Source organism: Agromyces agglutinans (assembly GCF_009647605.1).
GTDB classification, from domain to species: domain Bacteria; phylum Actinomycetota; class Actinomycetes; order Actinomycetales; family Microbacteriaceae; genus Agromyces; species Agromyces agglutinans.
The window spans coordinates 1-55,555 of record NZ_WJIF01000010.1 but is presented as its reverse complement, the minus strand read 5'-3'; the positions used below and the strand labels follow the sequence as shown (position 1 = coordinate 55,555).

General features: G+C 72.5%; 51 protein-coding genes, 1 tRNA gene and 1 other RNA gene (1 of these 53 cut by a window edge). 32 read left to right on the top strand and 21 right to left on the bottom strand.

Translation table 11 applies throughout. From position 1 onward, the window contains the following. From GE115_RS15010 to GE115_RS14980, 7 genes are all read left to right on the top strand, one after another. On the top strand, positions 1–1,094 hold the 3' portion of the coding sequence (locus GE115_RS15010) for an ABC transporter substrate-binding protein (protein ID WP_153685592.1). 247 nt of this gene lie to the left of the window's left edge; only the last 1,094 of its 1,341 coding nucleotides appear in the window; its start codon lies beyond the left edge, outside the window; its stop codon occupies positions 1,092–1,094. 78 nt (positions 1,095–1,172) lie between these two features. Further along, positions 1,173–2,138, top strand: coding sequence for a carbohydrate ABC transporter permease (locus tag GE115_RS15005; protein WP_153685591.1), 966 nt, complete (start codon positions 1,173–1,175; stop codon positions 2,136–2,138). Beyond that, positions 2,138–3,073, top strand: coding sequence for a carbohydrate ABC transporter permease (locus GE115_RS15000; RefSeq protein WP_153685590.1), 936 nt, complete (start codon positions 2,138–2,140; stop codon positions 3,071–3,073). Before GE115_RS15005 ends, GE115_RS15000 begins: the two co-directional genes overlap by 1 nt. 84 nt (positions 3,074–3,157) lie before the next feature. Next, a complete protein-coding gene (gene arfA, locus GE115_RS14995) occupies positions 3,158–4,654 on the top strand; it encodes an arabinosylfuranosidase ArfA (RefSeq protein ID WP_312855224.1) in 1,497 nt (498 codons plus the stop codon). Further along, a complete protein-coding gene (locus GE115_RS14990) occupies positions 4,654–5,649 on the top strand; it encodes an arabinan endo-1,5-alpha-L-arabinosidase (RefSeq protein ID WP_153685588.1) in 996 nt (331 codons plus the stop codon). The genes arfA and GE115_RS14990 overlap by 1 nt, the downstream gene beginning before the upstream one ends. Positions 5,650–5,695: 46 nt before the next feature. Then, complete coding sequence (locus GE115_RS14985) at positions 5,696–7,039, top strand: D-arabinono-1,4-lactone oxidase (RefSeq protein ID WP_312855223.1); 1,344 nt, start codon at positions 5,696–5,698, stop codon at positions 7,037–7,039. Between the two features lie 338 nt (positions 7,040–7,377). After that, positions 7,378–8,340, top strand: a complete 963-nt coding sequence (locus tag GE115_RS14980) for a hypothetical protein (RefSeq protein ID WP_153685586.1) — start codon at positions 7,378–7,380, stop codon at positions 8,338–8,340. Positions 8,341–8,467: 127 nt separating this feature from the next. Here GE115_RS14980 and GE115_RS14975 read toward each other — a convergent pair whose 3' ends face one another. Together GE115_RS14975 and GE115_RS14970 are read right to left on the bottom strand one after the other, a co-directional pair. After that, entirely contained in the window at positions 8,468–9,316 is an 849-nt protein-coding gene (locus GE115_RS14975) for an aminoglycoside phosphotransferase family protein (protein WP_153685585.1), read from the bottom strand. Next, on the bottom strand, positions 9,313–10,188 hold the full coding sequence (locus tag GE115_RS14970; RefSeq protein WP_172979951.1) for a helix-turn-helix domain-containing protein: 876 nt from the start codon (positions 10,186–10,188) through the stop codon (positions 9,313–9,315). The genes GE115_RS14975 and GE115_RS14970 overlap by 4 nt, the downstream gene beginning before the upstream one ends. 100 nt (positions 10,189–10,288) lie before the next feature. Here GE115_RS14970 and GE115_RS14965 point away from each other — a divergent pair, with 100 nt between their 5' ends. The 4 genes from GE115_RS14965 to moaA all read left to right on the top strand — a co-directional run bounded on the left by GE115_RS14965 (position 10,289) and on the right by moaA (position 12,785). Beyond that, positions 10,289–10,750, top strand: coding sequence for an SRPBCC domain-containing protein (locus tag GE115_RS14965; protein ID WP_153685583.1), 462 nt, complete (start codon positions 10,289–10,291; stop codon positions 10,748–10,750). A 93-nt stretch (positions 10,751–10,843) separates the two neighbouring features. Then, a complete protein-coding gene (locus GE115_RS14960; RefSeq protein WP_153685582.1) occupies positions 10,844–11,350 on the top strand; it encodes a MogA/MoaB family molybdenum cofactor biosynthesis protein in 507 nt (168 codons plus the stop codon). Further along, complete coding sequence (locus tag GE115_RS14955; RefSeq protein ID WP_153685581.1) at positions 11,350–11,778, top strand: molybdenum cofactor biosynthesis protein MoaE; 429 nt, start codon at positions 11,350–11,352, stop codon at positions 11,776–11,778. The genes GE115_RS14960 and GE115_RS14955 overlap by 1 nt, the downstream gene beginning before the upstream one ends. After that, the gene (moaA, locus tag GE115_RS14950; protein ID WP_153685580.1) at positions 11,775–12,785 is read left to right on the top strand and encodes a GTP 3',8-cyclase MoaA; all 1,011 of its coding nucleotides are present in this window, start codon (positions 11,775–11,777) and stop codon (positions 12,783–12,785) included. The genes GE115_RS14955 and moaA overlap by 4 nt, the downstream gene beginning before the upstream one ends. Positions 12,786–12,847: 62 nt before the next feature. Here the strand turns inward: moaA and GE115_RS14945 are convergent, their stop codons facing one another. From GE115_RS14945 to GE115_RS14925, 5 genes are read right to left on the bottom strand one after another with little or no spacing between them, the layout of a single operon-like run. Next, on the bottom strand, positions 12,848–13,087 hold the full coding sequence (locus GE115_RS14945) for a MoaD/ThiS family protein (RefSeq protein WP_153685579.1): 240 nt from the start codon (positions 13,085–13,087) through the stop codon (positions 12,848–12,850). Beyond that, positions 13,087–14,037, bottom strand: coding sequence for an NTP transferase domain-containing protein (locus GE115_RS18975; protein ID WP_153685578.1), 951 nt, complete (start codon positions 14,035–14,037; stop codon positions 13,087–13,089). Before GE115_RS18975 ends, GE115_RS14945 begins: the two co-directional genes overlap by 1 nt. A 4-nt stretch (positions 14,038–14,041) precedes the next feature. Then, positions 14,042–14,527, bottom strand: a complete 486-nt coding sequence (gene moaC / locus GE115_RS14935) for a cyclic pyranopterin monophosphate synthase MoaC (protein ID WP_153685577.1) — start codon at positions 14,525–14,527, stop codon at positions 14,042–14,044. Then, positions 14,524–15,777: a molybdopterin molybdotransferase MoeA gene (locus GE115_RS14930; protein WP_153685576.1), complete on the bottom strand. Its 1,254-nt coding sequence runs from the start codon at positions 15,775–15,777 to the stop codon at positions 14,524–14,526. Before GE115_RS14930 ends, moaC begins: the two co-directional genes overlap by 4 nt. After that, positions 15,774–16,970 (bottom strand): ThiF family adenylyltransferase, encoded by a 1,197-nt coding sequence (locus GE115_RS14925; protein WP_153685575.1) that lies wholly within the window; start codon positions 16,968–16,970, stop codon positions 15,774–15,776. Before GE115_RS14925 ends, GE115_RS14930 begins: the two co-directional genes overlap by 4 nt. Positions 16,971–17,088: 118 nt before the next feature. Between GE115_RS14925 and GE115_RS14920 the strand changes: the two genes are divergently transcribed. The 6 genes from GE115_RS14920 to GE115_RS14895 are packed head-to-tail and all read left to right on the top strand — an operon-like array spanning position 17,089 to position 22,933. Continuing rightward, positions 17,089–17,493 (top strand): TOBE domain-containing protein, encoded by a 405-nt coding sequence (locus tag GE115_RS14920; protein WP_153685574.1) that lies wholly within the window; start codon positions 17,089–17,091, stop codon positions 17,491–17,493. Next, the gene (gene modA, locus GE115_RS14915; protein WP_312855222.1) at positions 17,490–18,359 is read left to right on the top strand and encodes a molybdate ABC transporter substrate-binding protein; all 870 of its coding nucleotides are present in this window, start codon (positions 17,490–17,492) and stop codon (positions 18,357–18,359) included. Before GE115_RS14920 ends, modA begins: the two co-directional genes overlap by 4 nt. Then, the gene (locus GE115_RS14910) at positions 18,356–19,165 is read left to right on the top strand and encodes an ABC transporter permease (RefSeq protein WP_153685573.1); all 810 of its coding nucleotides are present in this window, start codon (positions 18,356–18,358) and stop codon (positions 19,163–19,165) included. Before modA ends, GE115_RS14910 begins: the two co-directional genes overlap by 4 nt. Further along, the gene (locus GE115_RS14905; protein WP_312855221.1) at positions 19,162–20,304 is read left to right on the top strand and encodes a sulfate/molybdate ABC transporter ATP-binding protein; all 1,143 of its coding nucleotides are present in this window, start codon (positions 19,162–19,164) and stop codon (positions 20,302–20,304) included. The genes GE115_RS14910 and GE115_RS14905 overlap by 4 nt, the downstream gene beginning before the upstream one ends. A 59-nt stretch (positions 20,305–20,363) precedes the next feature. Then, positions 20,364–22,310, top strand: a complete 1,947-nt coding sequence (locus GE115_RS14900; RefSeq protein WP_153685571.1) for a helicase HerA-like domain-containing protein — start codon at positions 20,364–20,366, stop codon at positions 22,308–22,310. Further along, positions 22,307–22,933 carry a GNAT family N-acetyltransferase gene (locus GE115_RS14895; protein ID WP_153685570.1) on the top strand — a complete coding sequence of 209 codons (627 nt, stop codon included), beginning with the start codon at positions 22,307–22,309 and terminating at the stop codon, positions 22,931–22,933. The genes GE115_RS14900 and GE115_RS14895 overlap by 4 nt, the downstream gene beginning before the upstream one ends. Before the next feature lie 37 nt (positions 22,934–22,970). Here the strand turns inward: GE115_RS14895 and GE115_RS14890 are convergent, their stop codons facing one another. The 6 genes from GE115_RS14890 to GE115_RS14865 form a co-directional block, all read right to left on the bottom strand. Next, positions 22,971–23,495, bottom strand: a complete 525-nt coding sequence (locus GE115_RS14890) for a hypothetical protein (RefSeq protein WP_153685569.1) — start codon at positions 23,493–23,495, stop codon at positions 22,971–22,973. Positions 23,496–23,867: 372 nt separating this feature from the next. Then, positions 23,868–23,952, bottom strand: a tRNA-Ser gene (locus GE115_RS14885). After that, an RNA gene (ffs, locus tag GE115_RS14880) (signal recognition particle sRNA small type) lies at positions 23,951–24,047 on the bottom strand. The genes GE115_RS14885 and ffs overlap by 2 nt, the downstream gene beginning before the upstream one ends. 55 nt (positions 24,048–24,102) lie before the next feature. Beyond that, the gene (locus tag GE115_RS14875) at positions 24,103–25,056 is read right to left on the bottom strand and encodes an NAD-dependent epimerase/dehydratase family protein (protein ID WP_312855220.1); all 954 of its coding nucleotides are present in this window, start codon (positions 25,054–25,056) and stop codon (positions 24,103–24,105) included. Further along, complete coding sequence (locus GE115_RS14870) at positions 25,053–26,060, bottom strand: bile acid:sodium symporter family protein (protein ID WP_246190824.1); 1,008 nt, start codon at positions 26,058–26,060, stop codon at positions 25,053–25,055. The genes GE115_RS14875 and GE115_RS14870 overlap by 4 nt, the downstream gene beginning before the upstream one ends. Continuing rightward, positions 26,057–27,487: a flavin-containing monooxygenase gene (locus GE115_RS14865; RefSeq protein WP_153685568.1), complete on the bottom strand. Its 1,431-nt coding sequence runs from the start codon at positions 27,485–27,487 to the stop codon at positions 26,057–26,059. Before GE115_RS14865 ends, GE115_RS14870 begins: the two co-directional genes overlap by 4 nt. Before the next feature lie 144 nt (positions 27,488–27,631). Between GE115_RS14865 and pta the strand changes: the two genes are divergently transcribed. The 5 genes from pta to GE115_RS14840 all read left to right on the top strand — a co-directional run bounded on the left by pta (position 27,632) and on the right by GE115_RS14840 (position 34,365). Then, positions 27,632–29,791 (top strand): phosphate acetyltransferase, encoded by a 2,160-nt coding sequence (pta, locus tag GE115_RS14860; RefSeq protein ID WP_312855219.1) that lies wholly within the window; start codon positions 27,632–27,634, stop codon positions 29,789–29,791. After that, positions 29,788–31,002, top strand: a complete 1,215-nt coding sequence (locus GE115_RS14855) for an acetate/propionate family kinase (RefSeq protein ID WP_153685567.1) — start codon at positions 29,788–29,790, stop codon at positions 31,000–31,002. The genes pta and GE115_RS14855 overlap by 4 nt, the downstream gene beginning before the upstream one ends. A gap of 162 nt (positions 31,003–31,164) precedes the next feature. Then, positions 31,165–32,298: a fatty acid desaturase family protein gene (locus GE115_RS14850; RefSeq protein WP_376765722.1), complete on the top strand. Its 1,134-nt coding sequence runs from the start codon at positions 31,165–31,167 to the stop codon at positions 32,296–32,298. Between the two features lie 73 nt (positions 32,299–32,371). Next, on the top strand, positions 32,372–33,019 hold the full coding sequence (locus tag GE115_RS14845) for a winged helix-turn-helix domain-containing protein (RefSeq protein WP_153685566.1): 648 nt from the start codon (positions 32,372–32,374) through the stop codon (positions 33,017–33,019). Between the two features lie 44 nt (positions 33,020–33,063). Beyond that, on the top strand, positions 33,064–34,365 hold the full coding sequence (locus tag GE115_RS14840) for an MFS transporter (RefSeq protein WP_153685565.1): 1,302 nt from the start codon (positions 33,064–33,066) through the stop codon (positions 34,363–34,365). On the opposite strand, the gene GE115_RS14835 is transcribed toward GE115_RS14840, so the two are convergent. After that, a complete protein-coding gene (locus GE115_RS14835; RefSeq protein WP_246190823.1) occupies positions 34,355–34,726 on the bottom strand; it encodes a TraR/DksA family transcriptional regulator in 372 nt (123 codons plus the stop codon). The two genes, GE115_RS14840 and GE115_RS14835, sit on opposite strands and share 11 nt — an antisense overlap. A 211-nt stretch (positions 34,727–34,937) precedes the next feature. On the opposite strand from GE115_RS14835, the gene GE115_RS14830 reads away from it, so the two are divergent. From GE115_RS14830 to GE115_RS14820, 3 genes are all read left to right on the top strand, one after another. After that, the gene (locus GE115_RS14830; protein WP_312855218.1) at positions 34,938–37,469 is read left to right on the top strand and encodes a DNA polymerase III subunit gamma and tau; all 2,532 of its coding nucleotides are present in this window, start codon (positions 34,938–34,940) and stop codon (positions 37,467–37,469) included. 3 nt (positions 37,470–37,472) lie between these two features. Further along, the gene (gene recR, locus GE115_RS14825; RefSeq protein WP_312855217.1) at positions 37,473–38,069 is read left to right on the top strand and encodes a recombination mediator RecR; all 597 of its coding nucleotides are present in this window, start codon (positions 37,473–37,475) and stop codon (positions 38,067–38,069) included. 73 nt (positions 38,070–38,142) lie between these two features. After that, positions 38,143–38,502, top strand: coding sequence for a nuclear transport factor 2 family protein (locus tag GE115_RS14820; protein WP_153685563.1), 360 nt, complete (start codon positions 38,143–38,145; stop codon positions 38,500–38,502). A gap of 38 nt (positions 38,503–38,540) precedes the next feature. On the opposite strand, the gene GE115_RS14815 is transcribed toward GE115_RS14820, so the two are convergent. Together GE115_RS14815 and GE115_RS14810 are read right to left on the bottom strand one after the other, a co-directional pair. Next, positions 38,541–39,032, bottom strand: coding sequence for a hypothetical protein (locus tag GE115_RS14815; protein ID WP_246190822.1), 492 nt, complete (start codon positions 39,030–39,032; stop codon positions 38,541–38,543). Positions 39,033–39,161: 129 nt separating this feature from the next. Further along, the gene (locus tag GE115_RS14810) at positions 39,162–41,987 is read right to left on the bottom strand and encodes an alkaline phosphatase family protein (protein ID WP_153685562.1); all 2,826 of its coding nucleotides are present in this window, start codon (positions 41,985–41,987) and stop codon (positions 39,162–39,164) included. Between the two features lie 333 nt (positions 41,988–42,320). Between GE115_RS14810 and GE115_RS14805 the strand changes: the two genes are divergently transcribed. Both GE115_RS14805 and GE115_RS14800 read left to right on the top strand, forming a co-directional pair. Then, positions 42,321–43,595, top strand: coding sequence for an aspartate kinase (locus tag GE115_RS14805; RefSeq protein ID WP_153685561.1), 1,275 nt, complete (start codon positions 42,321–42,323; stop codon positions 43,593–43,595). A 158-nt stretch (positions 43,596–43,753) separates the two neighbouring features. Further along, positions 43,754–44,809 carry an aspartate-semialdehyde dehydrogenase gene (locus tag GE115_RS14800; RefSeq protein ID WP_153685560.1) on the top strand — a complete coding sequence of 352 codons (1,056 nt, stop codon included), beginning with the start codon at positions 43,754–43,756 and terminating at the stop codon, positions 44,807–44,809. A gap of 72 nt (positions 44,810–44,881) precedes the next feature. On the opposite strand, the gene GE115_RS14795 is transcribed toward GE115_RS14800, so the two are convergent. The 4 genes from GE115_RS14795 to GE115_RS14780 form a co-directional block, all read right to left on the bottom strand. Then, positions 44,882–45,265 (bottom strand): RidA family protein, encoded by a 384-nt coding sequence (locus GE115_RS14795; RefSeq protein WP_153685559.1) that lies wholly within the window; start codon positions 45,263–45,265, stop codon positions 44,882–44,884. An 87-nt stretch (positions 45,266–45,352) separates the two neighbouring features. Next, the gene (locus tag GE115_RS14790) at positions 45,353–46,084 is read right to left on the bottom strand and encodes an IclR family transcriptional regulator (protein WP_153685558.1); all 732 of its coding nucleotides are present in this window, start codon (positions 46,082–46,084) and stop codon (positions 45,353–45,355) included. Between the two features lies 1 nt (position 46,085). Continuing rightward, positions 46,086–47,678, bottom strand: a complete 1,593-nt coding sequence (locus tag GE115_RS14785; RefSeq protein ID WP_153685557.1) for an N-acyl-D-amino-acid deacylase family protein — start codon at positions 47,676–47,678, stop codon at positions 46,086–46,088. Continuing rightward, positions 47,679–49,037 (bottom strand): alanine racemase, encoded by a 1,359-nt coding sequence (locus GE115_RS14780; protein ID WP_153685556.1) that lies wholly within the window; start codon positions 49,035–49,037, stop codon positions 47,679–47,681. It lies immediately after the preceding gene. Between the two features lie 122 nt (positions 49,038–49,159). Between GE115_RS14780 and GE115_RS14775 the strand changes: the two genes are divergently transcribed. Both GE115_RS14775 and GE115_RS14770 read left to right on the top strand, forming a co-directional pair. Next, positions 49,160–50,080 carry a sugar kinase gene (locus GE115_RS14775; RefSeq protein ID WP_153685555.1) on the top strand — a complete coding sequence of 307 codons (921 nt, stop codon included), beginning with the start codon at positions 49,160–49,162 and terminating at the stop codon, positions 50,078–50,080. Continuing rightward, positions 50,077–50,679, top strand: coding sequence for a bifunctional 4-hydroxy-2-oxoglutarate aldolase/2-dehydro-3-deoxy-phosphogluconate aldolase (locus GE115_RS14770; protein WP_153685554.1), 603 nt, complete (start codon positions 50,077–50,079; stop codon positions 50,677–50,679). The genes GE115_RS14775 and GE115_RS14770 overlap by 4 nt, the downstream gene beginning before the upstream one ends. A gap of 111 nt (positions 50,680–50,790) precedes the next feature. On the opposite strand, the gene GE115_RS14765 is transcribed toward GE115_RS14770, so the two are convergent. Next, positions 50,791–51,429 carry a MerR family transcriptional regulator gene (locus tag GE115_RS14765; RefSeq protein WP_153685553.1) on the bottom strand — a complete coding sequence of 213 codons (639 nt, stop codon included), beginning with the start codon at positions 51,427–51,429 and terminating at the stop codon, positions 50,791–50,793. Between the two features lie 87 nt (positions 51,430–51,516). Here GE115_RS14765 and GE115_RS14760 point away from each other — a divergent pair, with 87 nt between their 5' ends. From GE115_RS14760 to GE115_RS14750, 3 genes are all read left to right on the top strand, one after another. After that, the gene (locus GE115_RS14760) at positions 51,517–51,933 is read left to right on the top strand and encodes a hypothetical protein (protein ID WP_153685552.1); all 417 of its coding nucleotides are present in this window, start codon (positions 51,517–51,519) and stop codon (positions 51,931–51,933) included. A 115-nt stretch (positions 51,934–52,048) separates the two neighbouring features. Beyond that, positions 52,049–53,527, top strand: coding sequence for a malate:quinone oxidoreductase (locus tag GE115_RS14755; RefSeq protein WP_312855216.1), 1,479 nt, complete (start codon positions 52,049–52,051; stop codon positions 53,525–53,527). A 256-nt stretch (positions 53,528–53,783) separates the two neighbouring features. Beyond that, the gene (locus GE115_RS14750; RefSeq protein WP_153685551.1) at positions 53,784–55,517 is read left to right on the top strand and encodes an ABC-F family ATP-binding cassette domain-containing protein; all 1,734 of its coding nucleotides are present in this window, start codon (positions 53,784–53,786) and stop codon (positions 55,515–55,517) included. Positions 55,518–55,555 lie beyond the last annotated feature (38 nt).

Here is a 55,555-nt window from a genome sequence, read left to right as displayed (position 1 = left end):
AGTACACCAAGTTCTCGACCGCGATCGAGGCGGGCTCGGGCGCACCCGACGTGATCATGCTCGAGGCCGAGGTCCTCTCGAGCTTCTCGATCCGCGACGCGCTGGTCGACCTCTCCGAGTACGGCGCCGCCGACGTCGAGGCCGACTACACCGCCGGTGCGTGGAAGGACGTCTCCTCGGGCGACGCGGTCTACGCGATCCCCGTCGACGGCGGCCCCATGGGCATGCTCTACCGCCAGGACATCCTCGACCAGTACGGCATCGCCGCGCCCACCACGTGGGACGAGTTCGCCGCCGCGGCCCAGGCGCTGAAGGACGCGGGCGCGCCCGGCGTGCTCGCCGACTTCCCGACCAACGGCCGCGCCTACAACCAGGCGCTCTTCGCCCAGGCCGGCTCGGTGCCGTTCGAGTACGACAACGCCAACCCGACCGAGATCGGCATCGAGGTCAACGACGAGGGCTCGAAGAAGGTGCTCGCGTACTGGAACGACCTCGTCGAGAAGGGCCTCGTCGCCACCGACGACGCCTTCACCGCCGACTACAACACCAAGCTCGTCGACGGCTCGTACGCGATCTACGTCGCCGCGGCGTGGGGCCCCGGCTACCTCGGCGGCCTCTCCGACGCCGACAGCGACGCCGTGTGGCGCGCCGCTCCGGTCCCGCAGTGGGATGCCGCGAACCCCGTGCAGATCAACTGGGGCGGCTCGACCTTCGCGGTGACGAGCCAGGCGAAGGACAAGGAGGCGGCCGCGGTCGTCGCCAAGGAGGTCTTCGGCACCGAGGAGGCGTGGAAGCTCGGCATCGAGGAGGCCGCGCTGTTCCCGCTGTGGAAGCCGATCCTCGAGTCCGACTACTTCCGCGACCTCGAGTACCCGTTCTTCGGCGGCCAGCAGATCAACAAGGACGTCTTCCTCGAGGCCGCGGCCGGCTACGAGGGCTTCACGTTCAGCCCGTTCCAGAACTACGCGTACGACCAGCTGACCGAGCAGCTGTTCGCGATGGTGCAGGGTGAGAAGGGCTCCGACCAGGCGCTCGACGACCTGCAGGCCTCGCTCGAGAAGTACGCGGGCGAGCAGGGCTTCACCCTCAAGTGATCCGGCCCTCCGGCGGCCCGTGACCGCGGGCCGCCGGGGGAACCGCCCCGAACCCTTTCGACGACGAAGGACGAAGCGATGAGCATCGACACCACCGCGGCGGCCCCGCCGCGGCCGGCCGCGACGAGCGCGGCATCCGAGCCCCGCCCGAAGCGGCGCGGTTCCCGCCTGGAGCGGCGCCGCCAGCGCTGGGGATGGCTGTTCGTGACGCCGTTCCTCGTGGTCTTCGCCGCGTTCCTCGTCTTCCCGCTGTTCTACGCGTTCGGCATGAGCCTGTTCACCTCGACGCTCGCGACGGGCACGCAGTTCACGGGCATCGCCAACTACGTGAAGGCGTTCACCGACCCGCTGTTCCTCGAGGGGCTGCTGCGGGTCGGCGCGTATGCGATCGTCATGATCCCGGCCCAGCTGCTCGTCGCCCTCGTCGCGGCCCTCGTGCTCGACAGCCTCACGAGCTGGCTCTCGAAGCTGTCGCGCCTGCTGATCTTCGCGCCGTACGCGATCCCGGTCGTGATCGGCGCCCTCATGTGGAGCTTCCTCTACAGCCCGCGGTTCGGACCGAGCTCGACCCTGTTCGACTTCGTCGGCCTGGATGCGCCGAACTTCCTCGCGCCCGACTCGATCTTCGGCAGCCTCGTCAACATCGTGACGTGGCAGTGGTCGGGCTACTACATGGTCGTCATCTTCGCGGCGCTGCGCTCGATCGACCCGTCGATCTACGAGGCGGCCCGGATCGACGGCGCGAACGGCTTCCAGACCGCGACCCGCATCAAGATCCCGATGATCTCGTCGTCGATGGTCATGGTGATCACGTTCGCGCTCATCGGCACGCTGCAGTTCTTCACCGAGCCCGTCGTGCTGCGCAACATCGCGCAGGGCGCCATCGACGCGGCGTACACGCCGAACATGTACGCGTACTCGCTCGCCTTCAGCTACAGCCAGTTCAACTACGCGTCGACGATCGCGTTCGCCCTCGGCATCCTCGTCTTCGCCGGCTCGTACCTGTTCCTCTTCCTCACGCGCAAGCAGAGCGGACTGAAGTGATGACCCTCCACGCACGCACCGACGAGCGCGAACCGCTGACGACCGTCACGGGCACGCCCAGCCGTGCCGGCCGCGGACCGGGCCGGGCCCGCACCGGCGGGCGCCGCATCGGCTCGCACGTGTTCCTGATCATCCTCGCGATCTACTTCGTGATCCCCATCTGGTGGCTGTTCGTCGCGGCGACGAAGAACACCTCGGGCCTGTTCTCGAGCCCCGCGTTCTGGTTCGACGACCACTTCGCCCTGTTCGAGAACATCGCGGGCCTGTTCACGCAGCAGAACGGCATCTACTGGACCTGGCTCGGCAACTCGTTCCTGTACGCGTTCGCCGGCGGCATCGGCGCGACGATCCTCTCGATCCTCGCCGGGTACGGGTTCGCGAAGTACCGCTTCCGCGGCCGCGGCGCCGTGTTCGGCATCATCCTCGGCTCCATCATGGTGCCGCTGACGGCGCTCGTCATCCCGACGTTCATGCTGCTGAGCCAGTACGGGCTGATCAACACGCCGTGGGCCGTGATCCTGCCGAGCCTGCTGAGCCCGTTCGGCGTCTACCTGATGCGCGTCTACACGCAGGACGCCGTGCCCGACGAGATGCTCGAGGCGGCCCGCATCGACGGCGCGGGCGAGATCCGCACGTTCTTCCAGGTCGCGCTGCCGTTGCTCAAGCCCGCCATCGTCACGGTGCTGCTGCTGTCGGTCGTCGGCACCTGGAACAACTTCTTCCTCCCGCTCGCGGTGCTCACCGACCCGAACTTGCTGCCCGTCACCGTCGGCCTCAACCGCTGGACCGCGCTGTCGAACGCCGGCGCGGGCGGCGAGCAGGTATGGAACCTGATCACGTCCGGCGCCTTCATCTCGGTGCTGCCGCTGATCCTGTCCTTCCTCTTCCTCCAGCGCTACTGGCAGGGCGGCCTGACCATCGGCTCGATCAAGTAGCTGCGCATTCGAATCCACGGATGCCTCGGCGAACGCCGCCGGCATCCGACGCTCCACCACCCCTGCCTCGATAAGGAAACTCCAGTGAACAAGGCACTCATCAGCGTCGACCGCGAGGCGGTCGTCGCCCCGATCAACCGCCGCATCTTCGGCTCGTTCGTCGAACACCTCGGGCGCTGCGTCTACGACGGCATCTACGAGCCCGGACATGCGACGGCGAACGAGGACGGGTTCCGCATGGACGTCGTCGACCTCGTCCGCGAACTCGGCTCGACCACGATCCGCTACCCGGGCGGCAACTTCGTGTCCGGCTTCCGGTGGGAGGACAGCGTCGGGCCGCGCGACCGGCGCCCGGTGCGCCGCGACCTCGCGTGGCACTCGCTCGAGACCAACCAGGTCGGCGTCGACGAGTTCTCGCGGTGGCTGAAGCTCACCGGTTCCGAGCTGATGATGGCGGTCAACCTCGGCACCCGCGGCATCGAGGCGGCGCTCGACCTGCTCGAGTATTGCAACCACCCGTCGGGCACGGCACTCAGCGACCAGCGCATCGCGAACGGCACGCCCGAGCCGCACGACATCCGCATGTGGTGCCTCGGCAACGAGATGGACGGCCCGTGGCAGACCGGGTACATGACCGCCGACGACTACGGCAAGATCGCCGCCCGCACGGCGCAGGCGATGAAGGCCGCCGACAAGGGCCTCGAGCTCGTCGTGTGCGGGTCGTCCTCGTCGTCGATGCCGACGTTCGGCGACTGGGAGCGCACGGTGCTCGAGCACACGTACGAGCACGTCGACTTCATCTCGTGCCACGCCTACTACCAGGAGCGCGGCGACGACCTCGACTCGTACCTCGCGTCGTCGCTCGACATGCAGTACTTCATCGAGACGGTCGTCGCGACGGCCGACCACGTCGGCAACAAGCTGAAGTCGAAGAAGAAGATCCAGCTCTCGTTCGACGAGTGGAACATCTGGTACCTCGACGAGCACCGCGAGTCCGACGAGGTCAACGGGGAGTGGCGCTACGCGCCCCGCCAGCTCGAGGATGTCTACTCGGTGGCCGACGCCGTCGTGCTCGGCAACCTGCTGATCACCCTCCTGAAGAACCACGACCGGGTGGCCAGCGCCTCGCTCGCCCAGCTCGTCAACGTCATCGCCCCGATCATGACCGAGCCCGGCGGCGACGCGTGGCGCCAGACGACCTTCTTCCCGTTCTCGGTGACCTCGCGCCTCGCACGCGGCGAGGTGCTGCGCCCGCGCATCGACGTCGGCACGTACTCGACCGAGGTCTACGGCGATGCGCCCCTCGTCGACTCGGTCGTGACGAGCGATGAGGGCGCCGCCGCGGTCTTCCTCGTGAACCGCGGACGCACGCCCATCGAGGTGCAGGTCGACGTCGCGCAGCTCGGCGTGAACGAGATCACCGAGGCCGTGAGCCTCTTCGACGACGACGTGTACGCCAAGAACACCCTCGCCGAGCAGGACCGGGTCGGGCTCACGGGCCTCGTGGGCGCGACGCTGGCCGACGGCGTCGTCACCGTCACGCTGCCGCCGGTGTCGTGGTCGGCGATCGCCCTCGGCTGATGCGGCGTCGACTCGGCGGGGCGTCGGCCGCGCTGCTCGCGGCAGGCCTCGTGGCAGGCCTGGTCGCGGGTCTCGCGGCGTGCGCCCCGCCGGGTGCGCGCGAGCTCACCGGCGATCTCTCGACGCACGACCCGGCGCTCGCCCGCGAGGGCGACACCTGGTACGTGTACTCGACGGGGAGCGAGACGAGCGACCACGGCACCATCCAGATCCGCTCGTCCGAGGACGGGACGCACTGGGTGTCGCGCGGCACCGTGTGGGACGAGCAGCCCGAGTGGATCGAGACCGCGATCCCCGGCGTGAAGAATCTCTGGGCGCCCGAGCTCGTCGAGCACGACGGCACCTGGTACCTCTACTACTCGGCCTCGACCTTCGGGAAGAACACGTCGCTGATCGCGCTCGCGACCAACGAGACGCTCGACCCCGAGGACCCCGAGTACGAATGGGTCGACCGCGGGGCCGTACTCGAGTCGTCGTCGCGCGACGACTTCAACGCGATCGACGCGGCCGTCGTCGACGACGACGGCACGCCGTGGATGGCCTTCGGCTCGTTCTGGAGCGGCATCCGAATGGTGGAGCTCGCGTGGCCGAGCGGGCTGCGGGCGGATGCCTCGGAACCGCTGCGCCTGGCCGACCGCGGTGCCCCGCCGAACGCCGTGGAGGCGCCGTACCTGGTCGAGCACGACGGCGACTGGTTCCTGTTCGTCTCACGCGACGCGTGCTGCCAGGGCCTCGACAGCACGTACTCGATCGCGGTCGGCCGGGCCGACGAGGTGACGGGCCCGTACCTCGACCGCGACGGCACGCCGATGCTCCTCGACGGGCACGAGCCGGTGCTCGAGGCCGAGGGCGACCGCATCGGGCCGGGCGGCCAGTCCGTGTTCGGCGACACCCTCGCACTGCACTACTACGACGCCCGGCTCGACGGCGCGTTCCAGCTCGCGTTGGTGCCGTTGCGGTGGGACGCCGAGGGCTGGCCGGTCGCCGACTGGTGAGTACGGTGGAGACCGGATGCCCCGTCCCGACCCGCAGGAGGACCGCGTGACCGATCCCGAGCAGCGCAACTGGGCGGGCAACCTCGCCTACCGCGCGTCGCGCATCGTGCATCCCTCGTCGCACGATGAGCTTCTCGAAGCGCTCGCGGGTGACGGGCCGGTCCGCGTGCTCGGCACGCGGCACGCGTTCAACGATCTCGCCGACACGACGGGCACGCTGATCGCGACCGACCGGATGCCCCGGACGGTCGAGGTCGTCCGGTCGGGTGCGGAGCTCGCTGCCGCGGTCCGCGTCGCGGGAGGCATCCGCTACGGAGACCTGGCACCGCGCCTGCACGAAGGGGGGCTCGCGCTCGCGAACCTGGCCTCGCTGCCGCACATCTCGGTCGCCGGCGCGATCGCGACCGGCACCCACGGGTCGGGCGACGCGATCGGCTCGCTCGCGAGTGCGGTGCGCGCGCTCACGATCGTGACCGTGTCGGGCGAGCCCGTGACCCTCCGGCGCGGCGATCCCGACTTCGCGGGGGCGGTCGTGCATCTCGGCGCCCTGGGGGTCGTCACCGCGGTCGAACTCGACGTCGAGCCGACCTACGACGTCGCCCAGCACGTGTTCGAGTCGCCGTCGTGGGACGCGATCCTCGCCGACCTCGACGCCGTCACGGGCCTCGGCACGAGCGTGAGCGTCTTCACGAGGTGGGTCGACGCCGACCGGGCCGACCAGCTGTGGATCAAGCAGCGGATGCCTCCCGCCGCGGTCGAAGCGGACGACGTAGCGGTCGGCGACGCAGCGGTCGGCGACGCAGCGGCCGGCGACGATGCCTCTCGACGCCGCGCCGAGGTCGTCGCCCGCCTCGGCGGCCGCGCGGCGACCGAGGCGAGGCATCCGATCATCGGACTGACGGCCGATGCCTGCACGCCGCAGCTCGGCGAGCCGGGGCCGTGGTTCGAGCGGCTGCCGCACTTCCGGCTCGAGTTCACGCCGTCTGCCGGGGCCGAACTGCAGTCGGAGTACCTCGTGCCGCGCGCCGACGCGGTCGCCGCGGTCGAGGCGATCCGATCGCTCGCCGGGCGCATCGCACCGCTGCTGCAGGTCTGCGAGGTGCGCACGGTGCGCGCCGACGACCTCTGGTTGAGCCCGGCGTCGGAGCGCGACGTCGTCGGTATCCACTTCACCTGGAGGCTCGACGAGCCCGGCGTGACGGCACTGCTGCCGGTGATCGAGGCCGCGCTGCCCGCGACGGCGCGCCCCCATTGGGGCAAGCTGTTCGCGCTGCCGGCCGAGGAGCTCCGCGCCCGCTACCCGAGGTTCGACGACTTCGCGGCGCTCCGCGCCCGCCTCGATCCCGACGGCCGCCTCCGCAACGACTACCTCGCGCGCATCGGGCTCTGAGCGGGGTTCACCCGCCGTCGCCTCGCCGTCGCCGTCACCTGCCCTCGCCCTCACCTGCCCTCGCCCTCACCTGCCATCGCCCTCACCTGCCGTCTCCTCCGCGACGCGACTTCGTCCCCGGCCCTCTCTCGCAACTCAGGAAGATCTCGCCGCCTCCCGGCGTGTCGCCCACCGACACGCGGACGAGGCTCCCGAGATTCCTGAATCGCCGATGCGGTGAGCGGCGGCGGCGGGGTGCCGCATCCGACTGGTCCCTCACCCCCGTGGTTTCCCGGCCGCCGTCCACGAACCTGCCGCGCGTGACCGTCGCAGCGGCCCGACGGCTGCAGGCTGAGCCGATGTCCGACCTCGATGTCGTCTTCGGCCTCCTCGGAGAGGTCGCGCACCTCCGCACGCTGCGCCGGTACCGCGTCACCGACCGCGAGCTGCGCGAAGCGATCGATCGATCGACGCTCCGCAGGCTCCGTCCCGGCTGGTACGCGACACCACACGCCGATCCCGACCAGATCCGCGCGATCCTCCTGCACGGCCGCATCGGGTGCGCGTCCGCTTTGTCGCGGTACGGCGTCTGGAGCGGGAGGGACCGGGCGCTCCATGTCCACGTGCCGCGGAACGCCGCGAGGCTCCACCGCACTCCGCCCGAGGTGCCTGGATCAGCGCGACCGGTCTGGCACCCCAAGACACCTGACGGTCTCCGCCGAGGCATCCTTCTCGCTGATCGACGTCCCGCGGTCCGCGTGCACTGGCGAACGGATGCCGCGTCCGATCGTGTCCTCGACTGGATCGTCTCGCCGGAAGATGCGCTCGCGCAGGCCGTCCGATGCCTCGATCCCGAGCATGCACAGGCCGCGGTCGACACGGTCGTGTCCGAGCGCGTGCTTCCTCGTCCGGTGGTGGAGCGAATCGTCGCCGACGCGCCCGCGCGCGTGGGGCTTCGCGTCGACTCGCACTCCGAACAGGTCGGTTCCGGCGTCGAGGCGCTGTTCGTGCGGCGTCTGCTGGACGCCGGGTTCGAGGTCGTTCCTCAGTTCCTGTTCGCGGGTCATGGGCGATTCGACGGGCTCATCGACGGGTGCGTCCTGTTCGAGGTCGACGGGTGGGCGTTCCACCGCACGCAGTCGCAGTTCCTCGGCGACCGCGATCGCACGCTCGTCGCCCAGTCGTTCGGCGTTCCGCTCGTCCGTCCTGCGGCGGCACAGGTGCTCGACGACTGGCCGACGGTGCTCGCTGCCGTCGAGCGGACGGTCGCCGACGCGAAGCTCATCCGCGCGGCGCGAGGGCACTCGTCGTTCCTCGGGTGACCCGCGCCACCGGTGATTCAGGAAGTTCTTCGAGCCGCCCGGCGTGTCGGGGACCGGCGCGCCGCACACGAGCGCGGATTTCCTGAATGACGGAGGGAGCGAGAGACCCGGGGGCCACCACACACCCTCACCGCAGCGACAGCGCGAGCCGGCCGATCGCGGCCGAGGACCCGGCGTGCCCGGGGTCGTCGTCGATCGCGAACCAGGTCGACGACAGCGCGCACCACGCGACGAGCCAGTCGAGCATGCGGGCCCGTTCGATACCCGTCGCGTCGACCACGACGGCGAGCTGGCGTTCGAGTCGCCCGGGCTCGAGCGCGCGCTCGTGCGACGGGTTGCAGAGCAGGTTCGCGTAGTCGAAGCCGCGCTCGCCCACGAGGCCCTTCGGGTCGATGGCCAGCCATCCGCGCTCGCCGAAGTCGAGCACGTTGCCGTGGTGCAGGTCGCCGTGCAGCACGACGCGGTCGCGCGCATCCTCGAGCAGGGCATCGGCGATCGCGGCACCGTGCCGATGGAACGGCTCGAGGTCGTCGGCGCGTTCGAACAGCTCGCGGAACCAAGTCGGCAGCTCGACGAGCGGCGGCGGGGGGCGCAGCGCGAGCACCTCCTCGGATGCCCCGTGCAGGCGCTCGCCGACGGCGCAGACGACGCGCGTCGCCTCGTCGTCGGCGCCGGCCCGCACCATGGCCACGAGGTCGCGTTCGCCCGTCGCACGCTCGAGCAGCACGGCGCGACCGTCGTGCCTGAGCACGCGCGCGACACCGTTGCCGTGGAGCGCGATCATGAGCTGGCCGCCGCGCCGCTCCTCCTCGAGTCGCGAGAGCTTCAGCATCGCGGGTTCGCCCGCCCAGGTGTGCACGGGCATCAGCCGGCTCGACGCCGTCGTGCGCGCGTCGCCGTCGGGCCGCAGCCGCCAGCGGTTGAGCCACGCGGCGTCGGCGGCGTAGCCGGGGGAGACGGGGCCGAGGTCGCTCATGCTCCTCCCTCCGCCTCGCGCAGGTACCGGCCGGGTGGCACGCCCACGACGGCCGAGAACTCCCGCGTGAAGTGCGCCTGGTCGGCGTAGCCGAGTTCGGCGGCGAGGTCGGCGAGCGCCGGACGGTCGGCAGCGGTGAGCCTCGTCGCGGCCTCCTGGAGCCGGTAGCGGCGGATCAGCCACTTGGGGGTGAGCCCGAGCTGCTCCCGCACGAGGCGCTCGAGCTGCCGGACGCCGACGCCCGCGATGGCGGCGAGCTGGTCGACGCGCACGAGCCGGCGGTCCTCCTCGGCGCGGGCGACGAGGTCGCGCACGAGTCGGGCGTCGTCGTTCACCTCGATCCCGAGCGGCGCGAGCCAGGACTCGAACGCGTGCACCGCGCCGGCGTCGTCGCCGTCGGCGACGCGGGCCTCGACCTCGGCGACGAGCGGTGCGACCCCCGCGCGATCGAGCGCCGCGCTCGAGCCCACGAGCCGCCGGGCGGCGATGCCCGCGATCGCCCGGGCGGCCCCCGGTTGCAGCAGCACCCCGAACGCCTCGCCGTCGCCGGTGAGGGTCCGGCTGCCCAGTCCGATCGCGGTGCCGTGCACGTCGGCCCGGCCGTCGCCGATGACGAGGTTCGCCGTGGGGTACTCGAGCACCCGCTGCGTGACGCTCGGACCCTCGCCCAGGTTCCAGCGCGGAATCCAGTAGTGCCGCACGAGTTCGGCGGCCCGGGGCGACGGGGCGAGCCTGGTCATCCGGAGCGGGGCCCCGTCCGGCGGCTCGTCGCCGGGCACGCCCGCCGTAAGCGGCGGGTCGCCGGGCCGCGGAGCCAGCACGCCCCGGCTTCGCGGCGCACCGGCTCGGGAACGCCAGTAGTCGTCGGCCATCGTTCCCAGTATCGGGTGCGGCATCGCCGCGCGGGGGCTCCGGGGCGGGATGTCGCATTCGTCCAAGATCTCCGTCTCGGCGCTGCGTAGCGTCGAAGACATGACCGACACCGATTTCACGATGACCATCTACATCGCCGCCGAGCCCGCGGCCGTCTGGAACGCGATCACCGGCGACGAGGGCAGCCGCGCCGTGATGTGGGGAAGCGTGATCCGCGGCGACCTGGTTCCCGGCGCGAGCTACGAGTACGTCGGCCCCGGCCAGGACGGCGACGAGACCGTACAGGTCTACGGCGAGGTGCTGCAGGCCGAGGAGCCGCGCCTGCTGCAGGTGACCGAACACCCGGGCCCGACCTACCGCGAGAACCACGCCGAGCTCTCGAGCCGCCTGACCTGGCTCATCGAGTCCGCGGACGAGGGGCTCACGAAGCTGACCTGCACCAACGACGAGTGGAGCCCGGGTCACCCGGCGCGGGAGCACACGGAGCAGTCGTGGCCGCTCGTGCTCTCGAGCTTCAAGTCGTTCGTCGAGACCGGCCGCGCCCTGCCCTTCCCGTCCTGAGCGGGGTGGCGGCGGCGGCCACCGCTCCCGGCCGCGCGTCGGAGTACGTCGCCGGAAACCTCCCCGTCACGGGGCGGCGTCTACGCTGGGGGAATGGACCTCGAAACGGCTCCGCTCCGTGCCGCGGTGGTGATCGTCTCCGACCGCAGCGCCCGCGGGGAGCGCGCCGACGCGGTGGGGCCGGTACTCGTCGAGCGACTGCGCGGCGCAGCGTTCACGGTCGAGGATGCCGCGATCGTGTCCGACGGCGTCGACACGGTCGGCGCGGCGATCGGCAGCGCCGTCGCGGCGGGTGCCCGCCTCGTCGTCACGAGCGGGGGCACCGGCCTCGGCCCGCGAGACCACACGCCCGAGGGCACCGCGCCGCTGCTCGAGCAGCAGATCCCCGGCATCCCCGAGGCACTGCGCCGCGCCGGCGCCGAGCGCGTGCCGACGGCCGTGCTGTCGCGTGGGCTCGCGGGCATCGCGGCGCAACCGGGCACGGGCGGCGCCCTCGTCGTGAACCTGCCGGGTTCGCCGGGCGGCGCGTCCGACGGACTCGAACTGGTGCTGGCGCTCGCGCCGCACGTCATCGCGCAGCTCGACGGCGGCGATCACTGATGGGCGCCGTGCGCGCGACGCTCGCGGCCATCTCAGCCGAACCGCTCGATGTCGCGGCGCACCTCGACGCGGTCGCCGACCCGGGCGCGGGCGCCGTCGCCACGTTCGTCGGGGTCGTGCGCGACCACGACCCCGAGGCATCCGGCACCGTTGTCGCGCTCGAGTACCTCGCGCACCCCGACGCCGGCCGGGTGCTCGACGAACTGGCCGGCCGCTTCGCGGCCGACGGCGTCCGCGTCGCGGTCAGCCACCGCACCGGCCTGCTGGCGGTCGGCGACCTCGCGCTCGTGTGCGCGGTGTCGACGGCGCACCGCGCGGAGGCGTTCGAGATCTGCCGGGCGCTCGTCGAGGCCGTGAAGGCCGAACTGCCCGTGTGGAAGAAGCAGAACACCGCCGACGGCGACGCGCACTGGGTGGGGCTCGCATGACCGAGCCGTCGCGGGGCCGGCTCGTCGACCGATTCGGGCGCGTGCATCGCGACCTGCGCATCTCGCTGACCGATCGCTGCTCGCTGCGCTGCACGTACTGCATGCCCGCTGAGGGCGTGCCGTGGCTCGCGAAGGACAACATCCTGACGACCGACGAGCTCGAGCGCGTCGCCCGCGTCGCGGCGTCGCTGGGCATCGTCGAGGTGCGCCTCACGGGCGGCGAGCCGCTGCTGCGGCGCGACGTGGTCGATGTCGTCCGACGCATGCACGCGATCGAGGGCGAGCACGGGCCGCTCGAGGTCTCGATGACCACGAACGGCCTCCGACTGGTCGAGTTGGCCGACGCGCTCGCCGAGGCGGGCCTCGCGCGCGTGAACATCAGCATCGACACCCTGCGGCGCGACCGGTTCGCCGAGCTGACCCGCCGCGACCGCCTCGACGACGTGCTCGCGGGCATCGACGCCGCGCATGCGGCCGGCTTCGCGCCGATCAAGCTGAACGCGGTGCCGATGCGCGGCGTCAACGAGGACGAGCTGGTCGACCTCGTGCGCTTCGCGGTCGAGCACGAGGCCGAGATGCGCTTCATCGAGCAGATGCCGCTCGACGCGGGCCACATCTGGTCGCGGGTCGAGATGATCCGGGGCGAGGAGATCCTCGCGGCGCTGCGCGAGGTGTTCACCCTGACGCCCATCGGCGAGCGGGGCGCCGCCCCGGCCGAGCGCTTCCTGGTCGACGGCGGGCCGGCGACGGTCGGCGTGATCGCCTCGGTCACGGCGCCGTTCTGCGGGGCCTGCGACCGGGTTCGGCTCACGGCTGACGGCCAGATGCGCAACTGCCTGTTCGCGCGCGAGGAGGACGACCTGCTGCCCCTGCTGCGCGGTGAGGGCACCGACGACCAGATCGCCGACCTCATGCGGCGCAGCATCCTCGGCAAGCGCGCGGGGCACGGCATCGACGACGAGGGCTTCCTCCAGCCCGACCGCCCCATGTCAGCGATCGGCGGCTGACCCCGCCCCGCCTGGCGCGCCCGCCCCCGCGCCTGCCCGCCCCCTTGTGCCGACCCCGTGGCCTACCCGCCCGCGAACGGCGGGAGGATGTCGACCGTGTCGTCGTGGCGGATCGGCGCTGCGTCGTCGTCGACGCGACGGCCGTTCACGAGGATGCTGCAGCGCCCGAGCACGCGCGCGAGCGCGTCGCCGTGGGCGGCGAGCATCGCTGCGCGCAGCGCTCCCAGGTCGGATGCCCCGAGCCGTTCCTCATCACGACCCGCGGCCTCGGCGGCGCCGGCGAAGTACCTGACGGTCGCCATCAGCGTTCCGCCCACTCGGCCGCGAGCTCGGCCGCGATGCGCGTGGCGCCCTCGAGGTCACCCGATCGCCCGGCCGCGAGGCCCACGATGAACGTGCTGAGCGGCGCCGCCGGACGCGCGACGCCATGCGCCACGTCGCGCGCGAGGTCGAGCACCGCACCGACCGGCACGTCATCGCGACGGAGCCCGAGGCGTTCGGCGAGGGCGGCGACCCAGTCGTCGAGCGCTTCGGGCGGCAGGGGGGCATTGGTCGATTCGGCCACGGCTGGACCTCCTGGTGTGGTGGACGGATGAGGGCGGGACGGCGGGGCGACAGCGCTGCCGACGCCGGCGAGCACCGACGCCCGCGCGAGGTCGCGCCACCGGTCCACGTCCAACGCGGCGTGGCCGGTCGCCGGTACCGCGACGAGCGTGAGCGGTTCGAGCAGGGCCCGCGCCGGCAGGTCGCGCACGTCGCCGAGCCGCTCGATCCCGGCCGCGATCGCTTCGCGGCGGTACGCCCCGAGCAGCCACTGCGCGCGGCCTTCGGCGTCGTGCAGCACGGCTCCGTCGGCGCCGGGTGCGGCCTCGAGCGCGGCGAGCAGCCCTCGCAAGGCCTCGTCCGCGAAGGGCAGGTCGCACGCGAGCAGCAGCACGACCGGGGCATCCGTCTCGGGGAGCGCCGCCGCGAGGCCGGCGAGCGGGCCGCCGAAGGGCGGATCGTCGACGACGTGCCGCAGGTCGACGTCGCGCGCCGAGCCCGCGTCCGGCCCCGCGACCACCACGCGTCGCGCCCCGACCTCGGCCGCGGCATCCGTCACTCGGTCGACGAGCCGTCGCCCGCCGACGGTGAGCCGCGCCTTCGACGCGCCGCCGAGACGCGACCCCCGCCCGCCGGCGAGCACGATTGCGTCGACCGCGCCGAGAGCGTCGACCGCATCGACCGCGTCGAGACCGGACCGCCCGCTCATCGGCTCAGCTCCGCACCCAGTCGCCCGACTTGCCGCCGGTCTTGGCGAGCAGTCGCACGCCCTCGATCGAGACGTCCTTGTCGAGGCCCTTGACCATGTCGACGACCGCGAGCGCGGCGACGGACACGGCCGTGAACGCCTCCATCTCGACCCCGGTGCGGTCGGCCGTGCCGACGGTCGCGCGGACGCGCACGCCGTCGTCGACGACCTCGAGGTCGACCGACGCCGCGTGCACGCCGATCACGTGCGCGAGCGGCAGCAGTTCGGCGCAGCGCTTCGCGGCCTGGATGCCGGCGATGCGCGCGACGGCGAGCACGTCGCCCTTGGGCACGCTGCCGTCGCGCAGTGCGGCGACGGTCGGCCCGGGGCAGCGCACGAATCCCTCGGCGGTCGCGGTGCGCACCGTCGGCGCCTTCCGCGTGACATCGACCATGCGCGCGTGCCCGGCATCGTCGAGGTGCGTGAAGGGGGTGCCGGATGCCTCGTTCATGATTCGACCAGCATGACAGGCAGGCGGTCGCCCGGTGAAACCTCGGATGCCTCGGCCGCGACGATCGCGAATCCCTCGGCCTGCGCGAGGCCTCCGGCCAGGTGCGAGCCCGATCCGCCCCCGGTGGCGCGCCGGATGCGTCCGTCGGCCCCGAACGCGATCGGCATGAACTGTCGGCGCCCTGGCGGGCTCCGCCAGCCGTCGGCGACCTCGGCCTCGGTGCGGGCAGCGCCGACCGGGGCGAGGCCCTGCATAGCCTGCAGCGCCGGGCGCACGAACACCTCGAACGAGACCGCGACCGAGACGGGATTGCCGGGCAGCCCGACGCAGAGCGCGCCCGAGTCGAGGCGGCCGAACGCCTGCGGCTTGCCGGGTTGCATGGCGACGCCGCGGAACGTGACACCGCGACCCGTGAGTGCGGCCTTCACGACGTCGTGCGCGCCGACCGACACGCCGCCCGTGCAGACGACGAGGTCGGGCGAGCGCTCGGTCGCGAGCCGGTCGAGGTGGGCGAGGAGGTCTGCGGGGTCGTCGCCGACCCTGGCGACGGAGACGACTTCCCCTCCCGCGCGGGCGACCGCGGCGGCGAGCAGCACCGAGTTCGACTCGGGGATCTGCCCGCGCGCGGGCACGGTTCCGGGAGGCACGAGCTCGTCGCCCGTCGCGACGACCGCGACCCGCGGCGCGCGGACGACCTCGACCTCGCCGACGCCGGCGGCGGCCGCCGCGCCGAGTCGGAACGGCGTGAGTACCACGCCGGCGGGCAGGACCAGGTCGCCGACCGAGAGGTCCTCGCCGGCGCGGCGGACGTGCGCCCCCGCCACGGCGGGCACGACGACCTCGACGGATGCCCCGACCTCGGCCCACGCGCGCGACGCGCGGTAGCCGGCCGTGTGCTCGACCGGCACGACGGCGTCGGCCGCGGTCGGCAGCGCGGCACCCGTCATGATGCGCACGGCCTGGCCGGGGAAGAGCGGCGGATCGTCGGCGCTGCCGGCCGCGACCTCGCCGATCACGTCGAGCGCGACCGGGTCGGCTTCGGAAGCCCCGATGACGTCGGCCCGGCGCACCGCGTAGCCGTCCATGGCGGAGTTGTCGAAGCGCGGCACCGGCTGAACGGCGACGACGTCGGTCGCGAGCACGCGGCCGAGCGCGGCGGCCAGCGGCACGGTCACGGCGGGCAGCCGATGCGTCGCCGCGAGGAGGTCGGCGAGGTGCACCTCGACCTCGACCGGGGGCGTGTCGCTCATGCCGGCGTCACCGACGGCTCGGCCGCTGCACGCCAGGCGGTGTACCCGCCTTCCAGCACCGTGACCGCTTCGCCCGCCGAAGCGAGCGCGACCGCCGCGCGCTCGGCACGGAGGTCGACGAGGCAGTGCACGACGACCGGGGTGTGGGCGTCGACCAGGGGAAGACCAGCGGCCGCGGCGGCTGCGGCGATGCGTGCACGGGCCCCAGCCGGATCGCGCAGGACCTCGCCGAGCGGCAGCGGCACCGCGCCGGGGATGGAGCCGGCCACGAACTCTTCGGGCTCGCGCACGTCGACGAGCACGAAGGCGTCGTCCGGCTGGTCCGCACTCGCCTCATCACGCCGCCGGAGCCGTTCCGCGAGCGCGGCGACGTCGATCCGCGTGATCGTCGGCGACGTGGCGTCCGTGCGCGTGGCATCCGTCACCGGCGCCGGACGCAGCGTGATCTCGCGCTGGCGGCCGCGCAGCGCGTCCACGACGACGAGCCGGCCGAGCAGGGGCTCGCCGATGCCGGTGATGAGCTTCACGGCCTCCTGCGCCATCATCGCGCCGACCTGGCCGCAGAGCGCGCCGAGCACCCCGGCCTCGGCGCACGAGGGCACCTCGCCAGGCGCGGGCGGCTCGGGGAAGACGGTGCGCAGCCGAACGGGCTCACCCGCCGGCGGCCGCGACCAGAACACCGACAGCTGTGCGTCGAATCGCAGCACGCTGGCCCACACGAGCGGCAGGCCGAGCTCGGCGCACGTGTCGTCGACGAGGTAGCGAGTCTCGAACGTGTCGGTGCCGTCGATCACGAGGTCGTACCCGCCGAGGATCGACGCGGCATTGGCGCGGTCGAGCCGCACCGGATGCCGGCGCACCACGGTGTCGGGCGCGAGCGCCGCGACGGCCTCTGCCGCGCTGTCGACCTTCGGCCGGCCGATGTCGGCGATGCCGTGCACGGGCTGGCGGTGCAGGTTCGAGAGCTCGACCACGTCGTCGTCGACGATGCCGATCGTGCCGATGCCCGCCGCGGCGAGCCAGGTCAGCGCGGGCGCGCCGAGCCCGCCGGCGCCCAGTACCAGCACGCGTGCGTTCGCGAGCCGGCGCTGGCCGAGCTCGCCGAGTTCGGGCAGCCGACGCTGGCGATCGGTCCGCCCGCGTTCGGTCGGCGGCAGCGCCGCGGCCGGTTCGACGAGGGGTGGGAATGGCATGCCCCCACGCTAGCCCCGCGGTCATGGCGCGCGGCAGTGCCGGAGCGTCATCCGGCGACGCACGAATTCGCGCATGACGCCCTCGCCGATCCGCAGATGCGGCGATACAGTGCCAGGTATGCCGCAGTATCGGATATCCGAGGTCGCCGACCTGCTCGCCGTCAGCGACGACACCGTCCGGCGGTGGATCGACGCGGGTGCACTCGCGGCCTCCACCGACGGGTCGGGCCGGCTCGTCGTCGACGGCGCCGAGGCCGCACGACGCGCGGTCGAGCTCGCCGACGCCGCGGGTGATCCCTCGAGCGTCGCCCGCAGCGCCCGCAACCGGTTCGTGGGCCTCGTCACGCGCGTGCAGCGCGACGGCGTGATGGCGCAGGTCGACATCCAGGCGGGCCCGCACCGGGTGGTCTCGCTGGTGTCAGCCGAGGCGGTCGACGAGCTCGGCCTCGAGCCCGGATCGCTCGCCGTCGCGGTCGTCAAGGCGACCTCGGTCATCGTCGAGACCCCGCAGGGGGCGCGGTGACCGGTAGCGGGCCGGAGGCCGGCTCGCGCGTCCGCCCGCACCGCGCGGGGGTCGGCACCGCGAGGGTCGCTGCCGCGCTCGCCGGGTTCGCGTGCGTCGTCGCCCTCGCCGGGTGCGCGCCGGGTGGGTCGGATGTCTCGCCCGCGGCATCCGCCGATCGTGACCGTGCCGCGCTCACCGGCGAGGTGACGGTGTACGCCGCCGCCTCGCTCGCGGGCGCGTTCGAAGAACTGGGGGCGGACTTCGAGGCGGAGCATCCGGGCGTCGATATTCGCCCGATCGTGGCCGACGGGTCGTCGACGCTCGCGGCCCAGCTCGTCGAGGGCGCACCTGCCGACGTCTTCGCTTCGGCCGACGAGCGCACCATGACGACGGTCGACGATGCCGGCCTGATCACGGGCGACCCCCACCCCTTCGCCACGAACACGCTGCGCATCGTCGTGCCCGCGGGCAACCCGGGCGAGCTCGACGCGATCGAGGACCTCGCGGACCCGGGCCTCGCGGTGGTGCTCTGCGCACCCGAAGTGCCGTGCGGCGCGGCATCCGAGCAATTGCTCGCCCTTGACGGCGTCGAGGTGACGCCCGTCAGCGAGGAGCAGAACGTCACCGCAGTGCTCACGAAGGTGCGCTCGGGCGAGGCCGACGCCGGTCTCGTCTACGCGACCGACGTCGAGGGCGCGGGCACCATCGGCGCCGCCGACGTCGAGTCCGTCATGCCGGCTCGTGCCGACGAGGTCGTCAACCGGTACCCGATCGCGGCGCTCGCCGATGCCGGGAATCCGGCCGCCGCGGCCGCGTTCGTCGACTTCGTGCGCGGCGAACGGGGCCGTGCGGTGCTCGAGGCGCGAGGGTTCGGGGCACCATGAGCGGCCGCGGCGCGCTGCGCGACATCCCGCCGATCGTCGTGGTGCCCGCGGCACTCGCGGTCGCCGTGCTGGTGCTTCCGCTCGTCGCGTTGGTCGCCCGCGTCGAGTGGTCGACCTTCGTCGCCGACGCGACCTCGCCCGAGGCGATGAGCGCCCTCGGCCTCTCGCTGGCGACCGCGACCGCCGCGACGGCCTGCTGCCTGCTGCTCGGCGTGCCGCTGGCGCTGGTGATCGCGCGGGCGTCGCCCGGCGTCGCCGGCTGGCTGCGCGCGCTCGTGACCATCCCGCTCGTGCTGCCGCCCATGGTCGGCGGCATCGCGCTGCTGTTCCTGCTCGGACGCACGAGCCTCGTCGGCCAGGCGCTCGAGCTCGGACTGGGCCTCCGGCTGCCGTTCACGACCGCCGCCGTCGTGATCGCGCAGGTCTTCGTCGCACTGCCGTTCCTCGTGCTCTCGGTCGAGGGCACGGTGCGCGCGGCCGGAACCGGGTACGAGCGCGTCGCGGCGACGCTCGGTGCGAGTCGCTGGCACGCCTTCCGGCGAGTCACCCTGCCGCTCGCGGCGCCCGGGCTCGTCGCCGGGACCGTGCTCTGCTTCGCCCGCGCGCTCGGCGAGTTCGGCGCGACCGCGCTCTTCGCGGGCAACGCCGCCGGCACCACGCGCACCATGCCGCTCGCCATCTACACGGCGTTCAACGGCGCGGGCGTGAGCCAGGGGGCGGCGGTCGCGCTGTCGCTCGTGCTGCTCGTCGTCGCGGTGGTCATCCTCGTGCTCGTGCGCGGATGGCGCCCGGGGAGCGCGGCGTGAACGCGAGCGCGGGGCAGGGCGCGGGCACGCGTGGGACCGCGTCGCCGCATCGCACGGTCACGGATGCCTCGCGCGGCGCCCTCACGGCCGACCTGGCGCTCGCGCGTGACGGCTTCGAGCTCGACGTCTCCGTGGCGCTCGGACCCGGCGAGGTGCTGGCGCTCCTCGGCCCGAACGGCGCGGGCAAGTCGACGCTGCTGGGCCTCCTCGCCGGGCTCCTCCGCCCCGACACGGGCAGGGTCGTGCTCGACGGCCGGGTGCTCGACGAGGTCGCGGCCACGACCCACGTTCGCCCCGAACACCGGCGCATCGGCCTGCTCGGCCAGGACCCCTGCCTCTTCCCGCACCTCACGGCGGCGCAGAACGTCGCGTTCGGACCCCGCGCCGCGGGCCGGCCGCGGTGCGAGGCATCCGAACTGGCCGGCGAGTGGCTCGACCGGGTCGGGCTCGGCGGCTTCGCCGACCGGCGGCCGGCCGAGCTGTCGGGCGGGCAGCGCCAGCGCGCGGCGATCGCCCGCGCGCTCGCCGCGGCACCAGCGGTGCTGCTGCTCGATGAGCCCTTCGCCTCGCTCGACGCCGAGATCGTGATCGATGTGCGGCGGATGCTCCGCGAACAGCTCGCGGCGACCGGCACGTCGGCGATCGTGGTGAGCCACGACGTGCTCGACGCCGTCGTGCTCGCCGACCGCACCGCGGTGCTCGAGCGCGGGCGGATCGTCGACGAGGGCGTCACCGCGGCGGTGCTCGCGGCGCCGCGCAGTCCGTTCACGGCGGCCATCGCGGGCGTGAACCTCGTGCTCGGGGCTGCGGCGGGCGACGCGGTGCTGGCGGCCGGCCACCGGTTCCAGGGCGTCGCCGTCGACGAGCTGCACGACGGTGAGCCGGCCGCCGCCGTGTTCCGTCCCGCCTCGGTGATCGTGGCTTCGCGACGGCCCGAGGGCACGAGCCTGCGCAACATCTGGAGCGACCGGATCACGGCGATCGATCCGGCGCCCGGCGGTGCACGCCTGCGGTTCGAGGCGCCGGCGCTGCAGGCCGATGTCACCGCCGCGGCGCTCGCCGAGCTCGGACTCGCGCCGGGCGACGACGCGTGGCTCGCGGTCAAGGCCGCCGAGGTGCGCGTGCACGCCATCGACTGACCGTGCCGACCGCGAGGCCGGACCGCGAGGTGGTCGGGCCGCGTCGATAGGATCGGCCCATGTCCGACGATGCGGTGCAGCAGGCGAGGGAGGCGGCCGAGCGGGCCGCTGCGGCGGCGGAGGCGCTCCAGGCGCAGGCGCAGGAGGCGATCCGCAAGCCCGAGGAGGCTGCGGCGGCCGCGCAGGCGGCGGCTGACGCACAGGCCGCGGCGGCCGAGCAGGCGGCAACAGCCGCGCAGGCGGCCGATGCGCAGGCCGCAGCCGACGTGCAGGCGGCGGCCGACGCGGCATCCGGCCCTCCCGCCGAGACCGCCCCGGCCGAGACCGCGGCCGCCGAGGCATCCGGCCCGCTCTCGCAGACCGACGTCGACGCCGTGCGCCTCGGCTACGCGTTCGAGGGCAAGGCCCTCGAGATGGGCGCCCTCGTCAACGGCGAGGCGCTGCCCGGTGTGCCCGTGCGCATCCCGATCGCGATGACGAACCGCCACGGACTCGTCGCCGGCGCGACCGGCACCGGCAAGACCCGCACGCTCCAGGTGCTCGCCGAGCAGCTCTCGGCCGCGGGCGTCGCGGTGTTCGCCGCCGACATCAAGGGCGACCTCTCGGGCCTCGCCACGCCGGGCGAGGGCAACGAGAAGCTGCTGAAGCGCACCGAGGGCATCGGTCAGGTGTGGAGCGCCGCATCGTTCCCCGTCGAGTTCTTCTCGCTGGGCGGCATCGGAAAGGGCGTGCCCATCCGTGCCACCGTCGCCGGCTTCGGGCCGCTCCTGCTCAGCAAGGTGCTCGGACTCAACGACACGCAGGAGTCGAGCCTCGGCCTCGTCTTCCACTACGCCGAGAACCAGGGGCTCGCCCTGCTCGACCTCGAAGACCTGCGCGCGGTGCTGCAGTACCTCACGAGCGACGAGGGCAAGGCCGAGCTCGAGGGCCTCGGCGGCCTGAGCAAGGCGACGGTCGGGGTCATCCTGCGCGAGCTGGTGGCGTTCGCGGAGGCCGGCGCCGACGCCTTCTTCGGCGAGCCCGAGATCGACACGGCCGAGTTCCTGCGCGTGGCATCCGATGGTCGCGGCATCGTGAGCCTGCTCGAGGTGCCGGGCGTCGCCGACAAGCCGGCGCTGTACTCGACCTTCCTGATGTGGCTGCTCGCCGACCTGTTCAACGACCTGCCCGAGGTCGGCGACCTCGACCAGCCGAAGCTCGTGTTCTTCTTCGACGAGGCGCACCTGCTGTTCGCCGACGCGTCCAAGGACTTCCTCGCGCAGGTCGTGCAGACCGTGCGGCTCATCCGCTCGAAGGGGGTCGGCGTGTTCTTCGTCACGCAGACCCCGAAGGACGTGCCCGCCGACGTGCTCGCCCAACTCGGATCGCGCGTGCAGCACCAACTGCGCGCGTTCACGCCCGACGACGCGAAGGCGCTGCGCGCGACGGTCTCGACGTACCCGAAGTCCGCCTACGACCTCGAGGAGGTGCTGACCACCCTCGGCACCGGCGAGGCGATCGTCACCGTCATGAACGAGAAGGGCGCGCCCAGCCCGGTCGCGTGGACGCGACTGCGCGCGCCGCAGGCGCTCATGTCGCCGACACCGGATGCCGCGATCGACCAGGCCGTCGCGTCTTCGCCGTTGCAGGCGAGGTACGGCACGCCCGTCGACCGCGAGTCCGCGCACGAACGGCTGACCGCGAAGATGAACGCCGCCGCCGAGGCCGCGCGCGCGGCCGAGGCCGCCGAAGCGAAGGCTGCGGCCGACGCCGAGTACGCCAAGCAGCAGGCGGCGATCGAGAAGCAGCGCGAGAAGGAGGCGAAGGCCGCGCAGGCCGAGTACGACCGGCTCATGAAACGCACCGGGGCGTCGGGCTCGTCGGGCTCGTCGCGTTCTCGGGCGCCCTCGACGTCGCGGTCGTCGGGCGGAGGCTCGGTGCTCGACCAGGTGCTCGGATCGAAGGCGACCCGCGACGTGCTCACGAGCGTCGTCGAGGGCATCTTCGGCACGAGGCGCCGCCGATGAGCGCGGCGTTCATCCGGCCGTACCGCCCCGCCGACCGCGACCGGATCGCGCACATCTGCCTGCTCACGGCCGCGGGCGGCGGCGACGCGACGGGCGTCTACTCCGACGACTCGCTCATGCCCGAGGTCTTCGCCCTGCCGTACGTCGACTACGCGCCCGACCTCGCGTTCATCGTCGACGACGGCACCGGGCGAGCGGCCGGCTACGTGATCGGCGTGGCCGACACCGCCGACTTCATCGACTGGTGGAAGCGCGAGTGGGGCCCCGGCTTCGCGGCGAGGCATCCGGTCGCCGGCCCACCGACCGCGGCGAAGCCGAGGTTCACCGAGGCCGACCTGCTGCGCGCCGGACGCGATCCCGCGCGCATGCGCATCGCCGAACTTGCGGCGTACCCCGCGCACCTGCACATCGACCTGCTGCCCGAGCTGCAGGGGCAGGGGTTCGGGCGCCGGCTCATCGACACGCTGCGCGCGGCACTCGCCGAACGCGGCGTGCCCGCCGTGCACCTCGGCATGGACCCGGCGAACACCGCTGCGCGCGCGTTCTACGATCGGCTCGGCTTCCACGAACTGCCGTCGAGCCGGCCGGATGCCCCGCTGCTCGGCATCGGGACGACGGACTGAGCCGCGCGCGGTCACGGGCGAGGTTCGGCGTGCCCCGTCAGCCGACGAACGGACGCTCCCACCAGTACAGGAGCTTCGGATCGCTCGCGTGGAGCTCGGCCGCCGACACCGGATCGCGGCGCACGGTCTGCTCCATGTCGAGGAAATCGGCCACGGCGTCCATGGCCGCCTCATCCCAGAAGGCACCGCGCATGCGCACGAGGCAGCGGCCGTCGCGGTCCACGATGAACAGCTGCGGCGTCGTCTCGTCGCTCGCCCCCCGGTAGAGATCGAGCCGGACGACCGCGGCGATGTCGCGCACCGAGACGCTGGCCGTGCGGCCGAAGAACCCGCGCTCCACGACGCCGTACCGGCTCACGGTGATGCCCGTGCGGCGGTAGCGGAAGACCGCGTACAGCGCGGACGCGGCGATGATGAGCACCGCCCACACGAGCGCCGAGCGGACGCCCGGATGCGACTGCTGCTCCGTCCACGCGACGATGCCGATCAGCGGCAATGCGACGATCGCGATCTGGAGGCCGATGCCGATGGCCAGCGAGCGACGAGGCCTCAGGGAAAGCACCCTGAGGCCGTCGCCCCCTTCTGCCGTCGATGCTGCGAAGGAGCCCCCTGCGTCCCCACTCCTGATTTTCGCCGGCATCGCTGACATCTCTCACATCATGCGGAACTCCGCGGAACGGCGCCATTCGGCATTAATGAGGACATGGGATTCCGGCGCGCGTGCGCTACGCTCTGCCGCTGGGCGAGGCATCCATCGCCGTGCGCACGGCCCCACATGATGTGAAAGAGCGCCACACCCTTCGGGCGCGGCGCTCTTCCACATGGCGGAGGATGGGGGAACCGTCGGGTCCGCTTCGCGTCCCCTCCTCCCGAATCCACAGCGCCCATTGATGACGAAAGCGCCCACCCTTCGGGCGAGCGCTTTCGTCATCAGCGGAGGATGGGGGATTCGAACCCCCGAGGGCTTGCACCCAACACGCTTTCCAAGCGTGCGCCATAGGCCACTAGGCGAATCCTCCCGGGGACCCCTCACGCACCCGCCAGAGCCCGGTTACCCTTGCTGCGTTTCCGCCCTGGGGGAGTTGGCCTGGATGGCGCCACGTGAGGAGCCTCGCACAGTCTACCCGAGCCGAATGCCCCGGACGAACCGCGGGAGGCAGGCCCGACGCTCAGACGCCCGGGTACCGCGCCGCGACGAACGCCTCGAACGCCTCACGGCTCGTCTTGGCCGGCGTGTAGCCGAGGTCGCGCTTGAGCCGGGTGTTGTCGAGCACCGGGCGGTACCGCAGGAACCCGACCCGCTCCGGCCCGTGCACGGTCAGCCGCAGCGCCCGCCCGACGCGCAGCGCCGCGGCAAGCACTCCCGCCGGCACCGCCACCGTGCGCTTGCCGAGCCGCTCGGCGATCTCGGGCACCGTGACCCGCCCGTCACCCGCGACGTTGAACGCCCCGGTCGCGGTGCCGGTCGCGCCGGCGACGATCGCGCCGACGACGTCGTCGACCCACACGAATACGAAGGGGCTCTCGCTGCCGCGCACGAGCAGCAGCCGCGGGGCATCCCAGAGCGCGGTGATCTGGTTGCGCACCGACGGCCCGAGGATCGTGCCGATCCGCAGCACGACCTGCTCGAGCGCGGGGTGCGACTGCCGGTACGACGCGAGGAGTTCCTCGACGAGCCGCTTGTGGCGCGAGTAGCTGAACTCCTCGTTGCCGCGGATGGCGTCGTCCTCGGTCAGCCACACCGGGTTGTCGGCGTGGTACCCGTACGCGGCACCCGATGAGGAGACGACGAGGCGCGTCACGCCGGCGGCGACCGCGGCCTCGAGCACGTTCCTCGTGCCGTCGACGTCGACGCGGCGTTCGACCTCCTCGCCGACGGTGCCCGGGTTCACGATGGCCGCGAGGTGCACGATCGTGTCGATGCGGTGGCGGGCGAGCACGTCGGCGATGCCGGTGGCATCCGTCACGTCGAGCGATTCGTGCGTCGCGCCGTCGGGCAGCGGCGCGGCCGGTTCGCGCACGTCGCCCGAGACGACCGCTTCGATCGACGGATGCCCCGCGAGCGCGCGCACGGCGGACGAGCCGAGGAATCCCGAGCCGCCGGTGACGAGCACCCGCCTCACGACGCCGCCCCGGGGGCTCCGGCTCCGGCCCCGTCGGAGGCCGCGGCGGGGCCGGACGCGCCCGCGCCCGCCGGGCCGCCGCCGCCCGCGCTCGCACCGGCGCCCTCCGCCCGCTTCGTGCGCCACGCCCAGAGCGACGCGACGATGAGGCCGGCGATGATGTCCCAGACGCCCCACCAGCCGGCGACGACGGCCATGCCGCCGAGCCCGCCGAAGAAGGTGAACACGAGGCCGAGCCCGAGGCCCGCGTTGCGGATGCCGACCTCGAACGTGATGGCCTTGCGGTCGCGCGGGGCGAGGCCGCCGAGCCGGGCGCTCGCGTAGCCGAGGCCGAGGGCGATCGCGTCGTGGAGGAAGACGACCGACAGCACGATGCCGAGCACGGCGACGAACACCGCCCAGTTGCCGACGAGCGCGGCGACGATGAAGCCGACGAGCGCGATGAGGCTGATCCAGCGCGCGAAGGGCTGCACCCTCGCCGCGAACCGTGGGAACCGCGCCCGCAGCAGGAATCCGAGGGCGAACGGCAGGCCGATGATCAGCAGGATCTCGGCCATCATCTGCCACCCGTTGAGGCTGACCTCCTCGAGGAACTCGCGTCCGGTCGGGTGCAGGCCGCCCCAGAAGGCGAGGCTCAGGGGCAGCACGAAGATGTACAGCACGTTCGCGACGGCGGTCATCGACACCGAGAGCGCGACGTTGCCGCGTGCGCGGTAGGTGAGCACCTGCGAGATGTTGCCGGGCGGACAGCAGGCCACGAGGATCATGCCGAGCGCGATCGACCCCTGCACCTGGAGCACGAGCGTCAGCCCGAACGTCACGGCGGGCAGCAGCACGATCTGCGCGATGAGCGCGATCGCCATCGCGCGGGGCGCCTTCGCGACGGCCTTGAAGTCGTCGACCGACGTGTCGAGCGCGATGCCGAACATGATGAGGCCGAGCACGACGTTGAGGATCATCATCGAACCGGGAGCGAAGCTCACGACGAGGTCGTCGGGGTTCATGCGCGCGCCCCTTCGCCGGCGACGGTCGCGTCGGCCGCGTCGGCCGCCTCGGCCGCGTCGGCCGCGCCGCCGACGGCAGCGCCGCCGCCCGCTGCGGCGCCGGCGGGGCGGGGCAGCGAACGGATGCGCCGGCGCAGTTGCCTGCGGTACGCGTCCTTGTTCACGTAGTACGACATGCGGTCGAGTCCGAGGTAGTCGTACCCGCCCGTGAGGTCTGGCCACGGTCCGGCGGCGGTGCGGCGGAACGCGGCGGATGCCTCGGGCGCGTCCTGCTCAGCGGCGAGGTAGGCCGCGACGAGGTCGGCCTGCTCGGCGCGACCCTGCCAGCCGATGCCCGAGGCCTCGATCATACCGAGCACGAAGAGCCCGTTGAACGACGGCGGGAAGATGTTGAGGTAGAGGCTCGGCGAGGCCTGCGTCCAGTTCAGGTGCGCGCGGTCGACGAACGGGTAGTCGAGCCGGTACCCGGTGGCGAGCACGACGAGGTCGTAGTCGGCGCTGGGGCCGTCGCCGTCGTGCTCGCCCCTGAAGTGCACGGTGTGCCCGTCGAAGCGCTCGACGTCGGGCATGACCCGCAGGTCGCCCTGGCCGAGGTGGTGCAGCACGAGCGTGTTGACGATGGGATGCGACTCGTAGATGCGGTAGTCGGGCTTCGGGAACCCGAACGCCGTCGGATCGCCCGTGAAGGCCCGCAGCACGCGCGTGTCGATCGCCTGCTTGAGGCGCGCCGGCAGCGGGCGGCCCTGGTTGAGCGTGTCGGAGGGGCGGCCGAACAGGTAGCGCGGCACGAAGTAGTACCCGCGGCGCACCGAGAGGTCCACGGATGCCGCGTGGTGCACCGCGTCGACCGCGATGTCGCACCCGGAGTTGCCCGCGCCGATGATGAGCACGCGCTTGCCGTCGAAGACGGAGGCGCGCTTGTAGGCGCTCGTGTGCAGGACCTCACCGGCGAACGAGCCGGCGAAGGCCGGCACGTTGGGCTCGGCGAGCGTGCCGTTCGCGAGGACGACGGCCGAGTGCGCGCGCGTGACGGATGCCCCGCCGCCCGCGGGCTCGCTGGTGACGAGCCATCCGCTGCGCCCGCTCGCGTCGTCGCCGACCGGTTCGACGGCGGTGACGCGGGTGCCGAACCGGATGCGGTCGGTGAGCCCGAAGTGCGCGGCGTAGGCGCGGAAGTAGGCCAGCAGCTCGCGATGCCCGGGGTAGTCGGTCGCCGAGTCCATCGGGAACTCGGCGAACTCGGTCGTGGTGCGCGACGAGATGAGGTGGGCGGACTCGTAGACGGTCGACCGGGGATTGTCGATGTTCCAGAGGCCGCCGACGTCGTCGGCCGCCTCGTAGACCTCGAAGGGCAGGCCGGCCCGGTCGAGTGCCCGTGCGCCGGCGAGGCCCGAGGGGCCCGCGCCGATCACGGCGATGGGGTTCATGCGCAGACTCCAGTGTCTGGAAGGGGGTGGGTTGGGCGACCGCGAGGGGTGCGCGGTGCCCGGACAGCATAGACCGAACGCCGTGCGGTGAACTCCCAGCCCGTCGCGAGACGCGGGGCGAGGCATCCGCCTAGGGTGGAACCCGTGGCGCACAGCATCTACATCTGTTCCGCCGAGGGCAACACCGGCAAGTCCACCGTCGCGTTGGGCGCGCTCGACACCCTCACCCGCCGGGCGACGCGCGTTGGCGTGTTCCGGCCCGTGGCGCGATCGACCGACGAACGCGACTACGTGCTGGAGTTGTTGCTCGCGCACGAGGGCGTCGTCGACCTGTCGTACGACGACGCGATCGGCGTCGGGTACGAGGCCGTGCACGCCGACCCCGAGGGGGCGCTGGCGACGATCGTCCGGCGGTTCAAGGCGGTCGAGGCGCAGTGCGATGCGGTGGTGGTGCTCGGATCCGACTACACCGACGTCGGCAGCCCGACCGAGCTCGCGTTCAACGCGCGCATCGCGGCGAACCTCGGCGCCCCGGTGCTGCTCGTGCTCGGCGGCCGCGTCGGCCAGGGGCGCGTGCGCTCCGAGCGCCTCGGCGAGAGCGACGCCCGCACGCCCGAAGACCTCGCGCAGCTCGCCGAGCTCGCGATCGACGAACTCGCGCGCGAGCACGCGACCCTGCTCGGCATCGTCGCGAACCGCGCCGACCCCGGCCGGCTCGTCGAGATCGCGGCCGCCGTCGAGCGCGCGGCGTCCGACGAGGCGCGGGCGACGGATGCCTCGACGACGGGAGGCCTGCTCATCTCGGCGATCCCCGAGGACCCGTTCCTCGTGGCGCCCTCGATGCGAGCGATCATGCACGCCGTCGACGGCGAGCTGTACGCGGGCGATCCCGACCTGCTCGACCGCGAGGCGCTCGGCGTCGTGATCGCGGCGATGTCGATGGAGCACGTGCTGACCCGCCTCATCGAGGGCGCGGTCGTCATCGTGCCGGGCGATCGCAGCGAGGTGCTGCTGGGCGTGCTCACCGCGCACGCGTCGGCGACGTTCCCGTCGATCTCGGGCATCATCCTGAACGGTGGGTTCCCGACGCCCGAGGCCGTCGAACGCCTCATCGAGGGGTTGAAGGCCGGCCTGCCGATCCTGCGCACCGAGCTCTCGAGCTACGACACCGCGGTCGCCGTCACGCAGACGCGCGGACGCCTCGCCGCCGAGTCGCAGCGCAAGCGCGACACCGCGCTCGCCCTGTTCGAGACGCACGTCGACGGCCAGGCGCTGCTCGACCGGCTCGACCTCGCCCGCACCGACGTCGTGACTCCGCTCATGTTCGAGTACGGCCTGCTCGAACGCGCGCGGCGCGCGCGCAAGCACATCGTGCTGCCGGAGGGCTACGATGACCGCATCCTGCGGGCCGCCGCGACGCTGCTCGCCCGCGACGTCGCCGAGCTCACCATCCTCGGCGAGGAGATCGAGATCCGCGCCCGTGCGATCGGGCTGGGCCTCGACATCTCGCGGGCGCAGGTCGTCTCGAACCACGACTCGGTGCTCGTGTACCGATTCGCCGACGAGTACCGGCGTCGCCGCGCCCATAAGGGCGTCACGCTCGAGCAGGCGCGCGACACGGTTCAGGACGTCTCGTACTTCGGCACGATGATGGTCGAGCTGGGCCTCGCCGACGGCATGGTCTCGGGCGCGGCGCACACCACGGCGCACACGATCCGCCCGTCGTTCGAGATCGTGAAGACGCAGCCGGGCGTCGAGGTCGTCTCGAGCGTGTTCCTGATGGCGCTCGCCGACCGCGTGCTCGTCTACGGCGACTGCGCGATCGTGCCAGACCCGACGGCCGAGCAGCTCGCCGACATCGCGATCTCGTCGGCGCGCACGGCCGCGCAGTTCGGCATCGAGCCGCGCGTGGCGATGCTGTCGTACTCGACGGGGGAGTCGGGCTCGGGCGCCGACGTCGACAAGGTGCGCCGGGCCACCGCGCTCGCGCGCGAGCGCGCGCCCGAGCTCGCGGTCGAGGGCCCGATCCAGTACGATGCGGCGGCCGACGCCGCCGTCGCGCGTACGAAACTGCCCGATTCGGATGTCGCGGGCCGGGCGACGGTCTTCATCTTCCCCGACCTCAACACGGGCAACAACACCTACAAGGCGGTGCAGCGCTCGGCCGGCGCGGTGGCGATCGGACCGGTGCTGCAGGGGCTGCGCAAGCCTGTGAACGACCTCTCGCGCGGCGCCCTCGTGCAGGACATCGTGAACACCGTCGCGATCACCGCGATCCAGGCCGCCGAGGGATCCGACGCATGAGCGTCGTCCTCGTCGTCAACTCGGGGTCGTCCTCGTTCAAGTACCAGCTGATCGAGGTCGAACGCGCCGAGACGCTCGCGAGCGGGCTCGTCGAGCGCATCGGCGCCGACGCCGGGCAGGCGCGGCACCGCAACGAGTCCGCCGCGCGCGCCGGCGGCGCGGAGGCATCCGCCTGGGATTCGACGGTCGACGTGCCCGACCACTTCGCGGCGTTCCAGGTGATGCTCGACGCGTTCGCGGAGCACGGCCCCTCGCTCGAGGAGCACGCGCCGATCGCGGTCGGCCACCGGGTCGTGCAGGGCGGCGCGCGGTTCTTCGAGCCGACGATCATCACCGACCTCGTGAAGATCAACATCGACGAGCTCTCGGCCCTCGCACCACTGCACAACCCGGCGAACCTCGCGGGCATCGAGGCCGCGCAGCGCGCGTTCCCCGGCGTCCCGCACGTGGCGGTGTTCGACACGGCGTTCCATCAGACCATGCCCCCGGCGGCCTACACGTACGCGATCGACCGCGAGGTCGCCGCGAAGCACCGCGTGCGCCGCTACGGGTTCCACGGCACGTCGCACCGGTTCGTGTCGCGCGCCGCCGCCGAGTTCCTCGGCCGCCCGGTCGAGGAGCTTCGCCTGATCGTGCTGCACCTCGGCAACGGGGCATCCGCGTGCGCGATCTCGGGCGGACGCTCCGTCGAGACGAGCATGGGCATGACGCCGCTCGAGGGCCTCGTCATGGGCACGAGGTCGGGCGACGTCGACCCGGCCGTGCTGCTGCACCTCCAGCGGCGTGCCGGCCTCTCGGCCGATGAGGTCGACCGGCTGCTGAACTCGCGCAGCGGCATCCTCGGCCTCGGCGGGCACGCCGACATGCGCGACCTGCAGGCCGCGGCCGATTCGGGCGACGCTGCCGCGATGCTCGCGCTCGAGGTGTACACGCACCGGGTGCGTTCGTACGTCGGCGCGTACGCCGCGCAGCTCGGCCGCGTCGATGCGATCGTGTTCACCGCGGGTGTCGGCGAGAACTCGCCGATGGTGCGCGAGTGGTCGCTCGCGGGCCTCGAGGGCTTCGGCGTCGAGGTCGATCGGGAGCGCAACCACGAGCGCGCGCGGGGTGCGCGCCGCATCTCGACGGATGCCTCGCGCGTCGACGTGCTCGTCGTCCCGACGAACGAGGAACTCGAGATCGCGCGGCAGGCGCTCGCGGCGGTCGGGTAGCGCGAGCGCCCCCTACCGGGGTACGGGGTGCAGATGGCTCACCGGGGTGATGCATCGTCGGAACCGCCTACGTACCGTCGAAGCACGGTCGATCCCGGCCGGTGAGACTCGAAGCGTTCGTCTGTTCCCCATTCGTGCGTTCCGCTGACGAGATGAGCGCATGTGAGCACCGTCCTCGAACGACCCGGGGGTGCCGTCGGCACCCTCTCGCCCGTGATCTCGACCGCCGGTCGCCGAGGCGACCGCGACCGCGTCGACCCCGCGCAGAGCGGGTTCGCGCGACTGTCGCGGCAGATCAAGGCCGAAGGGTTGCTCGATCGCTTCGTGGGCTTCTACGTGCGCAAGGCCGTGTTCTGGGCACTCGTGGGCGGCGCAGCCGTCGCGGCATCCGTCGCCCTCGGCGACTCGTGGTGGCAGCTCGCCGTCGCGGCCGTGCTCGGCATCGTGCTGACGCAGTTCGCGTTCATGGCGCACGAGGCGTCGCACCGCCAGATCTTCCGGTCGGGGCCGGCGAACGACTGGGCCGGGCTCTTCCTCGCGAACCTCGTGGTGGGCATCAGCTACAGCTGGTGGATGAACAAGCACACGCGCCACCACGGCAACCCGAACGTGATCGGCCGCGACCCCGACATCGAGAAGGACACGATCTCCTTCCTCGAGGAGGACGCCGCGCAGAGCCGCGGGCTCGTGCGCCTGATCACGCGCAAGCAGGGGTACCTGTTCTTCCCGCTGCTGCTGCTCGAGGGCATCAACCTCCACGTGCACGGCATCCGTCACGTCGTCGCCAAGCAGGGCGTGAAGCGCCGCTGGCTCGAGATCACGCTGATCGCGGTGCGCCTCGTCGGCGTCGTCGCGCTCGTGTTCTGGGCGTTCCCGCCCTTGCTCGCTGTCGCGTTCCTGCTCGTGCAGCTCGGCGTGTTCGGCGTGTACATGGGCGCGTCGTTCGCGCCCAACCACAAGGGCATGCCGCTCATCCCGCGCGGAGCGCGCGTCGACTTCCTCGAGCGCCAGGTGCTCACCAGCCGCAACATCCGCGGCGGGCGTCTCATCGACGCGTCGATGGGCGGGCTGAACTACCAGATCGAGCACCACCTGTTCCCGAGCATGGCGCGACCGGCGCTGGCCCGCACGCAGCAGATCGTGCGCGAGTACTGCCGCGAGAACGACATCCCCTACACCGAGACGGGCCTGTTCCAGTCGTACGGCATCGTCATCGACTACCTGAACCGGGTCGGCCTCGCCGCGCGCGATCCGTTCGACTGCCCGATGGTCTCGGCGTACCGCCGCCGCGACTGAAACCCGCCGCCGGGCGGCCGCGATATTGACAAGAGTTGTTGTACAAGAGTTCTTGTCAGAGTAGCCTCTGGGTATGACCGATTCGCCTGACGATGCCCCGCGCCGTCCGAGGTCCGGCCCGGGGCATCCTCCGGAACCGACGGACCCCGCCGAGCCGAGGCGCATCCAAGTCCGCGATGCCGGCATGATGCGGGCGCTCGCGCACCCGGTGCGACTGCGGCTGCTCGGACTGCTCCGCGTGTCGGGGCCGGCGACCGTCGGCATGCTGGCCGAGCAGGTCGGCGAGTCCGCGGGCACGGTGAGCTATCACGTGCAGACCCTCGCGAAGCACGGATTCGTGGTCGAGGCGCCCGGGCTCGCCCGCGACCGGCGCGAGCGCTGGTGGCGGGCCGCGCACGACGTGACCACCTCCGACGCGGCGGACCTGCTCGGCGACCCCGAGGCCAAGGCGGCCTCCGACGAATACCGACGCACCGTGATCGACTCGTACCGGCGCGAACTCCTGGCCGCGATCGATGCGGAGGCCGGGCTCGAGCCCGAATGGGTCGCCGCATCCGACTCGAGCGACGCGGTCGCGCACCTCACGCTCGAGGAGTTCCGCAATGTCGGCGCCGAACTCGCCGCGGTGCGCGAGAAGTGGTTCCGGCGTGGCCGTGAGCGCCGCACCGGCACCCGAGCGGTGCGCGTGATCACCCATGTGTTCCCGAGGAGCGGACCGTGACGGGCGAGGCGAGGGGGGCTGCCATTCCCGCGCCCGGAGCTCCCGTGACGACCGACGTGGCTCCGCGACGACGTGCTCCGCTCGTCGCCCTGTTCCTCGCGCAGTTCTGCTCGCTCTCGGGCAACGCGATCGCGCTCGTCGCGATCCCCATCATCGCCCTCCAGCAGACCGGCTCGCCGCTGGCAGCGGGGGCAGCGGGCGTGTTCGCCACCCTGCCGCTCGTCATCGGGGGTGCCTTCGGAGGCGTGCTCGTCGACCGGTTCGGCTACCGCACGTCGAGTATCGCGGCGGATGTCGCGAGCTGCGCGACCGTGCTCGCCATACCGCTCCTGCACGCGACGGGGAGCCTGCCGTTCGGCGCCCTGCTCGCGCTCGTGTTCCTCGGCGGCTTGCTCGACCCACCCGGCGATACCGCCAAGACGGTGCTCATGCCCCGACTGGCAGACGTCGCGCGAACGCCGCTCACGCGTGCGGCGGGCACTCAGTCGGCCGTGCAGCGCACCGCCTCGATGATCGGCGCGGGCACGGCGGGAGCGCTGGTCGCCCTCGCCGGCCCCATGCCCGCGCTCATCGTCGACGCGGCGGGCTTCGCGCTCTCCGCAGCGCTCGTCCTCGTGCTGGTGCCCAGGCGGGTCGCTTCGACCGCGGTCGACGCCGACGCCGAACCCGGCGCTGAATCCGGCGGCACGCGGGCGGGCTTCGTCGCGGGCATCCGCTTCATCGCACGCGCGCCGCTGCTGCGTGCCATCGTGCTGCTCGTGACGCTCACGAACGCCATCGATGCCGCCGGGATGACCGTCCTGAAGCCCGTCTACGCGACCGAGGTCCTCGGCGATCCGTCGCTGCTCGGCTTCATGGTCGGATGCTTCGCCGCGGGCGCCCTGACCGGATCCGTGCTCTTCGGCGCGATCGGCCATCGCTGGTCGGGGCGCGTGATGTTCGCCACCTGCTTCGTGCTCGCGGGCGCACCGCCGTACACCGCGATGGCGCTCGGCGCCGAACCGCCGGTGCTGCTCCCGGTACTCGTGCTGTCAGGGCTCGCGGCCGGCGCCATCAACCCGATGATCGCGACGGCGATGTACGCGCTCGTCCCCGACGGCATGAAGGCGCGGGTATTCGGTGCCATGACGGCCGGCGTCGCGGCGACGATGCCGGTCGGGGCGCTCGCCGGCGGTCTCGCGGTCGAGCACTTCGGCATCACGGCGACCCTGGCGACGTGCGCCGGCCTGTACCTCGTGATCGCCGGAAGCCCGTTGCTCCTGCGGTCGTTCGCGGGACTGTCCGCGGTGCGGCCGGCGGCGACGGGCACTGACGACGCTCGGACGGCGGGAGACCTCAGCGGATGAGCCGGGCGCAGTCGATGCAGAGCGTCGCGGTGGGCCGTGCCTCGAGCCGGGCGACCGAGATCGGCTTGCCGCAGCGCTCGCAGACGCCGTAGCCGCCCTCCGCGAGGCGGGTGATGGCGCGGTCGACCTCGGCGACCTCGGCTTCGGCGTCGGCCAGCACCGCGGTGCGCTGCGACCACTCCTGGGTCATGGTCGGACCCTCGGGATCGTGCTCGTCGTCGGCCGTGGCATCCGATCTCGCGACGCGCACCTCGTCGATGCCCTCGCGATGCTCGGCGAGGCGGGCGGCGGCCTCGTTGCGCTCCGCTTCGAGCAGCCGCTGGAACTTCGCGACCCGTTCGGGCGTGAATGTCCTCGTCATCAGGTCCTCCTCCGGCGACGCCATCGCCGCCGTGCCTCAGTGCTGGCATCGTAGCCGCATCGGATGCCCCGGACGCGGAAGGGCCGCGGCTCGGCACGCGCGGGGTGGCGTTCCGTGTCGCATGCGGTGGAATCCGGATGCCGCGGGCCGCGGTCTCAGGCGGGGCATCCACGACGGCGCCGCTGTCAGCGGGGGCGTCTAGCATTGACGCGTGGTCACCGCCCTGTATCGCCGTTATCGGCCTGAGACGTTCGCCGAGATGATCGGCCAGTCGCAGGTGACCGAGCCGCTCATGACGGCGCTGCGCACCGACCGCGTGAATCATGCGTACCTGTTCAGCGGCCCTCGCGGCTGCGGCAAGACGACGTCGGCGCGCATCCTCGCGCGCTGCCTCAACTGCGCCGAGGGCCCGACCGACACGCCCTGCGGCACCTGCCCGAGCTGCGTCGAGCTCTCGCGCGGCGGCGGCGGCTCGCTCGACGTCGTCGAGATCGACGCGGCCAGCCACAACGGCGTCGACGACGCCCGCGACCTGCGCGAGCGGGCCGTCTTCGCGCCCGCGCGCGACCGCTACAAGATCTTCATCCTCGACGAGGCGCACATGGTGACGCCGCAGGGCTTCAACGCTCTGCTGAAGCTCGTCGAGGAGCCGCCCGAGCACGTGAAGTTCATCTTCGCCACGACCGAGCCCGACAAGGTGCTCGGCACCATCCGCTCGCGCACCCACCACTACCCGTTCCGGCTGGTGCCGCCCGCGCCGATGCTCGAGTACGTGCAGCAGCTCTGCGAAGAGGAGGGCATCCAGGTGCAGCCGGGCGTGCTCGCGCTCGTCGTGCGCGCGGGCGGCGGCTCGCCGCGAGACACGCTGTCGCTGCTCGACCAGCTGATCGCCGGCTCCGAGGGCTCGACGATCGACTACGAGCGGGCCGTCGCGCTGCTCGGCTACACGCACGGGGCGCTGCTCGACGAGGTCGTCGACGCGATCGGCGCGAAAGACGCGGCGGGGGCGTTCGCCGCCGCCGACCGGGTCGTGCAGACCGGCCAGGACCCGCGCCGCTTCGTCGAGGATCTGCTCGAGCGGCTGCGCGATCTCATCGTGGTCGCGGCCTCGTCGCCCGAGGCGGCCGCGGCCGTGCTGCGCGGCCTGCCCCAAGACGAGCTCGCGCGCATGGCCGCGCAGGCCAAGGCGTTCGGCCAGGCGGAGCTCTCGCGCGTGGCCGACCTCGTGAACCAGACGCTCACCGAGATGACGGGGGCCACGTCGCCCCGACTGCACCTCGAGCTCATGCTCGCCCGCGTGCTCGTGCCGGCCTCCGACGACACCGCGCGCGGAGCGCTCGCGAGGGTCGAGCGGCTCGAGCGCCGCGTCGGCGTCGAGGGGGCGGTTCCGGCCGGCGGCGGCGGGGCCGGGGCCGGAGCACCCGTCGGCGAGGCGCGGCGGGTCGAGTCCGCGCCCGAACGCGAGGCGCCGGTGCCCGCTGCGGCTGCAGCTGCGTCGCCTGCGATGAATGCTCCTGCGGTGGATGCTCCGGCGCGCGCGCCCCAGCGGTCCGCGGAGCCGGTTGCTTCCGGTGTCGGCGGTGCGGCCGCTTCAGGCGGTGCGGCCGGCGCCGGTGCTCCGGCGAACGTGCCGCGCCCGGCGCCGGTCGGTCCGGTGAGCCTGCAGCAGGTGAAAGACGCGTGGCCCGAGGTGCTCGCCTCGCTCCAGCGCACCAAGCGCAGCGCGTGGATGGTCGCCTTCACCGCCCAGGTGCGCGACTATCGTGACGACGACGTGCTCGTGCTCGGGTTCCCGAGCGAGCAGGACGTCGCGGGCTTCCGAGGCGGCCCTCCCGGTCAGTCCGTCGGCGACCTGCTGCGCAACGCGATCGCCGAGGTGCTCGGAGTCCGCGTCAAGTTCATCGCGCGCGCCGAGGGGCCGGGCGCCCGAGCCGGTACGGCCGATGGCGCCGAGCCGGGCGGCGGAGCCGGCGGGGCAGCCGGGCTCGGCGAGGCGAGGCCCGCAGGCGCGCCGTCCGGTGGTGCGGCCACGCCGAGTGCCGGCGGAGGCCCGAGTGTCGGCAGCGGTGCGGCGGCACGGTCGAGCGAGGCGGGCACGGTCGCACGGTCCTCGAACGGATCCGCGCCGAGCGGCCGCGGTCCTGATGGTGCCGGTGGGGGTACCGGGTCGGGGCCGAATGGCGCTCCCGGGCGATCCGCCTCGGCGCGGTCGACCTCAGCGGCCCCCGCCGGCCCGGTCGGTTCGTGGGCGACCGTCGCGATTCCAGCCGACCCCGCTTCCGCAGACGGCGCGGGCGGGACATCCGTCGTCGACGAACGCACGGCGCCGGCGAGCGGTGGCGGCGGGTCTGCGGTCGGTGCAGCCACCCGCGCCGCCGATCACTCCGCACCGACGGCGGTCGCGGTCGCCGAGCGGCCCGGCCACGCCGTCGATGACGACCTGCCGAGCGACGACGACGCGCCGCCCGAAGACTTCGAGCCGCCGTTCGATCCGGGGCCCGGCCCCGATCCCGATGCCGGGCCCGCGCCCGCGGCACCCGCGGTGCAGGCAGGCCCGGTAGCCCCGGCGAAGTCGCGCACGGCAGCGCCGGCGCGGTCTGCGGCGCCCGCGCGCCGGCCGGCCGCACGCCCCGCGTCCGACGGCATCCAGCGCTACGGCGAATCCGTGGTGCGCGAGGTGCTCGGCGCGACCTTCCTCGAAGAGGTCGAGCTGCCCGCCCGCGGCTTCGGGGAGCGTGGGTAGCGCGTGTACGAAGGCATCGTCCAAGAGCTGATCGACGAACTCGGCCGGCTTCCGGGCATCGGCCCGAAGTCCGCCCAGCGCATCGCGTTCCACATCGTGCAGACCGAGCATTTCGACGTCACGCGTCTGGCCGAGGTGCTCATGGAGGTACGCGACAAGGTGCGCTTCTGCGAGATCTGCGGCAACGTCTCCGAGCAGGCGACGTGCTCGATCTGCCGCGACCCGCGCCGCGACCCGGCGCTCATCTGCGTCGTCGAAGAGGCCAAAGACGTCGTCGCGATCGAGCGCACGCGCGAGTTCCGCGGGCTCTACCACGTGCTCGGCGGCGCGATCAGCCCCATCGACGGCATCGGCCCCGACGAGCTGCGCATCCGACAGCTCATGCAGCGCCTCGCCGACGGCACCGTGCAAGAGGTCATCATCGCGACCGACCCGAACCTCGAGGGCGAGGCGACCGCGACCTACCTCAGCCGGCTGCTGACGACCCTCGGCATCAAGATCACCCGCCTGGCCTCGGGCCTGCCCGTCGGCGGCGACCTCGAGTACGCCGACGAGGTCACGCTCGGTCGGGCCTTCGAGGGCCGGCGCGTCGTCGGCTGAGCCGGCGGCATCCCGCGCCGGAGTGCCCTCCGGTCGGCTTGACGGCGGAGTCGGGCCCGACTAGACCGGATCCATGGCGAGCAGGGGCGCAGAGTGGGTCGCGGGGTACCTCAAGGCGTGGGAGACCAACGATCCGGCCGACATCGGGGCGTTGTTCACGGATGACGCGGTGTACGAGTTCCGCCCGGACGACCCCGAGGCGGCGAGGGGTCGCGACGCGATCATCGCAGCGTGGCTGGAGGGCAAGGACGAGCCCGGCACGTGGGCATACGACTGGAGCCTGCTCGTCGACACACCCGAGTTGGTCGTCGTGAAGGGCCGGGTCGAGTACCCGGCTGCGAAGGACTACGACACCCTCTGGGCTGTTCGCCTGGAACCCGACGGGCGGGCCACCCATTTCACCGAGTGGTACATGGAGCGCGAGCGCACCTGACGGCCGGTGGCGTCGGCGCGGCGCACTCGAGGCCCGCCTCAGCGCAGCACTTCGACGAGCACGATCCAGGCGTGCAGGATCGCCGACGCGATCGCCAGGATGGATGCCCCGGCCAGCCACGCGAGTCCGGCCGACGGGAGCCCGGCGAGCACGAGCACCGCGCCGACGAGGAACAGCCCGACCGGCAGCCAACCGGCCGCGGCCTTCGCGATCGGCGAGCCGAAGCGCGAGCCCTCGGCGACGAGGAGGCGCGTCGCGCGGTATTCGAACACCGCGGCGAGTGCGCCGGCCAGCAGCGCGCCGAGACCGAACAGCCACTCGGGCGGATTCGGGACCAGCCCGAGCGCGGTGACGACGATGGCGGCCATCAGGGCGGCCAGGGCCGCGGCTGCACGACCCGGAAGCGACGGCGTCTTCAGGATCTCGGCGATGTTCACCGACATCGCGACGATCAGCAGGCCCGCGAGCGCCGCCGTCGCGCCGAGCATCGCGACGTTGAACTCCGACCATCCGTCGAGCAGCTCCGTCATGTCCGCATGCTAGCGGAGCGGTATTCGTCGCAGACGCGCACGGGTCCGCCGATCCGGCCGCGGGCGGCGGGCATGCGTGAGGGCCGGGGCGATCGCCCCGACCCTCCGCATCGACATCGCGTCGGCTCGCTACGGAACGGTCACCGTCGCCGTGACCGTCCGCGTGTTGCCCGCGAGATCGGTGACGGCGGCGCGCGCCGTGTAGGTCCCCGCAGCGAGGCCCGTCGGCAGCGCCCAGTCACCGGCCCATTCGGCCGTGGCGATCGGCGTCGCCGCGGGCGTCGATCCGACCGCCTTCAGGAGCCTCGCATTGCCCGCGTCGTACAGGTTCACCGCGGCACGACGCAGGCCGACGGCATCGGATGCCACGAGCGCGACCCGACCGTCGGCGACGGTGATCTCCAACTCCGGTCGCGAGTTGTCGACCACGACGCCGACCTTCAACTCGTCGCGCAGCCCGTTCCTGCTCTTCGCGGAGAACACGAACGTGTAGCGGCCGTCGGCGAGGGCGCCGAAGTCGACCGCCGGCAGCGTGAGCGAGTCGGTCGTCGGCGCCCACTGGTAGCCCTTGACCGACGGCACCTGCGAACCGTCCGCGGTGTACAACTGGGCGTGGAAGGCTTCGAGCTGTTCGCCGGCGACCGTCATCGTGACGTCAGCCTTGCCGCGCAGCAGCGCGCCGTCGGCGATCGATGCGCTGACCGTCGGAGCGACCGCCGCATCGGCACGGATCGCTGGGGCGTCGATCGCCCAGTAGCCGTTGTTGCCACCGTCCGAGAGGCGCCATCCGATGCGCACCCGGCTCACGTCGCCGTCCGGGGCGACGGTCGACAGCGCGACCGGCTGGTTGACCTCGAACAGGAGCCCCTGCGTGGCGCCGTCGCGGCTCCAGAGCACCTGGCTCGTGCCGTCGTCGAACTCGGCCACGACCTCGGCGTGCTGCGGGACGCCGGCCGTCATGTGCCGGTAGTGCTGGAGGAACGAGACGTCGACCGCACCGCCGGGGCGCACCGGCTGCCACGGCGAGTACAGCGTCGAATCGAAACGGGCGCCGCTGCCGGCGGGGTTGCCGAGGTCGTTCCACTCGTCGGGGTCGGCGACCGCGACCACATCGCGCGCCCGCACGAACGAGCCGCGTCCCTGTCCCTCCTCGCTCGTCGCCCAGAACTCGCCGTCCATGAACGACCAGCCGCGGTACTCGCTCACGCCCACCGCGGGCGTGCGCTCGTCGATCGCCCAGCCCTCGGGTGCCTGCTTCGTCCAGCCGCCCGAGTACGCCGGCTTGGCCGGCTCGTCGACGACGGCCCGGAGGCTGCCGGCGACCGTGTCGAACGGATCGGTCGACGCCGTGCCGATCGGCACGCCCTCGAGGCCCCAGGCGGGGTCGATCGCCACGCCGAGGTGCCGGAAGACGGTCGGAGCGATGTCGACCTGCCGCCACTGGCTCGTCGCGGCTCCGGTCGCGGGCACGTCGCCGCCCGAGGCGAGGGTCCAGATCATGCGCGTGAGGTGCTGGTCGCCGCCGTGGCCGTATCCCGTGAAGCCGTGGTCGGTCGACGCGAGGATCAGCCAGTCCTCCTCGGAATAGGTCGCGCGCGCCCTGATCGCGTCGACCAGCCGGCCGACCTGCTGGTCGAGCGTCTCGATCGTCGTCCGGTACTGCGGCGATTCGGCCGTGTAGGCGTGGCCGGTGGCATCCCCGTTGTGGAGGTAGACGACCATCGCATCGGGATCGCGCGTGCCGAGCACCTCCACGGCGTCCTCGACGCTCTGCGCATCGGTGGCCGCGGCCGACGCGCCGGTCTGCTGCAGCTTCACGTCGGGCCGGAGGATGAGGTGGTCGTTGAGGGGCTTCCAGTCGGCCGTCGAGAAGGTCGAGAACCCGGGATTCACCTGTTCGAGGCGGGTGAGGAAATCGGGGTAGGCCTCGATGTTCGGGTTGGTGAAGTTGTTGTCGGGGGAGCGGTGCTTGTCGACCCAGACGCCCGAGAGCAGGTTGGCGTGGCCGTGCCCGGACACGGTCGGGCCGAGCGCGTTGTCCTGCATGTACCCGACGCCGATCTGCCCTTCGGCGGCGAGGGCGTCGATGTTCGGGGTCGCGTACTCCTCGAGCTTGTCGAAGCGCACGCCGTCGAAGTCGATGAACAGCACCTTTCGGTCGCTGATGCCGGCGGGCACGTCGGAGGGCTGGGGGCCCGGCTTCGGCAGCGGCGACTCGGCGCCGGCGCGCGGCGCGGCGTCGACGCTGACGTCGTCGATGGCCCAATACCAGTCGTTCGTGGCCTGCTCGATGACCCAGCTGACCTGCATCGACGCGGCGCCCTGCGGCACGGCGACCGGCTGGGTCAGCGTGCGGTTCTGCAGGTAGACCTGGTCGCCGAGCACCGCCGTCGAGTACTCGAAGAGGCGCTGCGGGGCGCCGCCGTCGAACGAGACCTCGAGCGCCGCGACCTGCGGTCCGGTCTGACGGTAGTTCGAATCGAAGTTCACGTGGACGGTCGAGCCGCCGGTCACGGGGATCGCGGGCGAGGCGAGCGTGCTCGCGAACAGCTGCTCGCCCGGGTTGTTGCCGTCGTCCCACTCGTCGTTGTCGGCGACGGCGATGACGCCCGAGCCCTTGGTGAAGTCCTCGCGGCCCTGGCCGCCCTGCGCGGCGGTCCAGAACGACGGCGTGGCGAAGGTCCATCCGCGCCACTCGCTCTTGCCCTTGACGCCCATGGATGCCTCGTTCGAGACGGTCCAGCCCGACGGCGCGGTGGGCGTCCAGCCGAGGGTGCTCTTCGGGATGTGGGTCTCGTGCACCGAGGGTCCGAGCGCGGTGGTGAGCGCATCGAAGTCCTCGCTGAACGCGGATGCCGCGGGTGCGGATGCCGCGGGTTCGGCTGCTTCGTCGCCCTCGTGGGCGAACGCGGGCACGGCGGGCAGCAGGAGCACAGCGCCCAGGCAGCCGGCCATGACGGCGAGGGTACGGTTTCTTCTTCGCACGGTGGGGTCCTTTCTGACGATCGGATTCCGAGTCTGTCGGGGCGACGTGCCCGGGGAACCGCCAGCGGCCCGAAACATAGGTGAACATCTCGCGACAGATTCGCGGGCTTGTCCGTACAACTTGCAGCTATCCGACCAATTTCCGGAAAGGTGTTCACTTGCGGTTCAGGCCCGGGACGACCGCCGTCATATGGCGAAGGCGTCACGCCCGCATCCGTAGGATGGTCCGACGGGCGATGCATCCGTCGCCCGCCCCACACCACCAGCCTCGTGCCGACCACGGCATTCCCCGGGAGATCTCTCATGGCGCTGATCGTGCAGAAGTACGGCGGGTCCTCCGTCGCCGATGCGGAGAGCATCAAGCGGGTCGCCAAGCGCATCGTCGAGACCCGCAAGGCGGGCAACGACGTCGTCGTCGCCGTCTCCGCGATGGGCGACACGACCGACGAACTGCTCGACCTGGCCGGCGAGGTCACCCCGATCCAGGCGCCGCGCGAGCTCGACATGCTGCTCTCGGCCGGGGAGCGCATCTCGATGGCGCTGCTCGCGATGGCCATCAAGAGCATGGGCCACGATGCGCGGTCGTTCACGGGCAGCCAGGCCGGCATGATCACGGATGCCACGCACGGCGCCGCGCGCATCGTCGACGTCACCCCGGTGCGGCTTCGCGAGGCGCTCGACGAGGGTGCGATCGTCATCGTCGCGGGCTTCCAGGGATTCAGTCGCGAGTCTCGCGACATCACGACGCTCGGCCGCGGCGGCAGCGACACGACCGCGGTCGCGCTCGCGGCGGCGCTCGAGGCCGACGTCTGCGAGATCTACACCGATGTGGATGGCGTGTTCACCTCGGACCCGCGCATCGTCAAGAAGGCGCGCAAGCTCGACAAGGTCACGAGTGAGGAGATGCTCGAACTCGCGGCGTCCGGAGCGAAGGTGCTCCACATCCGCGCCGTCGAGTACGCGCGTCGCCACGGCGTGACCCTGCATGTCCGTTCGTCGTTCAACAACTCCGAGGGGACGATCGTCTACGACCCCTCGCGCCTTCCCGAAGGAGCAGAAGTGGAAGAGTCCGTCATCGCCGGCGTCGCGGTCGATCTCTCCGAGGCGAAGATCACGGTCGTCGGCGTGCCCGACAAGCCGGGTGTCGCCGCCAAGATCTTCAAGATCGTCGCGAACACCAACGCGAACGTCGACGTGATCGTGCAGAACGTCTCGGCCGCGACCACGGGTCGCACCGACATCTCGTTCACGCTGCCGAAGGCCGACGGCGAGCGGGCGCTCACGGCGCTCGCCAACGCGAAGGACTCCATCGGTTTCGAGGCGCTCCAGTACGACGACCAGATCGGCAAGCTCTCACTGGTCGGCAACGCCATGCGCAGCGCGACCGGCGTCTCGGCGAAGCTGTTCGAAGCGCTGTACGAGGCCGGCATCAACATCGAGATGATCTCCACGAGCGAGATCCGCATCTCGGTCGTGACCCGCGCCGACAGCGTCGCCGATGCGGCTCGCGCGGTGCACAGCGCGTTCGACCTCGACTCCGACGTCGACGCGGTGGTGCACGGCGGCACCGGCCGCTGACCCGTCGATCCGTTCGCCGGATGCCCAGCCCGAGGCATCCGGTCTCGGTCGCATTTCAGGAGAAAGCTGCCAGATCAGGACGCGATCGCGGAATTCGTCCTGCGGCCGCGGCGTTCTCCTGCACACTGGAATGAAGCCCTGAACACGTAAGGAACCTCATGTCCCACGGAGTGAACATCGGCATCGTCGGCGCGACCGGCCAGGTCGGCGCGGTCGTGCGGCGCCTGCTCGAGGAGCGCGACTTCCCCGTCGCGACCATCCGCTACTTCGCGTCGGCCCGCTCGGCCGGCACGACGCTGCCGTGGAAGGGCGAGGACATCGTCGTCGAAGACGCCGCGCTCGCCGACCCGACCGGACTCGACGTCGCGATCTTCTCCGCCGGCGGCTCGACCTCGAAGGCGCAGGCTCCCCGCTTCGCAGCGGCCGGCGTCACCGTCATCGACAACTCGTCGGCCTGGCGCATGGACCCCGACGTGCCGCTCGTGGTGAGCGAGGTGAACCCGCACGCCATCGATGAGGCGACCAAGGGCATCATCGCGAACCCGAACTGCACCACGATGGCGGCCATGCCCGTGCTGAAGGTGCTCGACCGCGAGGCCGGGCTCGAGCGCCTGATGATCTCGACGTACCAGGCCGTGTCGGGCGCCGGCCTCGCCGGCGGCGAGGAGCTGCTCGCGCAGGCGCGCGCCGCGGTCGAACAGGACGCCGGCCGGCTCGTGCACGACGGCAGCGCCGTCGAGTTCCCCGAGCCCGAGAAGTTCCCGCGCCCGATCGCGTTCGACGTGATCCCGCTGGCCGGCTCGATCGTCGACGACGGCGACCTCGAGACCGACGAAGAGAAGAAGCTGCGCAACGAGAGCCGCAAGATCCTCGAGCTGCCGGGCCTGCGGGTCGCGGGCACGTGCGTGCGCGTGCCGGTGTTCACCGGCCACTCGCTCTCGATCCACGCCGAGTTCGCGAACGAGATCACGCCCGAGCGCGCGACCGAGCTGCTGTCGGATGCCCCGGGCGTCGCGCTGAGCGACATCCCGACGCCGCTGCAGGCCGCCGGCACCGACCCGACCTACGTCGGACGCATCCGCCGCGACCAGTCGGCCGAAGAGGGCAAGGGCCTCGTGCTCTTCATCTCGAACGACAACCTTCGCAAGGGCGCGGCCCTGAACGCGGTGCAGATCGCCGAGCTCGTCGCCGCGAAGCTGCCCGCCGCGGTCTAGCGCGCCCGTTCGGAACTCGGATGCCCCGTGGTCGCTCGATCACGGGGCATCCGTCGTTCTCGGCCGCCCGGGTCAGCCCTGGGGCACCGCGGCGACGACGTCGATCTCGACGAGGATGTTCGCAAGGCGCGAGCCGACGGTCGTGCGCACGGGGTACGGCTCGGTGAAGAACTCGGCGTAGGCCTCGTTGTACTCGGCGAAGTCGTCGAGGTCCTCGAGGTGCGCGGTGACCTTCACGACGTCGTCGAATCCGAGGCCGTACTCGGCGAGCACGGCGCCGATGTTGCGCAGCACCTGGCGGGTCTGCTCCTTCACGCCGCCCTCGACGACGAGGCCGGTGGCCGGGTCCTGCGGGCCGAACCCGGCGGTGTACAGGAATCCGTTCGCGACGACCCCGTGGCTGTACGGCCCGGCGGGCTTGGGGGCGTTCGACAGGGTGACGGCGGTCTTGGGCATGGTTCCTCCAGTGATGGCGTGATCGGCGGTCGTGGTCGGTCCGGCGGTCGCCGGGGCGGGCCGGATGCCCGCGCGGGCATCCGAGGGTCAGGTGAGCTCGCGCGAGATCGCGTCGGCGGTCTCGCGCATGATCGGCAGGTGCACGGCGAGCCGGTCGAGGTCGGCGACCATGCGGATCGCCGTGACCGAGACGGCGCCGACGACGCCCACGCTCGAGGTGATGGGCACGGCGATGCAGTTGACGAACGGCTCGAACTCGCGGTCGTCGGTCGCGTAGCCGCGGGCTGAGACGACGGCGAGTTCGCGGTCGAACCGCTCGCGCGTCGTGATGGTGGTGTCGGTGTACCGCTCCCACGTGGTGCGGGCGAGCACCTCGTCGCGGCGCTGCGAGTCGAGCCCGGCGAGGATCGCCTTGCCGACGGCTGAGCAGTGGGGGATCACGGCTTTGCCGACGCGCGAGTACATGCGCACGCCGGCCTCGTCTTCGGCCTTGTCGACGTAGACGATCGACCGGTCCATGAGGGCGGCGAGGTGCACGGTGTTGCCGGTGCGCCGGTGCAGGCGCCGCACGTGCTCGCCGCCGACGTCGCGAAGGTCGAGCGAGTCGAGCGCCTGCTTGGAGAGCGCGGCGAGTTGGGTGCCGAGGGCGTAGCGACCGCTGGGCCGCCGCCGCACCCACCCCACCTGTTCGAGCGCCTGCAGTTCGCGGAACATCGTCGAGCGGTGCAGGCCGAACTCCTCGGCGAGTTCGGCGACGGTGCGCGGGTCGCCCGCGATGCGGTCGATGATGCGCGCGGCGCGCGTGACGGACTGCGACATGTCAGGCCTCCTGCCGTTCCGTCGGTCGAGATGCGCGTCGGATGCCACGCCCCGGCGCCTCGCCCGTGAGCTCGCCGCCCGCGAGCACCGGGATGCCGCCGACGAGCACGTCGTCGATGCCGACCGCGGTCGCGAGCGGGTCGTCGTAGGTCGCGCGGGCGCCGACGCGGTCGGGGTCGACCAGCACGAGGTCGGCGATCGCGCCGGGGCGCACGCGTCCGCGGTCACCGAGCGCGAAGCGGTCGACGGCCCGACTCGAGACGAGCCCCGTGGCCCGCACCCAGTCGAGGCTCCCGTCGCGCACGAGCAGCTCGAGGTACCGCGCGAACGTGCCGCGCGCCCGCGGGTGCGGATGCCGGCCGACGAAGATGCCGTCTGACCCGCCCATCGCGGCGGGGTGGGCGAGGATGCGCGCGAGGTCGGCGTCGCGGCGCTCCGTGCGCACGGCCATGACCACGTTCACCTCGAGCCGGCTCGCGACGAGCACGTCGAGCGCGAACTCGGCGGGCGTGCGCCGGGCGGTGACGGATGCCTCGGCGACGGTCTTCCCGTGCGCCCAGTCGTACTCGGGCGCGCCGATGTGCGCGAAGGTGAGCATCGCCGGCCAGTCCGGCCCGAGGCTCGGGTAGTCGACGATCGTCGGAAACCACTCGGCGAGCAGCCGTTCGCGCTCGGCCGAGTCGGTGAGCCTGGCAAGCTGCGCGTCGACGGGCAGCACCGAGATCTCGGGCGGCAGCAGCGGCATGCCGAGCAGGCTGCATCCGCGCCCGTAGGGGTACGCGTCGAAGGTCGCGTCGATGCCGTCGGCCTCGAGCCGGTCGAGCAGGCCCAGCACGAGGTGCGGCTCGGCGTGGAAGTGCGACACGTGGATCGGCGCGCCCGACCCGCGCGAGATCGCGGTGAGTTCGGCGATGCCGGAGGCGGATCCCGACTCGTACCCGCCGCGCATGTGCGAGACGAACACGCCGCCGGCCTCGGCGACGGGTCGCGCGAGCGCGGTGAGCTCGTCGGTCGAGGCGAACAGGCCGGGCACGTAGTCGAGTCCGGTCGACAGTCCCACGGCGCCTTCGGCGAGCCCCTCGCGCACGAGCGCGACCATCGCGGCGAGTTCGGCGGCCGACGGCGCCCTCGTCGCGCGGCACATGACCTCGAACCGCACGGTGCCCGCGGGCACGAGCGCGGCGACGTTGATCGGCGAGGTGCCGTCGGCCGCGGCGAGCAGGGCGCCGATGCCGCCGCCCGCAGAGCCGCGATGCCTCCCGTCGATGGCCGCGAAGTACTCGGCCGCGTAGCGGCCGTCGCCGGGTGCGGGGCCGACGCCGTCTTGACCGGCGATGACTGTCGTGATGCCCTGCCGCAGCTGCGCGAGTTGCACGCCGGGGTCGTCGAGCAGCGCGGCCGCGTGCGAGTGCGCGTCGACGAAGCCGGGCATGACCAGCCGCCCGCGGCCCTCGATGGCGGATGCCTCGGCCTCGAGCACGCCCGCCGGGGCGAGGGCCGCGATGCGTCCGCCCTCCACGAGCACGTCGACCGGCGATTCGCCGTCGACGGTCTCGACGTCGAGGATGAGCACGCGCTGGGTCGTCTCCGCCACCTAGAACCTCGTCCGAACGAGGCCGACGACGAGGTCGGAATCCGGCCCTTCGACGACGGGAAGCACGCGATGCTTGTCGAACGCCGTGCACGGGTGCGAGAGCCCGAGCGCGACGACGTCGCCCACGGCGACGGGCAGCGGGGCATCCGATCGCAGGTAGGCGTGCTGGTCGTTGAGCGCGGTGACGGATGCCCCGCCGAGCGGCCGCGCATCGCCGAGGGATGACCCGGGGCGGGCCGAGCCGGCCTGGCCCGCAGTCGCGACCGCCCGCCGCGCCGCCGCGAGGTCGCGGCCCGCCGCGAGCGGCACGGGCAGACCCTCGTCGTACGGGAAGTCGCGCTTGCCTCCATCGAGCAGCGCGAGGCCGGGCTCGGGGTGGGAGACGACCCGCGCGTAGCCGCGCATCGCGGCGGCGAGCTCGCCTTCGAGCGGGGAGATGCCGCCGTAGAAGCCCTCGTCGTGCACGAGCGAGGCGCCCGAGCGCAGCACGACGCGGACGCCGGCGTCTGCCGTGGCGGGCGCGAACGCCTCGGCCACGAGGTCGAGGTAGGCGCTGCCTCCGGCGGTGAGCATCCAGTCGTCGCGGTCGTCATCGGCGAGCTCACGCACCGCGCCGAGCAGCTCGAGCATCCGATCGAGGTAGCCGCGCACCGCCGCGAGCGCGGCCGTCGATCGATCGTGGCCGAGGCTGCCCTCGTATCCGGCGACGCCGGCGAGGCGGAGCACGGGGGAGGCGGCGACGCGGCCGGCGACGGCCGTCGCCTCGTCGACCGAGCGGGCACCGGTGCGTCCGCCGTCGGCGCCGAGTTCGACGAGTACGTCGATCGGCCGGGCGAGCGCACGGTCGGCGCCGGAGTCGGCGAGCCCGCGCTCCATGGCCTCGACCGTCGCCACAGAGTCGGCCCAGCACCAGAAGGCGAAGGCCGGGTCGGCGAGTTCTCCGGCGAGCCAGGCGAGGGCGTTCGGCGCGACGATCGCGTTGGCGAGCTGGATCGACGGGACGCCGACGTCGCGCGCCGTGCGCACCTGGCCCGGTGTGGCGAGCGTGAGGCCCGTTGCTCCACGGTCGAGCTGCAGCTGCCACAGGGCGGGCGCCATCGTCGTCTTGCCGTGCGGCATGAGCTCGAGGCCGTGGCCGGTCGCCCACTGTTGGATCACGTCGCCGTTGTGCTCGAGGGCGCTGCGGTCGAGCACCACGAGCGGCGTCCAGAACTCGTCGATCGTCGGCGCGGTCGCGAGGAACTCGCGAACGGTCGAGCCGGCCGCGCGTGCCGGCAGCCCCGTGTCGGCCGGCGTCAGCCGCTCGTCGTCGAGGGCCGCGACGGCGGCCGCGAGCGCTGACGTGTCGAGGTGGGGCATCCGTCGCTCGCTTCCATCGCTGCCGGTCCGCGCCGCGCGACGCTCACGCGGTGCTCACGCGGTGCTGTGCACATGCTGCAACGCATTTGCGCTGCTGCTGCACAGGGGTCAGCATATGGGACATGACCGGTCGACCGCAGCCCGACGTCCTCGCCATCGGCGAGGTGATGGCGCTCGTCGTGCCCGTCGCCGCCGAGCCGCTCGAGCGAGCGCAGGACTTCCGCGTCGACGCCGCGGGCGCCGAGGCCAACGTCGCGTCGCACCTCGCCGCGCTCGGACGGCCCGCAGCCTTCGCCGGTCGCCTCGGCGACGACGCGCTCGGTCGCCGAATCGCCGGCGAGCTGGCCGAGCGCGGCGTCGACACCCGCTGGCTCGTGCACGACCCCGCGGCTCCGACCGGCCTCTACGTGAAGGACCCGGGCGCCGCCGTCACCTACTACCGCGCCGGATCGGCTGCCTCCCGCACCGCGCCGCCATTCCTCGACGCGCTCCCGCTCGACGACGTGCGCGTGGTGCACCTGAGCGGCATCACGCCGGCGCTGTCGGCCGAGTGCGCCGCATTCACGGATGCCGCGTTCGACCGTGTCGCCGCGGCATCCGCGACGCTGTCGTTCGATGTGAACCACCGGCCGGCGCTGTGGGCGGCGGCCGGGCAGGCGGATGCCGCGGCGGAACGCCTGCTCGCGCTCGCGCGACGTGCCGACGTCGTCTTCGTCGGACTCGACGAGGCCGAGCTGCTGTGGGGAGCACGAAGCGCCGCCGAGGTGCGGGCCCTCCTGCCCGAACCCCGGGAGGTCGTCGTGAAGGACGGCGCGACCGGCGCGGCATCCGTCACCCGAGACGGCGTCGAGACATTCGTCGCCACCCCGGCGGTGGCCGTGGTCGAGGTCGTCGGCGCCGGCGACGCATTCGCCGCGGGCCACCTCGACGCGCTGCTCGACGGGCACGATGCCGCCGGCCGACTCGCCGCCGGCCACGCACGCGCCGCGATCGCGCTCGCCGCGACCTCCGACTTCCCCCGAGGCGAAGGGACCGCCGCATGACCACGAACCCGAGTTTCGACGACCTGTTCGCCGGGCGACCGCTCATGGCGATCTTCCGCGGCATGGGCGTCGAGCGCAGCGTCGAGCTCGCGAACACCGCCTGGGACCTCGGCATCGAGGTCGTCGAACTGCCCATCCAGCGCGACGAGGACGTCGAGGCGCTCGCGGCCGTCGCCGAGGCGGGCCGGGCGCGCGGCGCCCGCGTCGGCGCCGGAACCGTGGTCGCCGTCGAACAGGTCGAGGTCGCGGCATCCGCCGGCGCCTCGTTCGTCGTGAGCCCCGGGCTCGACGCGGCCGTCGTGCGGGCCGCGCTCGCCGCGGGCCTCGCGCCGCTGCCAGGCGTCGCGACGCCGACCGAGGTGATGGCCGCGCAGGCGCTCGGGCTCACCTGGCTGAAGGCCTTCCCGGCCGCATCGCTCGGGGCAGGCTGGTTCCGCGCGATGCGCGGGCCGTTCCCCGGCATCTCGTTCGTCGCGACCGGCGGGCTCGACGCGGGCAACGTCGGCTCGTTCCTCGAGGCCGGCGCGCGCGTCGCCGCGGTCGGCTCGGCGCTCGAGGATCCCGACCAGCTGCCCCGACTCGCGGCGCTCCTTCGCTGACCCTCTCGGCGGGGCCGCATGCTCGCCGCGGTGCGACTTCCTCGCCGCGGTGTGGGTTCTTCCACGCACTGCGGCGAGGAAGCCGCACCGTCGAGCGTGCAGCGGGTCGGCTCAACCGTTCTCTGGCCTCGCTTGGAGGCGCCGCACCGCCGCGTCCTGGTGGGCGAGGCGGCGCAGCGCCAGCAGCACGGGTTCGTGCAGGGCGGTCCCGAGCACGGTGTACTCGACGGCCGACGCAGGGTCGGCGGGCAGGCGATCGAGGTCGAACTCGGCGAGGGCCGCGAGGTGACGCCCGTACTGCTCCAGCCGTTCATCGTCGACCGGCAGCCCGGCGGCCTCGGCCGAGGCCAGGGCTGACTCGAGTTGGGCGACCGCCGCGAAGTCGGGGTCGTAGACCTGCCCGAGCGACTCGAGCGCTGCGCGCGCCCGCGGGAACGGCTCGCCGCCGTCGGCCGCGGCCGCGGGCACGGCGGGCGTCGGCGGCAGCGCACCGACGGCGCGGCCGAGCGCGTGGTAGAGGTCGTCCCCGGGTGCCTCGATCACGGCCACGATCGTGCGCGCCTGCTGCACGCTGAGCCCGGCTGAACCGAGGAGCGCCCGGACGAGGTGCAGCCGGCGAACGTGGCTCGCGTCGTACACGGCCTGAGTGGCCGAGGTCGGCGTGCCCGCGTGGAGGAGCCCCTCGCGGAGGTAGAACTTCACGGTCGCGACCGGCATCCCGGCTTCGGCGGCGAGTGCGGAGATCCGCATGAGCATCCCTTGCATTGGATAGTGTAACTCACCAATAATGGAGAGCAGTACTATCCAATCACGTTCGACCTGAAACGAGCCACCGACATGCCCGGTATCGACCTCACCCTCATCGCTGCCCTCCTGCTCGCCCTCGTGACGGTCGAGAGCGGCGGGTGGTTCCTCACGCGCGTCGTCCGCGGGCTCGCGCCGGCCAACCGGCTGCAGACGAACTTCTTCCGCGCCGGCCACGCCCACGCCGCCGTGCTGATCGTGTTGTCGGTCGTGGTGCTCTCGCTGCTGCAGTATTCGGCGCTCGACGGCTTCTGGCTCTGGCTCGCGCGCCTCGGCGTGCCGATCGCCGCGCTCGCCATGCCGGCGGGCTTCTTCCTGTCCGTGCTCGGCCGGGACCCCGAGAAGCCGAACCGCCTCATCGGGCTGCTCTGGTTCGGCGCGCTCTCGCTCACCGCCGGGCTCCTCACCGCCGGCGTCGGCCTGCTGATCGGCGGAATCGCCGCGCTCTGAACGGGCCCGCTGCGCGCCGCGCGGGGCATCCGTTGCATAACGAAGCGGATGCCTCGCTAGCGCAGAGGTGCCCCTCGGTCAAGAGGCGCTCCGTGCGCGACATAGACTGGAAATCGTGCATTCAGAGGAATCCGTCGACGTCGTGCTCATCGGCGGGGGCATCATGAGCGCCACGCTCGGCTCCCTCATCTCCCGGCTCCAGCCCGATTGGAGCATCCGGGTCTACGAGCGTCTCGGCGAGGTCGCGCAGGAATCGTCCAACGCGTGGAACAACGCGGGCACCGGCCACGCGGCGCTCTGCGAGCTCAACTACATGCCCGAGGGAAAAGACGGCTCGGTCGATCCGGCCAAGGCGATCTCGATCAACGAGCAGTTCCAGATCAGCCGCCAGTACTGGGCGCACCTGGTCGAGCAGGGCGACCTGCCCGAGCCGAACTCGTTCATCAACTCGACGCCGCACATGACCTTCGTCAAGGGCAAGGCGAACATCGAGTACCTGCGCAAGCGCGTCGATGCGCTGAAGGACCAGCCGCTGTTCGCCGGCATCGAGTACTCCGAGGATCTCGACCAGATCGCCGAGTGGACCCCGCTGCTCGCGAAGAAGCGCAACCCGAGGCACAAGGTCGCCGCGACCCGCATCGCCGCGGGCACCGACGTCGACTTCGGTGCGCTCACGCGCTCCCTGTTCGCCGACCTCGAGCGCCGCGGCGCCGAGGTGCACACCGACACCCAGGTCACGTGGCTGAAGCGCCGCAAAGACGGCGAGTGGGACCTCAAGCTGCGCCGCCTCGTCGGCAACACCCCCGACGCGGTGCGTGCCAAGTTCGTCTTCGTCGGCGCCGGCGGCGGCGCGCTCGCCCTGCTGCAGCACTCGGGCATCCCCGAGATCGAAGGGTTCGGCGGGTTCCCGATCTCCGGCCAGTTCCTGCGCACCACGAACCCGAAGATCGTCGCGCAGCACCAGGCGAAGGTCTACGGCAAGGCCGCCGTCGGCGCCCCGCCGATGTCGGTGCCGCACCTCGACACCCGTGTCGTCGACGGTGAGACCGCACTGCTGTTCGGGCCGTACGCGGGGTTCACGCCGAAGTTCCTGAAGTCGAGCACGTGGTTCGACCTGCCGTTCTCGGTGCGCCTGCACAACCTCGGCCCGATGCTCCAGGTCGCGGCCAAGAACTTCGACCTCGTGAAGTACCTCGTCGGCGAGCTGCTCGCGAGCCGCGACACGAAGATGAAGGCCCTCCGCGAGTTCATGCCGACCGCGAAGAAGGAGGACTGGGAGCTCATCACCGCCGGTCAGCGCGTGCAGGTCATGAAGAAGGACCCCGAGAAGGGCGGCGTGCTCCAGTTCGGCACCGAGGTCATCACGGGTGCCGACGGCACGATCGCCGGCCTCCTCGGCGCATCGCCGGGCGCCTCGACGGCCGCGCCGATCATGCTCGACGTGCTCCAGCGGTGCTTTCCCGACCGGTTCGCGTCGTGGGAGCCGAAGATCCGCGAGATGATCCCGAACTACGGCGTGAAGCTGAACGCCGACCCGGCGGCCGCGGCCGAGTCGCTCGCGGCCACCGCGAAGTCGCTCAACCTCGCGGCCTGATTTTCTGCTATCGTCGTCTGCGCTATGAAGTGAGTACACCCACCGTCCCGCGCCTGAGGCGCCGTAGACCCGTGGTGTGCCCGTTCCGCTGATCGCGACAGCGTAGCCGTGCCTCCACGCGAGCGGCAGATGCCCGGCGGGAATCGACCGTTTCCGCTCCCGGGCGGGCGAGTCGGCGGCGTGTGCGAGGTGCACCGGTGCCCGACCCGCGACCGTCGACGCGCCCGTCCGGGGGCATGTTCGCGAAAGGGCTCGCATGCCCGTACAGATCTCCTTCTCAGACCATCTCCGTGCCGACGGACTCTCCGTCTCCTACGGCGAGCGCCGGGTGCTCGCCGACCTGTCCGTGACCGTGTCCCGGGGCGACCGCCTCGGCCTGATCGGCGAGAACGGCGCCGGGAAGTCCACCTTGCTGCGACTGCTCGCCGGCGACACGTCGGCGGATGCCTCGTCGACCGCCCCGCCCTCGATCGCCGAGGTCGGCGGCCGCATCACCCGTCCACCGCGCATCGGCCTGCTCCTGCAGGAGGTCGCCTTCGAGCCGACCGATCGCATCGCCGACCTGCTCGAGCACGCCCTCGCCGAGGTCCGCGCCATCGAGCGCGAACTCGACGAGGCCGCGGCGGCGCTCGCGACCGACGGGCACGAGGCATCCGCCCGCTATTCGGCGGCGCTCGACGCGGCCGAGCGTGCCGATGTGTGGTCGGCCGAATCCCGCCGCGACGAGCTCCTCGACGGACTCGGCGTCGCGGGCATCGACCACGACCGGACGATCGGCGAGGTGTCGGGTGGCCAGCGCAGCCGGTTCGCGCTCGCGGCGCTGCTGCTGCGTGCACCCGACGCGCTGCTGCTCGACGAGCCGACGAACCACCTCGACGACGCGGCGGTCGCGTTCCTCGAGGAGCGCCTGCGCGCGTGGCGCGGTCCGGTCGTCTTCGCGAGCCACGACCGCGCGTTCCTCGATCGCGTGGCCACGGGACTGCTCGACCTCGACCCCGCGCGGCGCCTGGCGTCGGGTGGGGTCGCGACCGCGGCATCCGGTTCGCCGGCGGCCGGCGCGACGGTCTTCGGCGGCGGATTCAGCGAGTTCCTCGCGGCGAAGGCCGACGAGCGGGCCCGCTGGGAGCGGCAGTACGTCGACGAACAGGCCGAGCTGAAGCGGCTGCGGCTGGCCGTCGCGGAGAGCGCCCGGCAGGTCGCGCCCGGGCGTGCGGCGACCGACAACGACAAGTTCATCCGGCACTTCAAGGGCGAGAACGTCGCCCGCACGGTGTCGCGGCGGGTGCGCAACGCCGAGCAGCGGCTCGAGACGCTCGAGCGCGAGCAGGTGCGCAAGCCCCCGCAACCGCTCTCCTTCGCCGGCATCCCGTCGGGCGCGCACGCGCTGGCCGACGAGGGCGGGCTGCTGATCCAGCTGACGGATGCCACGGTCGCCGACCGGTTGCACGTGGCGTCGCTGCAGCTCGCGCCGACGGCGCGGCTGCTCGTCACGGGCGCGAACGGCGCCGGCAAGTCGACGCTGCTCGGCGTGCTCGCCGGTCGCGTCTCGCTCGACAGCGGGTCGGTGCAGCGTCGTCGCGGACTCCGCGTCGGCCTGCTCGAGCAGGACGTGCGCTTCGCCGAGCCGGATGCCTCGCCGCGCGCGCTGTACGAGCGCACGCTGGGGGAGCGGCGGGCCGAGCAGGTACCGCTGTCGTCGCTCGGGCTCATCTCGCCGCGCGATGCCGATCGGCCGGTCGGGGTGCTCTCGGTCGGGCAGCAGCGCCGGCTCGCGTTGGCGCTCGTGATCGCGCGTCCGCCGCACGTGTTCCTGCTCGACGAGCCGACGAACCACCTGTCGCTCGGGCTCGCGACCGACCTCGAGGACGCCCTCGGCGGATACCCCGGCGCGGTCGTGATCGCCAGCCACGACCGGTGGCTCCGCCGCCGCTGGGCGGGCGCCGAGCTGCAGCTCGAGTCGGGCCGCGCGCGCGGGCTGCGCGCGGCCTGAAGGGCAGGCGAGCGCTCGGCCCGGGCCGCGCGCCCCGG

What these genes read in the sequence shown, in the direction of transcription:
- GE115_RS15005 (WP_153685591.1), top strand. Translation starts at nt 1,173, where the DNA reads ATGAGCATCGACACCACCGCGGCGGCCCCGCCGCGGCCGGCCGCGACG.
- GE115_RS15000 (WP_153685590.1), top strand. Translation starts at nt 2,138, where the DNA reads ATGACCCTCCACGCACGCACCGACGAGCGCGAACCGCTGACGACCGTC.
- GE115_RS14990 (WP_153685588.1), top strand. Translation starts at nt 4,654, where the DNA reads ATGCGGCGTCGACTCGGCGGGGCGTCGGCCGCGCTGCTCGCGGCAGGC.
- GE115_RS14980 (WP_153685586.1), top strand. Translation starts at nt 7,378, where the DNA reads ATGTCCGACCTCGATGTCGTCTTCGGCCTCCTCGGAGAGGTCGCGCAC.
- GE115_RS14975 (WP_153685585.1), bottom strand. Translation starts at nt 9,316, where the DNA reads ATGAGCGACCTCGGCCCCGTCTCCCCCGGCTACGCCGCCGACGCCGCG.
- GE115_RS14970 (WP_172979951.1), bottom strand. Translation starts at nt 10,188, where the DNA reads ATGGCCGACGACTACTGGCGTTCCCGAGCCGGTGCGCCGCGAAGCCGG.
- GE115_RS14965 (WP_153685583.1), top strand. Translation starts at nt 10,289, where the DNA reads ATGACCGACACCGATTTCACGATGACCATCTACATCGCCGCCGAGCCC.
- GE115_RS14960 (WP_153685582.1), top strand. Translation starts at nt 10,844, where the DNA reads ATGGACCTCGAAACGGCTCCGCTCCGTGCCGCGGTGGTGATCGTCTCC.
- GE115_RS14955 (WP_153685581.1), top strand. Translation starts at nt 11,350, where the DNA reads ATGGGCGCCGTGCGCGCGACGCTCGCGGCCATCTCAGCCGAACCGCTC.
- moaA (WP_153685580.1), top strand. Translation starts at nt 11,775, where the DNA reads ATGACCGAGCCGTCGCGGGGCCGGCTCGTCGACCGATTCGGGCGCGTG.
- GE115_RS14945 (WP_153685579.1), bottom strand. Translation starts at nt 13,087, where the DNA reads ATGGCGACCGTCAGGTACTTCGCCGGCGCCGCCGAGGCCGCGGGTCGT.
- GE115_RS18975 (WP_153685578.1), bottom strand. Translation starts at nt 14,037, where the DNA reads ATGAGCGGGCGGTCCGGTCTCGACGCGGTCGATGCGGTCGACGCTCTC.
- moaC (WP_153685577.1), bottom strand. Translation starts at nt 14,527, where the DNA reads ATGAACGAGGCATCCGGCACCCCCTTCACGCACCTCGACGATGCCGGG.
- GE115_RS14930 (WP_153685576.1), bottom strand. Translation starts at nt 15,777, where the DNA reads ATGAGCGACACGCCCCCGGTCGAGGTCGAGGTGCACCTCGCCGACCTC.
- GE115_RS14925 (WP_153685575.1), bottom strand. Translation starts at nt 16,970, where the DNA reads ATGCCATTCCCACCCCTCGTCGAACCGGCCGCGGCGCTGCCGCCGACC.
- GE115_RS14920 (WP_153685574.1), top strand. Translation starts at nt 17,089, where the DNA reads ATGCCGCAGTATCGGATATCCGAGGTCGCCGACCTGCTCGCCGTCAGC.
- GE115_RS14910 (WP_153685573.1), top strand. Translation starts at nt 18,356, where the DNA reads ATGAGCGGCCGCGGCGCGCTGCGCGACATCCCGCCGATCGTCGTGGTG.
- GE115_RS14900 (WP_153685571.1), top strand. Translation starts at nt 20,364, where the DNA reads ATGTCCGACGATGCGGTGCAGCAGGCGAGGGAGGCGGCCGAGCGGGCC.
- GE115_RS14895 (WP_153685570.1), top strand. Translation starts at nt 22,307, where the DNA reads ATGAGCGCGGCGTTCATCCGGCCGTACCGCCCCGCCGACCGCGACCGG.
- GE115_RS14870 (WP_246190824.1), bottom strand. Translation starts at nt 26,060, where the DNA reads ATGAACCCCGACGACCTCGTCGTGAGCTTCGCTCCCGGTTCGATGATG.
- GE115_RS14865 (WP_153685568.1), bottom strand. Translation starts at nt 27,487, where the DNA reads ATGAACCCCATCGCCGTGATCGGCGCGGGCCCCTCGGGCCTCGCCGGC.
- GE115_RS14855 (WP_153685567.1), top strand. Translation starts at nt 29,788, where the DNA reads ATGAGCGTCGTCCTCGTCGTCAACTCGGGGTCGTCCTCGTTCAAGTAC.
- GE115_RS14845 (WP_153685566.1), top strand. Translation starts at nt 32,372, where the DNA reads ATGACCGATTCGCCTGACGATGCCCCGCGCCGTCCGAGGTCCGGCCCG.
- GE115_RS14835 (WP_246190823.1), bottom strand. Translation starts at nt 34,726, where the DNA reads ATGACGAGGACATTCACGCCCGAACGGGTCGCGAAGTTCCAGCGGCTG.
- GE115_RS14820 (WP_153685563.1), top strand. Translation starts at nt 38,143, where the DNA reads ATGGCGAGCAGGGGCGCAGAGTGGGTCGCGGGGTACCTCAAGGCGTGG.
- GE115_RS14815 (WP_246190822.1), bottom strand. Translation starts at nt 39,032, where the DNA reads ATGACGGAGCTGCTCGACGGATGGTCGGAGTTCAACGTCGCGATGCTC.
- GE115_RS14810 (WP_153685562.1), bottom strand. Translation starts at nt 41,987, where the DNA reads ATGGCCGGCTGCCTGGGCGCTGTGCTCCTGCTGCCCGCCGTGCCCGCG.
- GE115_RS14805 (WP_153685561.1), top strand. Translation starts at nt 42,321, where the DNA reads ATGGCGCTGATCGTGCAGAAGTACGGCGGGTCCTCCGTCGCCGATGCG.
- GE115_RS14800 (WP_153685560.1), top strand. Translation starts at nt 43,754, where the DNA reads ATGTCCCACGGAGTGAACATCGGCATCGTCGGCGCGACCGGCCAGGTC.
- GE115_RS14795 (WP_153685559.1), bottom strand. Translation starts at nt 45,265, where the DNA reads ATGCCCAAGACCGCCGTCACCCTGTCGAACGCCCCCAAGCCCGCCGGG.
- GE115_RS14790 (WP_153685558.1), bottom strand. Translation starts at nt 46,084, where the DNA reads ATGTCGCAGTCCGTCACGCGCGCCGCGCGCATCATCGACCGCATCGCG.
- GE115_RS14780 (WP_153685556.1), bottom strand. Translation starts at nt 49,037, where the DNA reads ATGCCCCACCTCGACACGTCAGCGCTCGCGGCCGCCGTCGCGGCCCTC.
- GE115_RS14775 (WP_153685555.1), top strand. Translation starts at nt 49,160, where the DNA reads ATGACCGGTCGACCGCAGCCCGACGTCCTCGCCATCGGCGAGGTGATG.
- GE115_RS14770 (WP_153685554.1), top strand. Translation starts at nt 50,077, where the DNA reads ATGACCACGAACCCGAGTTTCGACGACCTGTTCGCCGGGCGACCGCTC.
- GE115_RS14765 (WP_153685553.1), bottom strand. Translation starts at nt 51,429, where the DNA reads ATGCGGATCTCCGCACTCGCCGCCGAAGCCGGGATGCCGGTCGCGACC.
- GE115_RS14760 (WP_153685552.1), top strand. Translation starts at nt 51,517, where the DNA reads ATGCCCGGTATCGACCTCACCCTCATCGCTGCCCTCCTGCTCGCCCTC.
- GE115_RS14750 (WP_153685551.1), top strand. Translation starts at nt 53,784, where the DNA reads ATGCCCGTACAGATCTCCTTCTCAGACCATCTCCGTGCCGACGGACTC.